We start from the raw sequence: 54874 nt of genomic DNA, 5'->3' as shown, positions 1-54874 counted from the left end.
GGCGCCGGTGACGGTGGAGGAGCTCAAGGCCGAATTAGCCGGCGCTGGCGTTGATCGGGCGGTGCTGGTGCAGGCCCAGGGGGGCTACGGCACCGATAACTCCTATGTGCTGGACGCTCGGGCGGCCCATCCAGATACCTTCAGCGCAGTGGTCATCGTGGACGACCCAGCCGAACTCCACACGCTGGCTGCCGCCGGAGCAGGCGGGGTCCGGTTTTTTGCCATCGGCGGGGGAGGGCCGCTGCACCAAGAGGCCACCTGGGACACCGCGCGGCGGCTCGGCCTGCGGGTCAGCGCAGCCACGGTGCCCGAGTACCTGCCCGCTCTGGCCGACGCGGTGGCGGCACATCCTGATGTGATCTTGGCCCTGGATCACTGCGGGTTCGCCCCCGAGACGATCGGCGACTACGCCCACCTGGCCAATCTCTATCTGAAAGTCACCCCCCATGTGCTGGATGCGGGCGACCCGGCGACCACGTTGGAGCGGCTGGCCGACCAATTCGGCCTTGACCGGCTCATGTGGGGATCGGACTACTCCCAGACCCACGATCGGCCCTACACCGAGTTGGCCGACCAGGCCCGGGCGGCCTGCGATGCGATGTCTCCCAGCGAGCAAGCCCAGTTCCTGGGTGGCACTGCGCTGGCTCTGTGGCCCGAGTTGAGCTAAACCAACCCAAGCATCTGGTCGATCACTGCGGCCATCGCCTCTCGGTCGCGCTCAACCTCGCGGGTCTGGCCCCCGGCGTCGAGGAAGCGCTGCATCAACGGCACGTGCTGGCCGGTGGCCGAGCAGGCCATCATCGCCTGGGTCTCGGTCAACAACCCTGGTTCCACCGCCCCCAAGGCAGCATCAACGGCCTGCTTGGCCTTGGCGATGGACAACCTCGGCGAGGCGGCAATCCGGCGGGCCACCTGGGCGGTGTGGGCCCGGAGCTGGTCGGAGGGGAGCACCCGATTGACATAGCCGATGGCCTCAGCCTCCTCGGCAGCCACGTCGTTGCCCGACAAGACGATCTCCAGCGCCCGGCTGCGGCCCACCAAGCGGGCCAAACGCTGGGTGCCGCTGGCTCCAGGGATGATGCCCATGGCTACCTCGGGCTGGCCGAGCACGGTGCGAGGTCCGGCGAAGCGCATGTCGAGCGACAGCAAGAACTCCGAACCGCCGCCCCGGGCCACGCCGTCGATCATTCCAATGGTGGCCACCCCGATGGTGCGGCACCGGTCGAACGTGGCGGCGGCAACGTTGGGCTCGGCCGGCACCTCGGCCGACGCCTCCATGGCCAGGATCTGCTCGACATCACCGTGCATCAGAAAGAAATCGGGATCGGCGCTCTCGAACACCAGCACCCCCACCTGCTCATCGGCCTCGACCGCGTTCAGCAGCCCCATCAACCCGCCGATCAGAGCACCGTCCACCAACTGCTTGGGCGGATGGTCGACCACCACCCAGCCAACCCCGTTGTCGACCGTCATCGAGAAGGGTCCGAAACCCTGTTCACTCCTCTGCCTATTCATCAGAGCCCTCCCATTGGTTCCAGTAGGCAACTTCAGACAATGGCCGACGGCGCACCGGGCCGAAGGGCACCGCGGGCCAGCCCATCGGGATGCCGCACACGATGTGGACGTCCTCGGGGATGTCGAGCACGGCCCGCACCTCATCGGCCCGAAAAGTGTGCAGCGTGGTTAAAACGGTGCCCAGGCCCAGGCTGCGGGCCGCAACCAGGAGATTTTGCACCGCGGGATACACCGAGTGGCTCACCCCCCGCTGAGTGGAGCACACCATGATGAACACCGGCACGTCGCCGACCTCGCCGGCGAACTTGGCGGCCTTCTCAACGATTTCAGCCTCCTGACCCCGCAGCCATTCAGTTCCCCCCGCCGGGTTGTTGTACGACTGCTGCTGGGCATCCAGATACAACTCACCCAGCTGGCGGCGTTTTTCAGGATCGGTCACCACCACGAAGCGGGCGAACTGGCCGTTGATGGCGCTGGGGGCTCGGATGGCGGCGTCCAACACCTTGGTGATCAGCTCATCGGGCACCGTGTCGGGCAGATAGCGCCGCACCGCCCGCTGGGTGTGCATGGCCTCGAACACTCCGACCTCGGCGGTTGCCTGGTTCATGGGCGCTGAGAGTAGCGGAGAGTAGTAGTAGGCAGCCCGCCTCAGCGGTAGCCTGCTCCCATGGCGGAAAAGCACCGCATCACCATCACCTATTGAGTTCCTTGAAACTATTCCGAGCACGCCGTGAGCGCTGCCAAGGACCTGCTTCAGAACTACCAGCACATCATCGAGGATCTGACCCTGGTGACCGGTGCGTCAGGCATCTTCGACGTGGAAGTCGACGGTGAGATGCTCTTTTCCAAAGAGGACTGCTGTCGACACGCCGATGTCGGCGAGGTGCTGAAGCTCTTTGCCGAGCAGTATGCCGAAGGAGTGCTGGTCTACGGCTCGTAGCTGTCCAGCCCGCCCGAGCAGGCCACTACGCTGCGGGCGTGGACGGCGGCACCGCAGATGACACAGTCGACATCAATCATCAGTCCCTGGAGTTCGTAGCCGACCGCCATAGCCGCTACCACGAGTTGCGGGAGCGCTGCCCGGTGGTGTTCAACGAGCACTATGGCGGTTTCTGGATGGTCACCGACTATGAGTCGGTGGCCCAAGTAGGCCGAGACAACGAGACGTTCGCCCACAAGTACGAGCCCGATGCCCCCGACGGCATCTCCTATATGGGCATATGCGGCGTTCCCCGTCCGTCGTACATACCTCGCCAAGGCGTTTCCGAGATCGATGGACCCGAGCACGCCGACCTGCGGCGAGTGCTGAACCCGCTCATGACCATAAATGCCGTCGAGAGCACCCGGCCGAGGATGGAGGCAGTGTCGGCGTGGTTCATCGATGAGATAGTTGAGTCGGGCGAGGCAGATTTGGTGCTCGACTACGCCACCCCGGTTCCCGCGGTGCTAACGCTCGAGATGATGGGCATGGTGTCATCCAACTGGCAGCACTACGCCGACTTCTTTCACGCCACCTCGTCCTATGAGCCCACCGATGAGCGGTATCTCAGCGCAATCGCCCATCAGCCGGATATGTGGGGCGAGCTGCGCGACTTCGCCCAATTTCGCCGAGAGAATCCGGCCGACGACGTTACTACCGCCCTGGTTTCCTCCCCGCTGGATGGCCGAATGCTTAACGACGACGAGATCACCGCCATCATGTGGAATCTGGTGGCTGGCGGCCTCGACACCACCACGTCGCTGGTGTCGTGGGGACTGCACCATTTGGGAACCCACCCCGACGACCGCGCCCGGCTCATCGAGAATCCCACCCTGATCCCGGTTGCAGTCGAGGAGTTCCTCCGCTTCTACAGTCCCAGCGAGACCCTGACCCGCACCGCCACCCGCGACGTTGAGCTGGGCGGCCGCCAAGTCAAGCGGGGCGACATTGTGCTCATCAGCTGGGTTACAGCCAACCATGATCCCGCTGTTTTCGATGACCCCGGCGAGATTCGCATCGAACGCCAGGCAAACAAGCACTTGGCCTTTGGTTTGGGTGGCCACCGTTGCATTGGCTCGTCGATCGCCCGCATCGAATCGGAGCTCATGCTCAGAGACGTGCTAGCCCGCATCGGTGATTACGAAATCGACCTCGACGGATTCAAGCCCTACCCGGGCAATCTACTGCTGACAGGCGTGGTATCGATGCCGGCCACCTTCACGCCCGGGGTGCGTTCTGGCGCGACCAACCCTTTCGCCTAAACGCTCGAACAACCCCAGGTTGACAGATCCGGCTAGCTCAACCGCTCCACGATCATGGCCATGCCCTGGCCGCCGCCCACACACATGCTCTCGATCCCGATGGTCTTGTCGGCATCCTCCAGCCCGTTGAGCAAGGTGCCCATGATGCGGGCGCCGGTCATACCGAAGGGATGGCCCAATGCGATGGCGCCGCCGTTCACGTTGAGTTTTTCGAAGTCGATGCCCAACTCGTCGGCCGAAGGAATCACCTGAGCGGCGAACGCCTCGTTGATCTCCACCAAGTCAATGTCGTCGATGGTCATGCCGGCTCGGTCCAGCACCTGGGTGATGGCCGGAATGGGTCCGAGGCCCATGATCTCGGGGTTCACTGCGGCGACCGCGGACGCCACGATCCGGGCCAGCGGCTTGAGGCCCAACTCAGCAGCCTTGGTGTCGCTCATCACCACTACCGCGGCGGCCCCGTCGTTGAGGGGACAGGCGTTTCCCGCGGTAACGGTGCCGTCGGGGCGGAACACCGGATTGAGCTGGGAGACCTTCTCGATGACGGTGCCGGCCCGAATACCGTCGTCGGTGCTCACCAGCGTGCCGTCGGCCAGGGGATAGGGGGTGATCTCCCGCTCGAAGAAGCCACGCTCCTGGGCGGCCTCTGCCCGGTTCTGGGACCTGACGCCGAACTCGTCTTGGCGCTCGCGGCTCACATTCCAGGCCTGGGCCACGTTCTCTGCGGTCTGGCCCATGGCGATGTAGATGTCGGGCAGACCCTCAGGGGGTGACCATGTCGGCGTGCCCTCGCCTGTGCGCTCAGCCGAGCGGGCCTCGGCCTCGGCGAACTTGTCGTTCTTGCCGCCCCGGTCGGAAGCTCCCGCCGCGAAGCGGCTCACGCACTCCACTCCGCCCGACACGAACACATCGCCCTCTCCAGCCCGCACCGCATGGGCGGCCATGCGGATGGTCTGGAGCGACGAGGAGCAGTAGCGGTTGACGGTAACGCCGGGCACGTCGAGTCCGGCCAAAAGCCCCGACAGCCGGGCGATGTTGTAGCCCGCCTCGCCCGCAGGCTGAGCGCAACCCCACATCACGTCCTCGACGTCAGAACCGTCGATCTGGGGGACCTTGCCGATCACGTCGTCGATGATGAACGCCGACATGTCATCGGGGCGGACGTCGACCAGCGATCCCTTCACGGCCCGTCCGATGGGCGTGCGGGAGGTGGCGACGATGACTGCTTCGGGCATGGTGGGCTCCTGTTGGTTGGTAGGGATCTATAGATCGGTTGAGTTGGGGCCTCTTGGAGGCTAGGACAGGTCGGGTTAGGACAGATCTACTCGTTCGGTGTCGCTGCCGCTGCGGAGGTGCTTGCCCGGTCGGGCGTCGGTGAACTGGCCGGAGCGAACGATCTCCTCGCCGTTGCAGAAAACGTGGTCGATGCCGTCGGCTTCCCCGTAGAGGCGGGGGGCGCCAGCGGGAAGATCGGCCACCACGGTGAGGGGCTTGGCCCCAACCTGGCCCTCGTCGATCACCACCACGTCGCCGTGCCAGCCCTCTTGGAGCCGGCCCCGCTCCTTGAGGCCATAGAGCCGGGCCTGCACGTCGGTCATCAAATGAACGGCCTCCTCCATCGAGATCAGCTTCTGTTCCCGCATGCACTGGCCTAGCATGGAGGTGGCGTAGTTGGCGGTCATGAACAGGTCGAGGTGGGCGCCGGCATCGGAGGCGCCGATCACCGCCCGGCCGTCCCGCCAGATCTCCATGCGGGCTTTCCAGTCCTCATTGGAGGACACCGGCGGCGGGGTGCCGAAGGAGGTCTTCAGTTCATCGGCCACCACGATGTCGCACAGGGCGTCGAACGGCCTTTTGCCCTCGTCCTCGGCGATCTGGCCTACCGTACGCCCCCGATACTGCTCGTTCTCAGGGGCGAAGGTGTCGAAGATGATCTTGGTGGACCAGTCGGCCAGGCCCTTGAGGGGTCCGGGCTGCTGGGCCAGCTCAGCCAGGCGGTCGCGCTCGGCCTGGTCGGCCAACAGCGCCATCTTCTCGGCGGGCGGGGCCAGCATGGCGCCCTCCCAGTCGGGCAGGGCATCAAGCACGAAGCCGCCGGCCATGCTCAGGCGTACCGAGAAGGCCATGGGCACGGTGAGGGCCACCACCTTGCCGCCATTGGCCTTGGCGTGGTCGCTGGCCTCCAGCTTTGCGTAGCACTCGTCCAAGTTGCCCTCAGCCACGGTCATGACGTTCCAGTTGAGCTGGGTTTGGCCAGCCACCGACATGTCGGTCATGAGATTCATGGCGTCGTCGTCGAACGGGCCGACGCAGGGGATGATCTCCAGCGATGTGCCCTCGTACTCCGAGCACACCCGGGCCAACTCCACCAGCTCGTGGCGGCTGGCGTAGCGGCTGGGCACCATGTTGCCGAAGGGGTCGTTGTGGGTGCGGGCATACGAGGACGAGAACCCCAAAGCGCCGGCCTCCAGCCCGGCGCGGAGCAGGTCCTGCATTTGGGCCAGCTCCTCGGGGGTGGCCTCTCGCTTTACGCAGTCGGGACCCATGACCACCCGGCGCAGCGCGGAGTGCCCCACCTTGAAGGCGGTGTTGATCGACAGCGTGCCATCGAAGGCGTCGAAGTACTCGGCTGTGGAGCGCCAGTTCCACGGCACCCCCACCTGGAGCGACTCCAGGGGCATGCCCTCCACCCGGGCCAGCATCTGCATCAGGTACTCTCCGTCGGCGGGATCGTCGGTAAGGGGGGCGATGGTGAACCCGCAGTTGCCCCCGACCACGCTGGTCACCCCGTGCAGGGGGGAGGGGCTCAGCGTGGTGTCCCAGAACACCTGGGCGTCAAGGTGGGTGTGAACGTCCACGAAACCGGGGCACACCGCCTTGCCGGCGGCATCCACCAGATTAGCCGCGTCGGCTGAGCTCAGGTCTCCGATCGACGAGATCCGCCCGTCTTTCAAGCCCAGATCGGCCCGGTAGCGAGGGCTGCCGGTGCCGTCGATGATGTCTCCGCCCTTGATAATGGTGTCGAACATGATTTGCCCCTTGTATGCGCCCCTTCGGGACGTTTTGTGAACAATCTAGGCCATGCCCCTGTCGGAAGGCGAAGAACAAGACGCTGGGTGAATCACCTTGGCTGCCGCGTCGATAAGCTCTCGGGCCATGGCAGACATCCCCCGCATCATCTCCGTGGACGACCACGTGGTCGAGCCGCCCGACCTTTGGATTGAGCGGCTTCCCCGCAAGTACCACGACCGCTGCCCCCGGGTGGAGCGCGACAGGGCCACGTTTCACTTCGAGGGCGGGGTGTTCAGCTATGAGAAAGGGGGCCCCGACGGCACTTGGGGCGACTGGTGGCTCTATGACGACCTGATCTATCCGTTCCCTAAGCTGTCGGCCGCCATCGGCTTCGAGCCCCTCACCAACACCCCGGTGACGTTCGACGAGATTCTGCCCGGTTGTTGGAAGCAGAAGGAGCGCCTGGCTGACATGGACGCCAACCACGTTGATGCCTCGATCTGCTTTCCCAACGTGCTGCCCCGGTTCTGCGGCCAGACCTTCCATGAGCGGGAGGACAAGGAGCTGGCCCTGTTGTGCGTCAAGGCCTACAACGACTGGATGATTGACGAATGGTGCGCCGGCGATGGCGAGGGGCGGCTGATCCCGCTCACCATCATCCCGCTGTGGGACTCCCAGCTTGCCGCTGAGGAGATCCATCGGTGCGCCGACAAGGGCAGCTTCGCGGTGGCCTTCTCTGAGAACCCCTACCACTTGGGACTGCCGTCGATCCATCATCCCAGCAAGTTCTGGGAGCCGTTCTTCGCAGCCTGCGAGGAGACCGGCACGGTGGTGAACATGCATATCGGCTCATCATCGAAGATGCCGAGCACGTCACCCGACTCGCCGTTCGCGGTCAGCTCCACCATCACCTTCAGCAACGCCATGGGCTCGATGTGCGACTACATACTTTCGGGGGTATTCGAGCGGTTCCCCGGTCTGCGGGTGGCCTATAGCGAGGGCCAGGTGGGTTGGATGCCCTATGTGATCGAGCGCATGGACAAGTTGTGGGAAGAGCGGATCAACGATGATGACGGTGAGTTCGGAATAAACCTGCCCAACCCTCCGTCGTCCTACATTGCTGGCCACGTGTGGGGCTGCATGTTCGACGACGAGGTCGGGCTGCGGAACCGCGACCTGATCGGCATGGACCAGATCACCTTCGAGGTGGACTACCCCCATGCCGACTCCACCTTCCCCCACACCCTCGAAGTGGCCACCAGGATCGTGACCCAGGCCGAGCTCAATGAAGAGGAGACCTACAAGCTGCTCCGGGGCAACGCCATCGAGCTTTATGGCCTGGAGAAGTTCGGCATAGCCGCTTAGGCCCGCTTTACAGACGAGCACCGATAAAGGGGATTGCCATGGCGCTGGCCGAGTTGGAGCCGCTGAACACCGACGAGGAGTATCGCCTGCTGATCGGGGGTGAATGGGTTGCTCCCGGGGCGGGCACCTACGAGATCGTCGATCCCAATACCGCCCGGGTCGTCGGCCACGCCCCCGAGGCGTCGATGGCACAGGTGGCCGACGCGGCCGCGGCAGCCAAAGCCGCTCTGCCCGGCTGGCGGGACACGCCCATGGCTGAGCGGTGCGCCCTGCTAGGCCGGGCCGCCAATCTGATCGATGAGCGGATCGGCGGCTTGACCGGGTTGGTGCAGGGGGAGACCGGGGCCACCATCAACATCACCGAGGCCGTGCAGCTGCCAGCGTGCGGCGAGCGATTCCGTCAGTACGAGATCCCCGTGGACCTGGACGAGTCAATGACGCCGTACCCGGTGGAGGCCAACCCGCTGGGGCCTGCTGGTCTGGCCGGGGCCCATGTGATCCGCCAGCCCGTGGGGGTGGTGGCCTGCATCACCTCCTACAACTTCCCTCTGGTCAACGTGTCGGGCAAGGCGGCGCCCGCGCTGGCCATGGGAAACACGGTGGTGATCAAGCCGGCACCCCAGGATCCACTGGCCATGATCAAGGTGATGGAGATAATCGAGGAGGCCGGATTCCCGCCGGGGGTGGTCAACATCATCACCGGCTCGGGGGCCGCGGCCGGGGCCGGCCTGGTTACCTCGCCCGATGTGAACATGGTGAGCTTCACCGGCTCCTCCGCGGTGGGGGTGAAGATCATGGAGGCGGGATCAGCCACCATGAAGCGCCTGCTCATGGAGCTGGGCGGCAAAGGAGCCTGCATTCTCACCGACGACTGCGACGTGGACGCGGCGATTGGGGCCATTGCCTCGGTGTGGGGGCTCCACAGCGGCCAGATTTGCACCGCGCCCACCCGGGTGATCGTCCATCGCTCCCGCTACGACGAGCTGGTGGACAAGCTGACCGCGGTAGCCGGAATGCTCAAAGTGGGCGATGCCCTCGACCGGGAGACGATCGTCGGGCCAGTCATCACCGAGACCCACCGCAACCGCGTTGAGCACTTCATTGCCAGCGGGGTGGCCGATGGGGCCACCTTGCAGTGCGGCGGTGGGCGTCCAGACCTGCCCGGGTATTTCGTGGAACCCACTTTGCTGGTGGATTGCGAGCCCGACATGCGCGTGGTCCAGCACGAGATCTTCGGGCCAGTGGTGGCCGTGCTGGCCCACGACGGCGACGACCACGCCGTGGAGCTGGCCAACGACAGCGACTACGGCCTGTTCAGCTACGTGTTCGCGGGCAGCACTGCCCGGGCCTTCGAGGTCGGCCGACGCATCGAATCGGGCAACGTCGGCCTCAATTCACTGGCCCCTCACGTCCACGCCCCCTTCGGGGGCTTCAAGATGAGCGGTGTGGGCCGCGACCGGGGCGTCTTCGGCCTCCACGCCTACAGCGAGATCCAAGCCCTCAGCTGGCTGGCCAAGTAGATCTCGTTCCTGTTTGATGGAGACCCCAGCAATAGGCCGGGTTGGATTCATCGGGCTGGGGAACGTCGGCGGGAAGCTGGCGGCCAATTTATTGCGGCAGGGGTTCGACCTGACTGTGCAAGATCTCGACCGGGCCGCGGCTGAGCCACTGCTGGCCCAAGGGGCACGGTGGGCTGACAACGGCCGGGAACTGGCCCAAATCAGCGACGTGATCGTGACCTGCCTTCCGTCACCCGCAGCTTCGGCCGAGGTGATGGAGGCTCCCGACGGGGTGATAACCGGACTCCGACCAGAGACGATTTGGCTGGAGATGAGTACTACCGACGACGCTGAAGTCCGCCGCCTCGGTGAGTTAGTGGAGGCTGCCGGTGGCATTCCGCTAGATGCGCCGGTATCCGGGGGCTGTCACCGGGCCGCCACCGGCAACATCGCCATTTTGGCGGGTGGCGAGAGAGCGGCTTTCGAGCGGGCGATGCCGCTGTTGGCGGCCATGGGCTGCGAGATTGTGCACACCGGGCCTTTGGGGAGCGCGTCGGTGCTCAAGGTTGTGACCAACTATCTGGCTGGAGTGCATCTGTTGGCTATTGGCGAGGCCCTCATGGTGGCCAAGAAAGCAGGACTTGACCTCGCCACGGTCTACGAAGGTATCCGGGTGTCGTCGGGCAACTCCTTCGTACATGAGACCGAGAGCCGGGTGATCTTGAACGGCAGCTACAACGTCAACTTCACCATGGACCTGGAGGTCAAAGACCTCTCTCTGTTCGATCATTTAGGCGCCAAGTTGGGCGTGCCACTGGAGCTGTCGCCGCTGGCGGTGTCAATCATGCGCGACGGCCTGGAACGATACGGCCCCCGAGCGTGGTCGTCGATGATCGTGAAACGACTAGAAGACGCCTGTGGAGAAGACCTGCGAGCCCCCGGCTTCCCCGCCGAGCTCATCGATCAGGAACCGCCCACTACCGGCCACGAAGTAGCACGACCAGCCGTTTAACCACTAAATCGGCCGGTGGCCGCCGGGATAAGGGGCGGTGGCGTCAAGGGTCATCACCGTGAGACCCAGTTCGTCGAGGAGGGGGAGGCTGGACAGGATTTGGCCGCAGCAGTCGATGGGGCAGTCGCAGAGGGCCACGGCCGCTTCCACCATGGCCTCCATCGACTCGATCTGGTCGGGGCGCAGGATGTTGCCCACCAGCTCGTCGGCGCCCTCGGACAGCACCGCGGCTTGGGGTTCGATGGTGTTGATGCGGATGTTGCGGGGGTGCAGCTCCACGGCAAGAGCGCTGGTCATTCGGTTGAGGGCTGCTTTGGTAGTGCCGTAGAACCCGAAGATGCCTTTCACGCCATCGGCGGGGAATGGCGGGCCGACGGCCAGGTTGGCGGTGGCGCTGGAGAGGTTGACGATCCAACCCTCTCCAGCGTCTTCCATGTCGGGCAGCACCGCGTCGATGAGGTCGTGGGGGCCGAGCAGGTTGATCTCCAGCATGAGGCGCCGTCTCTTCAGCGGGTAGCCCACCATCGGCTGGTAGATGGCGGCGGCAGCGTTGTTGACCAGGATGTCGATGGGGCCGAGCGCCTCCCGGGCTTGGGACACGATGGTCGCCCGGCTGTCGGCGTCGGCCAAGTCGGCCTGGATGGCGATGTGGATGCCGGGGTGGGCGTTGAGCTCGGCCAGCGTCTCGTTGAGCGAGCCGGGCAGGGTGGGGTGGGAATCCAGGGTTCGAGCGGTGATGGCCACGTTTGCCCCCTCGGCAGCCAGCCGCTGGGCAATGCCCTTGCCGATGCCCCGGCTGGCTCCGGTGACGATGGCGTTCTTACCTTCGAATCGCTTCATGGCGAGCATCCTAAGTTCACCGGCGTTCACACTTTGCAGTGGGGCGCTTCCAACTGCTCTGTCTCAAACCGCCGGTACTAGGGTCTCCACCCATGTTGAGCGAAGGTACGAAGGCCCCGGACTTCACTGCCCCCGACCAGGACGGCAACGATCTGGCTTTGGCCGATCTGCGGGGTAACTGGGTGGCGTTCTGGTGGTACCCGAAGGCGTCCACCCGAGGTTGAACCATCCAGGGACAGGGATTCCGTGATCGAATCTCCGAGTTTGAAGCCCTCGACGCAGTTGTGGTGGGGGCGTCGTTCGACTCTGTTGAAGACCAAAAGGGCTTTGTGGATGGCGAGGACTTCCCGTTCAAGCTGATCTCCGACCCTGATCGGACCGTCGGGCGGGCCTATGACGCCGAGCGGACCGAAGGCGAGCCCTACTTCGAGCACGGCCTGCCCCGTCGGATCAGCTACCTGATCTCTCCCGACGGCACCGTGGCCAAGGCCTACGACCTAGAGGGCCAAGATCTGGCTCAGCACGCCGCCGAGATCATCGCCGACATCAAAGCGCTCAATTAATGGCCCAGGGCTAACTCAGAACTCGATGACCCAGCGGCCTCGGGTGCCGCCGGCCTCCAATCGGGCGTGGGCCTCCGAAGCGTTCTCCATGGGGACGGTGCCAGCCACCCGCAGGGATACCTGATCGCCTTCGGCCTGTTGGCGCAAGCGGTCAAGCTTTGCCTGCTCCTTGAAGTAGTCGAACACCCAGGTGACGTGGAATTGGATGCCCCGTTCGCCGTTGCCCGGCCACCCTCGCACCGAGGCGAAGCCTCCCCCATCGCGCACCGCGGCTACCAGCAGCTCCATCTGCACTGACCCGTCGGCTAGCCCGTCCACGCCGTCGGGGGCGTGTTCTCGGATACGGTCGGCCACGTCGTCGCCCCGGCGCACGATCACGTCGGCCCCGAACGAGGCCACCAGCTCCTCGTCGGCCTCGGAAGAATCGGCGATCACCCGCAGACCGTCGGCTTTGGCCAGCTGCACCATGTAGCCGCCGTAGCACCCCGCCGCGCCAGTAACTGCCAGGGTCTGGCCGGGCTGGAGGGCGAGCTGATCGAGGCTCAGCCGGGCGGTGAGACCGTTCATGGGCAGGGTGCTGGCCTCGGCGAACGACACTCCCTCTGGCATCCGAGCCACCGATTCGGCCGGCAGCACCACATATTCCGAATAGGCCCCGTGGGAACCCCGAGGCAGCACGATGGCCATGACATGATCGCCCACTTGCAGGTCGGTGTCGGTGCCCTCTCCGATCTGGTCCAGCACCCCGGCTACGTCCATTCCGGGCACGTAGGGCGGCGGGCCGGTCTTGGCCTGGTCAGCGGCCCGAAGACCCGAACGCGCAATGGTATCGGTAGGGCTGACCGCGGTGGCCCGCACCCTAATCCTCACCTTGCCGGGACCAGCCTCTGGAGTGGGGAGCTCCACCACTTCCAGCGCTTCTGGTCCGCCGTACTCGATAACGCCTACTGCTCGCATGGGCCGAGAGGCTATCGACTCTTCGCCGGGCACCGTGACTCAATCCCAGCACCGGACTTCATCGTCGTCGCGCCGCCCGCAGACGCGGTTGGGGCATGTCTCTGTGACACGTCACTAGGAGGCAGAGCGGGCTGCCACCACGTCGGAGAAGTCGACGAAGGAGCGCAGAGTATGGCCGCCGTCCACGGTGATGAACTGGCCGGTGGTGAAGCTCGACTCTGGGCCGGCCAGAAAGCGGATGGCCTCGGCGATGTCGTCGGGGCGGCCGATGCGCTGGAGGGGCTGCTGGTCGAGATACTGGGCCACCACCGAGTCGTTGTTCACCAGGCCTTGGGTGGTGTCGGTGGCGGTCAGCCCCGGCCTAACTGCGTTGACCCGTACCCCGAGAGCGCCCAGTTCGTCGGCGGCTACTCTCACCAGGGCGTCCACCCCAGCCTTGCCCGCGCAGTAGGCGGCCAGGAAGCGGCAAGATTGGATGGCCGCGGTGGACGACACCGCCACGATGGACCCGCCCCCCGCGTCGGCCATGTGCTGTCCGGCGTGTTTGATCATGATGAAGGGGGCCACCACGTTGAAGCTGACGATTTCGGCGACCTGCTCTGGCTCGTAGTCGAGCACTGCGGCCATTGCGCCTCCGCCGGGGACCGACACCGCCATATCCAGCCGCCCGGTGGGCTCAGCGGCCAGATCGACTGCGGACAGCACCTGGTCGCCATTGGTGGCGTCGCAGGTGGTCCAGCGGATGGATCCGCCGGTCTCGGCCGCTAGCGGGGACAGTTCGTCGGCCGTCTTTTGGAGGTGGCTCGAACTGCGGCTGGCGATCACCACATGGGCGCCGTCGCCCACCAGCAACCGAGCCGTGGACCGGCCGATGCCGCCCGCACCCCCCGTAACCAGGGCGGACATTTCGGCAAGGGGCAAGCTCTCAGACTGGATGCTCATTAGTCGGCGACTCCTTCGCGAACGACGGTGCACAGCAACTCGGCGTGGCGGTGGGCCAAATCGTCGGGCATGCCGGCGATGCTGGCCCAGCAGTATGCCTCCACCATGGGGATGCCCTTTGACAGGGCGCGCAGATGCTCGATGGCTTCATCGGGGGTGAGCACCTCCATCGGGGAGATGACCCCCATGGTGCTGCGGCGCTCCCGCAGCTTCTCCACCGTGAGCGGGCTGGGGGTCTTGCCGGTGCCCGACGCCCCCGCGGCCCGGTAGGTATTTAGCTGCCACGCCAAGTGGGGCAGGATGCGCTCGTAGGCCTCGTCGGGATCGTCGGCCACCACCATGCTCACCACCCCGGCCATTTTGGCCATGCCCGGATCGTGGCCTGCCTCGGCCAAGCCCTGGGTATAGGGCTCGAGCGACGCCGGGTTGATGGACAGCAGGCCGCAGCCCAGCCGCCCGGCCCTACGGGCGCCCTGGGGGCCGTTGTAGCCCAGCCAGATGGGGAAGGGATTCTGCACCGCCGGTGGGGTGACGACGCCTCCATCTAGGAGCTCCCGCACCTCTCGCACCCGCTGGTCGGTGATGGTGTAGCGCTTGGACAGGTCGGCCCCGTAGGCGGCGAACTCGTCGGAAACGTAGCCCGCGCCCAGCCCGAGGTCTATCCGACCGTTGCTGATCTGGTCGGCCACCGCGGCCTCTTCGGCAATTTGGGGGGCGAGGCGCAGCGGGGCCAGCAGCACGGCGGTGCCGATCCGCACCCGCTGGGTTCGTGCCGCCACCGCGGCGGCGAAGGTGAGGGGCTGGGGCAGATAGCCGTCCTCGAAGAAGTGGTGCTCGCTGAGCCACACCGAGTCGGCCCCCCACTCTTCGGCTTGGACGGCCAGCTCCAACGACTGCCGGTAGAAGTCGGGCCAGGGCTTTTGCCATTCCGGCGGATTCCGCAGGTCCAGGTAGATGCCAATGCGCATCCTGTGACCCTACTGATCCTGGTTGGCTCTACTCGTCTTGAGTGGCAGGAGGCATCCAGTCGGGCCAGTGATCGGCGAGGGTGAGAGACCATTCTGGCGGGCGCTTCTCCAGAAAGGCCATCACTCCCTCGGTGGCGTCGGGCTGGCCCATGACATGGAGGTGGATGCGCCGCTCCCTATCATTGATAACTCCCTGGTCGCCGGGCGAAGTGGTCCACAGCAGCCGTTTGCTGAGGGCGACCGAAACCGGGGCCACGTTTACGGCGATGTCCTTGGCGGTCTCCATGGCGGCGGGCAGCACCTTGCTGGCATCGAGGGCGGCCGTTGCCAGCCCCATCTCGGCCGCCTCGGTGCCGGTGTACATCTTGCCGGTGAGCAGGATCTCCAGCGCCTTGGCGTGGCCAACCGTGCGAGGCAGGGTCCAATGGGAACGGAAATCAGGCAGCACTCCTCGGCGGTTCTGCACGATGCCCCATCGGGCGTCGGCCGCGATGTAGCGGATATCGCATTGGAGGGCCATGGTCATGCCCAAGCCCACGGCATGACCGTTGATGGCGGCGATGACCGGCTTGCGCACGTCCCAGGGATGGAACTCGAGGGCGTCGGAGCGGAATCCGTCGGGGTTGGGGGTGCCGAACACCCCCGGTCCGCCGGAGAAGTCGGCGCCCGCACAGAAGGCCCGACCCGCCCCGGTGATGACCACTGCCCGCACCTCCTCGTCGGCATCACTGCGGCGCAGGGCGTCGGACAGCTCGGTGCCCATCAGAGAGCTGAATGCGTTGAGCTTCTCCGGGCGGTTCAGGGTGATCACCGCCACCTGGTCGTCGACCAACAGGGAGATGTCTTGGTAGTCGTCAGTCACTAGTGCTGGTATCTCCTCAAGGCTCGGGGGATGGTAACCACGCCGGCACCGGCAATCAGCACTGCGGCGATGGTGGGGATCCACATCCAGGCCGGGGGGATGTCCAGTTCGAAGAAATTCCGGGCCCACGGCCATACCATCACCAGCAAGTAAGACCCGGCCATGGCCGCGGCCAGACCGATCTTCCACGGGCGCAGCGGACGGCTGATTACCACCAAGATCACCAGCCCCACTCCCAGCAAGGTGAACGTGGCCACCGTGCGGGCCTCTGGCAGGGTCACTTCGTCGTGGCGACGGGCGATCTCGTAGACGAAAAACGACGCCACCGCGGCCAGTACCCCAGCAGGGATCGAGAACCGCAGCACTCGGGTCAGAAAACCGGGGCGGATCAGCTCGGTGCTGGGGGCCAGGGCCAAAAACAGCCCGGGCACGCCGATGGAAAAGGTGCCCACGAGCGTGAGATGACGGGGAAGGAACGGGTACTCCACTGTGAAGATGCCCACCAGCACGGTGAGCAGCACGGCATAGGAGGCCTTGGTCACGAACAGGTTGGCTACCCGCTCAACGTTGTTGATCACCTTGCGCCCCTGGGCCAGCACCTCCGGCAGAGTGGCGAATGAGTTGTCGAGCAGCACCAACTGGGCCACCGCCCGGGTAGAAGCCGACCCGCTGCCCATGGCGATGCCCATGTCGGCGCTTTTGAGAGCAAGCACGTCGTTCACGCCGTCGCCGGTCATAGCCACGGTGTGGCCTCTCGACTGGAGCGCCCCCACCATGGCCTGCTTCTGCTGGGGGGTGACCCGTCCGAACACCGCATTTTCAGCAAGTGCCCTGGCCATTTCGTCGGTGTCGTCGGGCAGGTCACGGGCATCCATGTGGTTGTGGGCGTTGGGGATGCCGGCCCGCTGGGCCACCGCGGCCACCGTGGCGGTGTGGTCGCCGGAGATCACTTTGAGGTTCACCCCCTGCTCCCGAAAGTAGGCCAAGATCTCGGGTGCGTCAGGGCGAATAGTGTCTTCCAGCAGAATGAGGGCCAGCGGAGTCCGGCTCTCAGGCAGGGTCTCGTCGGCCAGTGGTTCGGGGCTGCGGGCCAAGAGGAGAGTGCGCCGGCCCGCCTCGGCGTGTACCGCCACCCGGCTCATCACATGGGGAAGATCTCCGGCGATAATATCCGGCGCCCCGAGATAGAAGGCCCCGTGGCTGCGAAACTCCATGGCCGACCACTTGCGGGCGCTGGAGAACGGGGTGGCGCCTACCGGGGCCCAGCCGCCCGCAGTATCGCCGTCGGGGGCCGTAAAGGCGTCGCGCACTGCCAGCATGGTGGCGTTGGGGGCTTCGTCGCCGTGGGCCATGGCCCCGAGAGAGGTGGCCACCAGCGCGGGATCAACTCCGGGCAAGCTCTCCACCTCGCCGAAGCTGATGTGGCCGGTGGTGATGGTGCCGGTCTTGTCCAGGCACAGCACGTCGGTGCGGGCCAGCAGCTCCACGGTGGCCAGCTCTTTGGCCAGTGCCCGGCGGCGGGCCAGGGCTACGACCCCGGCGACAAATGAAAGGCTGGTGAGCAACACCAGACCGTCAGGGACCATGGCCACCGCGGCGGCCACCGTGCCCTGGAGGGCGTTCTGCCAACGATCCTCGGTGTCGAGCAGCACCAAAATCAGCAGCGCCGATGCCGGAGGGATGATGATGATGAGCCAGCGCAGCACGGTGTCGATGCCCCGGCGCAGCTCGCTGTTGACCAGAGTGAAGCGCCTGGCCTCTTCCGACAGGGAGCTGGCATAGGACTCGGCACCGATACGGGTGGCCTGGTACCTCCCGCTGCCCGCGGCTACGAAACTGCCCGATAGCAACTCGTCGCCAGCCTCTTTCTCCATGGGATCAGCTTCTCCGGTGAGCAGTGACTCGTCGGCCTCCAGCCCGGAAGAAGTCAGGACCATACCGTCCACCACCACCTGATCGCCGGGGGCCAGCTCCAGCACTTCGTCGGCCACCACCTCGCTGACGCCAACCTCGGAGACCTCACCGTCGCGCACCACCCGGGCCTTGGGAGCGCTGAGCACTGCCAGCCTGTCCAGCTCGCGTTTGGCCCGAATCTCCTGGGCCACCCCGATGACCGCGTTGGACACCACCACTCCCACAAACAGCCCATCGCGGGGGAACCCGGCGATCAAGATTGCGGCAAAAAGCGCCAGCATGATGCCGTTCACCGGGGAGAACACATTGGCCCGCAGAATCTGGGGCAGCGTGCGCACCGGGGCATCCGGCACTTGGTTGGTGCGCCCCGCGGCCACTCGCTCAGCCACCTGTTCGCTGGCCAGTCCTCTCGCCGGATTCACCTCGGCTGTCGGGTGCGGAGCGGTCTCAGGGGCCATCAGGCTTTGAAGCTATCGGCTCTGAATGGGTGCGGTCAGACTTGTACTGGCTCACTGCCAAATACGCAGGGAGCCCTCAAGGGTTGCGGCGGCTATCGACAGCGTGCCGTCGGGGCGGGTCAGCACGGCGATGTTGGTGGCCAGCGTTCCACCCAGGGGACGACTCCACATGTCCACGGCTCCATCGGCGCCGTGGCGGACGCCGGCGATATTCTGCCGGTCGAGGGTGGGCACGATCACCTCTATGTGGCCGTCTCGGTCGACGTCGGCGGCCAGTACCTGCTCGAGGTTGCGGGACCCGAATTCGTGAGACCGGTAGCCCGTGCGGGTGGCCACCACCGGCAATTCGCTCCCGACCAGAGACAGAAACCGGACCGAGCCGTTGTCGTCGGGATAGAGGATTTCGACGATCTCGACCTCTTCGTTGGGGCCAAGCGGGCCCACGGCCACCAGTTGCCGCCAGCCCAATAGGCGGTCCACCGGATCGCTGGTTGCCACCACCCCGCCGCCGGTGCTCGATGCCACCACTATCCAGGCCTCCCGGTCGTTGCTGACAGTAAGGGCCACGTCGTCGATCCCGTCGCCGTCCACATCGGCCAGCAGGGGAGCGATGGACTCGATGACGTCATCCTCAGATCGATAGACCGTCTCGACCTCGTTCACCCCCACCGTCACCACCACGGCGGTGGTCGCCTCGAGATTGTCGCCCAGGGAGGAGTGGGGATATCGGTCGGTCGGCTCGGCTAGTACGAGCACCTGTTCGGGGCTGATCTGGACGACTCGGGAGTCGGGCAGAACCTCAAGGTCGGGCCGCCACAGGGTGCCGTCGGGCTCAAGGACGGTGAGCCGTTGAAGATTGTCCACATAGACGGCGCGGCTTCCGGTCAGATACACGGGAATGCTGTTGGGTGACGCATTGGCCGGCGTGGTGGCCAGGCGCACCGAACTGCCTTGAACAGCCAGCACCGGCGGCTGGCCGGGGATCAGCCGTTCGCCGGGGACGTTGATCTCAACCGGCTGACCTCCGACGGGAACCTGGTAACCGACCACCGTCCCGTCGGCTAGGGCCACCACCCAGACGTCGCCGTCGGGTGTGCTGGCGCCGGTTACCCACGTGGGGTTGCTGCCGAGATTTATGTCCTTGGTGGTTACCTGCTGAATGAATCCTGTGCCCAACCCCAGGCCTGTGGCCAACCGGTTGCCATCAGGCTGGAACACGGGGTCGGCGTGAGTCACCGGGCCGAGGTCGGCGGGCAGCGAGGTAGTCGGGACAGGCGTCGATGAAGGCTGGGGAGCGGCTGTAGCGATCTCGACTGGGGAGTCGCCCGAACCGAACCCGCAAGCCCCGATGAGCGCGGCGGTGAGGACAACGAGGGCGGCGACGAGCACGGCCGGCGCCCGGCGCAACACCGCGGGCTCGCGGGTGGCGCCGCGGCTCATGTCCGCTCGAACCGCCAGCCGCCCTCATGCAGGGTGAGGCGATGCCGGGGACCGGGCACGCTGGCGTCATTGGTGTCGTAGCCGGCGTCGCCGTGCCACATCGACACTGGGACCTTGCCGTCGAGGCCGATGTGGGTGGCGTAGTGCGGAATGTCGCCGGCTCGGCCGCGTGCCGCGGTCAAGGCATGTTCGACGGTGGGATGCTCGGCCAACTCCATCAGGGTGACGAAAGTGGGCGGGACCATATCGATCTCGCCGACGGCGTGGCGGGCCAAGGTGTCAGCCGGTCGCCACCAAGCGTGTTCTTTGATCTCGCCGCCGTCCACGGTGACTGTGCCGGCGGGCGCGGGGGCGAGGAAGAACCAGGTGGCGAAGCGCTTGTCAATGGTGGTGGGAGGCACCCAGTGGGAGTAGGGCACCAGGTTGTCAATGCCAATGTCCAGGTTGGCCTCCTCGGCGGCTTCTCGCACTGCGGCGGCCCGGCTGGCCGCGAAAACGTCATCTGGTTGCCCGACGGGGTAGTCGTCGTCGTCCACCCGGCCGCCGGGGAACACCCACATGCCGCCGACGAAGCTGAGCTGGGAATTGCGCCGCATCATCAGGGTCTCCAGCCCTCCGGGGGCGTCTCGCAACAAGACCACGGTTGCAGCCGCAACCAATTCGGGGGCGTTGTCGTCTTGGCCGGCCCAGTCGGTGAATCGCTCGCGCCCGGCGCTGCGGGGGTAGTCGCTCATGGGGATTCAATTCCCATCATCCGCGCCCGCACCTCGGGGTCGGTCACGAACACCGGGGCGTTGTCGTCGCCCAACATGGCCAGCTTTACCGACATGCCGCCGTCCACTGCCAGCACCTGTCCGGTGATGTAGCTGGCCTGGGGGCTGAGCAAGAACACCGCGGCAGCGGCGATCTCGGCGGGATGGCCTCGGCGGCCGAGGGGAATGGCCCGTTTGGCCGCTTTAGGGGACTCATGGTCCCCGGCTCGGGGAGTGGTGATGGTACCGGGGGCAATGGCATTGACCCTGATGCCGTGGCCGCCCCACTCCACAGCCATGGTGCGGGTGAGGGAGTTGAGCCCGGCTTTGGCCGCCCCGTAGGCGGCTAGGAAGGGCTGGGAGGCCAGGCTGCTAACGGAGGAGACGTTGACCATGGCACCGCCGGTGCCCGCGTCGATCATGGCCCGGGCCACAGCCCGGTTGAGGAATGCCACATAGCGGAGGTTGTTGGCCATGACCCGGTCCCAGCCCTGGTGGTTGATGTCGACCAGAGGGCCGAAGTCCTCGATGCTGGTACCGCCGGCCACGTTGATGAGCCCGTCGATCCTGCCATGGGCATTGAGTGCGGCCTGGACAATGGCTGCTGGGGCGTCGGGCTTGGTGAGGTCGGCTTGGACTTTGACCACCGGGCGGGAGAGCAGGTCGAGCTTGTCCAACTCCTCGGGAGACTGCTCCACAACCACCACTTCGGCACCGGCAGCCAGCGCGGCCTCGCAAGAACAAGTGCCCATGCCACCTCCTCCGGCCCCGGCCACGATCACAATGGCACCGGTGAGATCGACAACAGGATCAGCCATCCCCCTCACCCTACGGCCTGTCGCTCGGTGTGCTGAGTCGCGCAGAAATCATCGGCTTGGCGGCAACCCTGGCATGATGAGTTGCCAGAGGCCCAGAACGAGGGGTTGTGACCATGAAAGAGCTCAAGGGCAAGGTCGCGGTGGTTACCGGTGCGGCCAGCGGGATCGGGTTGGCACTGACCAAGAAGTTTGTTTCCGAGGGCATGCCGGTGGTGATGGCCGACGTGGAGGAGGAGGCATTGGCTGCATCGGCCACCCAACTCGGGGCCGAGGGCGCCGATGTGCTGGGCGTGCTGTGCGATGTGAGCGACGCTTCCTCGGTGCAGGACCTGGCCGAGCAAACCCTGTCGTCATACGGCGGGGTGCATGTGGTGTGCAACAACGCTGGCGTGGGGCCGGCCGGAATGATGCTGGAGACCACTCCCGAAGAGTGGGAATGGATCGTGGGGGTGAACGTGATGGGCGTGGCCCACGGGGTGATCACGTTTGCGCCGCTCATGGTGGAAGCCGGGGAGGGACACATCGTCAACACCGCGTCGGAGGCCGGACTAGTCACCAACGGCTTACTGGGCATGTATTGCGCCACCAAGCACGCCGTTGTGGGTCTTACCGAGTCGCTGTGGCGAGAGGTGCATCCCCAAGGTGTCGGGGTGTCGTGCCTGTGCCCCAATCTAGTGAACACCCGGATATTCCACTCCGAGCGCAACCGTCCCTATGGAGCGGAGCTGACTGCCACGCAGAACGCCATCATAACCCCGCTGCGGGAGACCCTCAGCGCTCGGGGCATTGCTCCATCGGATGTGGCCGCCAAAGTGGTGGATGCCATCACCGAAGACCGGTTCTGGGTGTTCACCCACGACATCACCCCAGAGGCGGCCGCGGTGCGGTTCACCGACATTGAGGCCCGCCGCAATCCCACCGATCCCTATGCGGGAATGGAGTTCTAGCTCGGTCTCCTCCAGTCGCTTCGGGGTCCCTTGGCCGCGGTGGACTAAATTCTTGTCATGGCTGTAGTGGACCAAGCTCCCCGTCTTCCCCTGTTCGACACCCTGGACTTCGACGATTTCCATGCCGATGAGCTGCCCCGGCGCCTGGCCGAGGGCCATGGAGCGCTGGCCGCGGATATCGGAGCCGGGGCCCTGGCTAAGAGCTTCGCCTGGCGGCTGACCGACGGGCGGTCGATTACCTATGCGATCGGCGATAAGGGAGTGGAACTCCGCCCCGGCGACGACGCCGAGCTGGTGGTGGAGGTCAGCGAAAAGGACTGGTCGAACTACGTGGCCGAGCTGTGGACTTGGGTCGGCTTGCTGTATGCCGAGGCCGCCGAGATGGTCCGAGGTGATTTCGGGCTGTTCGAGGACTTCGAGCCGGTTCTGTTGGCCATGTACCACGGTCGTCCCCTGTATGAGGGGTGGGAGCCCACGGTGGACCTCTCACGGAGCTTCACCCTTGACGACGACCACGAGGAGATGAGCCGGTTCCTCGACGAGGCCGGATTCCTCCACATCCAAGGCGTGTTCAGCGCCGAGGAGATCGAGGCCCTGCGGGCTGAGGTGGAGCGCCAGCGGAGCGCAGCCACCCCCGAAGATCACCGCTCCTGGTGGGCCACCAACGCCGATGGCGAGGAAGTGTGCTGTCGGGTGACCCACATGGACGACCGCAGCGAGCTGATGCTCGGCTTGGTCGGCGACCGCCGTTTGGACGGTATCGGCGCGCTGGGCGGAGACGACTTCGCCGCCTATCCCGAGCGGGGCGACGGCGTATCGGTAGTCATCAAGCTGCCCAGCATCGTGGAGGGCTTGGCCGACCTGCCCTGGCACCGGGACTGCGGCACCGGCGGGCACTCCGTCACCTGTCCCACCGTGAGCATCGGCATACAGCTTGACGAATGCTCAGAGGCCAACGGCCAACTCCACTACCTCGCTGGCTCCAACAAATCGTCCAACCGCGCTCGCCGGGTGAGCGACGACTGGCCCACAGTGGCCATCAGCGCCTCGCCCGGTGACGTGACCGTCCACTACGGCCACACGATGCACGGCGCCCCGCCCCCCGCCGCGGCCCCCGAATCCGGCGGTCGCCGCACCATCTACGTGGGCTATCACAAGCCCCTTTGGGCCGAGTTCATCCCCCCCGGCCAGGGCTACAACGACATCTTGTTCAAAGACGGTGGGCGCATCATGAGCCCCGAGGAATTCCAAGAGCAGAGCGGCTAAGCAGCCGCCTGGCTGTCCGGCCGTTCAGCGAACCAGCAGCCGGTCGACGATCTCTTCCAACAGGGGTTCGAGTTTCTTGGCTACGGCGTCGGTGTCTTCGCTGAGGTAGTCGTGGGGGATCACTACTCGGGGGACATCGGGCAGGCCCAGGGAGCGGGCCACTGTGTTGGCGGCCACCGTGAAGGGCTCAGTGACCACGGTGACGGTGGGGATGCCCAGCCTTTCCAGGTTCACGGCGTCGAGCACACTGCCCGACGTGCATGAGCCTCATTTAGCCAGGCCGTTGACCACCCCGGCGCAAGCCCGGAACGAGGCCAGCATGTCGTCGCCAGCCGGGCGGCTGAGCACTGGTTTGTGCTGGCGGACCACCGCAGTCACATCCAGGCGGTGGCGAAACTCTCTCTCCAGCACTTCGGTGTAGCGGGTGAAGTCGGGCCCCGATGAGGGGTTGTACTCGTTGACCAGGAATCCGATGATCAGCGGCCCCTGGGTGTGGCCCCTCCGGGGGGCCAGTTCGCCGTCGTTGACCACCACCTCGCCTCGGGGATCAACCAGCTCGCCGATCAACTTCACCCTCTAATCCTGCCAGTTCCCTCAGTCCAGCGCCCGGCTCACCGCGTAGCCGCCCAGATTCCCCCAGCCGGCGCACACCGCCATCCAGGGGATCGACTCGGCCCCGGTGACCATCACGTGGATGTCCTCGGGCCGCTCGGTGACCGGCACCAGCGTGTTGGTATCGTCGGCGTCTACCCAGTCGGGCCACCAAGCATAGGGGGGAACTCCGGGGGAGAGCAGGTCACCGATGCGCCGCCGGGCCTGCTGCCACAGCTCTTGTTGCACGGCGGTCCGGTCGTAGCCCTGCTCAGCTAGGTGGCGGGCCTCGTTGGGGGTCAGCACCACCAAGGTTTCGCCCATGGTGTGGGTGTTGTTGCACCCCTTTATGGCCATGGCATCGGCTAGCTGGGCCAGGCGATTGACGGGAGTGTCGTCGGCCCCCCACATGGCCACGCTGGTGGGGGACTCGCAGGCGAACACCGTGATGCCGCTGTCGGAATCGATGCTTCGGTCCTGGTGCAGAGCTGGCCACGGGCTGGCCGGCGATTCGGCCACGCAGAAGGCGTAGCGGCCGGGATGGCCGAACACCTCTTTGACCGGTTCGCCGGGAGTGGCCCCACCGGCGTTCCACAACAGCAATTTGATGGCTCGGCCGATAGCCGCGTTGGCGTGGGCCCCGCCGCCGCTGAATACCGACTCGGTATGGGCCATTTCGAGCCGCTCGACCGCCGGACCCGACACTATGACCAGTGGCCAGCACGGATGGGTGGTGGTAACCACCCCCCGCAGGTTGAAGCGATCCTCCAGCATGGCCTCGACGGCGATCAGCACCACCTCGAAGTGCTCGGGCTTGCAGCCGGCCATGACCGCATTGGCCGCTACCACTTCCACGGTGGCCGCTCCACCCCGCGGCGGAATGGCTCCCAACAGCTGTTCGGGGTCCCGGCCCGAGGCAGCAACAAGGGCGTCTACCGCCGCTCGAGTGGGGGGATACACCGGCAGTCCGTCGGTCAACCCTTCGGAGTGGGCCAGCTCCACCCACTCCTCGATGGTCTCGGCCGCGGTTATCGCGCTCATCGGCTCAATCCCATCCGAAGAGCCGCTTGGGGTTGGCCTCGAAAATCGCCTGCTTGGCGTGAGCATCCAAATCGGTACGCCCGGTCACGCCGGTCACGCTGGTGGGGAATCCGCTGTCCCAGTGGGGGTAGTCCGACGCCCACACGATGATGTCGCTGCCGATCTGCTCGATCACCTGCGGCAGCCCGTGTTCGCCCTCGGTGGACACGAACAGCCGCCCCTCGGCCAGGTACTCGCCGGGCGGCTTGGTGATGGCGTCAAACTCGTGGCTCCGGTACTCGTAGTGCTCGTCCAAGCGCTCCAGGGTGTGGGGCACCCAGCCCACCCCGCCTTCCAACAGGGCCACTCGCAGCCCCTTGAACCGCTCGAACACCCCGCCGCAGATCAGCGTTGTGGCCGCGAACATCAGATTGAACGGGAACTCGATCACGTGGAGCTGGGCGTAGGCGTCGGTGAACCGGCTGTTGGCGAACCGGCAGCCCCCGGCATGGAACCCCAAAGGCACATCCAGCTGCTCGGCCAGGTCGTAGAGGGGATCGTTGTCGGGGTGGTCGGGGTTGCGGTCGCCCACCGCGCAGGGCACGGTCAGCGACACGAATCCCAACTCGGTCACGCACCGCTCGGCCTCGGCCACGACCTCATCCATCCACTTCAGGGGCAGTGCCGGAGTGCCCCGGAGCCGGTTGGGGTCGGCGGAGCACCAGTCGGCCAGCCAATTGTTGTAGGCCCGGCAGCAGGCGATAGTGAGGTCTCGGTCTGATCCGGCGTATAGGCCGAGCGACATGGCCCCGTACAGCACGGCGATGTCGATACCCTCGGTATCCATGTCGGCCAACCGCAGCCCGGGGTCCACCCCGCCCTCGCGGAGGGTTGTCGACTCCCTGATGCCCTCGGGAGCCCAGGCCCCTGTGCCCGTGCCCGGAGGGATCACCTTGCCCTCGATCACGTATCGGGTGGTGTCCCGCTCGTCGGTGATCAGCCGGGGCCGCTGTTCGTGGAACCTGGCCGGCAGGTACTGCTTCCACAGCTCGTCGGGCTCGAAAACGTGGCCGTCCACGTCGATTACCAGATGCTCCGGCATCCTATGAAGCTAACCCCTCCGGGGTGCAGTGGCCCGCGCCGGGCGGGCAGTGCGTAATCTTCTGCCCATGGTCAGCCTTGGAGTCCTTCCCCACATGCACGAGTCGGTCGTCACCGATCCCCGCTGGGTTACCCAGTTTGCCCAAGCGATGGATGAAGAGGGAGTGGAGTCGATTTGGACCGTGGAGCACGTGGTGGTGGCCAACAACTACGAGCCCCGCTACTCCTACTCGGAGTCGGGCCGCATGCCCGGCGCCCCCGGTGTGGTGATGCCCGACCCGCTGGAGATGCTGGCGTTCATGGCCTCGGTTACCGAGCGGGTGAGGTTGGGCACCGGGGTGGTGGTGCTTCCCTTGCACCCGCCGGCGGTGATGGCCAAGCGGGTAGCTACCCTCGACGCCCTAAGCGGCGGCCGGGTGATCCTCGGGGTGGGCAGCGGCTGGCAGGTCGAGGAGTACGCCGCCTGCGGGGTGCCCTACGAGGGCCGTGGCGATCGGCTAGACGAGTGCATCGGCGCCCTTCGGGAGCTGTGGGCTCCCGGCTACCGCACCTACGAATCCAACGCGGTGAGCTTCACCGAGTGCGAGAGCCTGCCCAATCCGGCTCAGCCCGGTGGGCCGCCCATCGTAATCGGGGGCAGCACCGGGCGGGCGGCTCGGCGTGCCGGGCGCATCGGCGACGGCTTCTACCCCTATGTGATCTCTCCCGACGACTATGCCGACCGAGTGGCCACCATCCGGGCCACCGCCATCGAGCACGGCCGGGATCCTGAGGCCATCGAGATGACGGTGTGGCCGGGCAGCTACAAGCGGGGCGGTTCGTTCGACTTGGGCCTCATAGAGAAGTACGCCGAGTCGGGCCTCAACCGGCTGATCGTGTCGGCCGCCGAGTCGGGCAGCACCGACATCGACGACATCCGGAGATTTGTCGCCCGCTACCAGGGCGAAGTCCTGGACAAGATAAGAGGATAGCCATGGCATTGATTACTCAGATCGGCGATGTGAAGGTGACCCTGGTGCGGGAGATCCTGCAACCGGTTCCCCCCGAGGGAATGTATGTGGAGCCTGACATGGCGGTATTCGAGGCCAACGCCGACTGGCTGGCTCCTCAATTCTTGGACGAGTCCGGCGACCTCGCCCTGTCCATCCACGCCCTGGTGTTGGAGTCGGAGGGCCAGACCGTCATGGTGGACACCTGTATCGGCAACCGCCCCATCGAGATGCTTCCTGAGATGAGCCCTCTGGGCGACGGGTTCCTCGACGAGTTGGCCGCCGCCGGGTACGAGCCCGAAGACATCGACATCGTGTTGTGTACCCACCTGCATTTCGACCACGTGGGCTGGAACACGATCATGGTGGACGGCCAGTGGGTGCCCACCTTCCCCAATGCCCGCTACCTGTTCGGTCGCACCGAGTACGAGTATTGGGACTCCGGTGCCGAGGGTGCCGCCATCACCTTCGGCGACGCCGTGCGCCCGGTGCTCGAAGCGGGCCTAGCCGACCTGGTGGACAGCGACCATGCGGTGACCGATGAGATCAGCCTCGAGCCCTCGCCCGGCCACACCCCCGGCCATGTCAGCGTGCGCATCTCATCCGCAGGGCAAGAGGCGGTGATCACCGGCGATCTCGTCCACCACCCCGTGCAGTTCGCCGCCCCCGAGTGGGTGATGACCGCCGATGACGACCCACCGAGAGCCTCCGCCACCCGAGTGGAGTTCCGCGACCGCTACGCCGACTCCGGCGTCCTAATCTTCGGCACCCACTTCGCCGGCCCCAGCTGCGGCCACCTGTCAAACGCCGACGGCCGCTGGGTATTCACCGCGAAGACGTAAGCAGGGAGCCTCATCCTCCTGAAACAGAGGCGCGGGCCATGATGCGGCGGGAGGGGTAGTAGTCGTTGGCGCCGTAGTGCTGGACCGCCTGGTTGTCCCAGATGACCACGGTGTTTGGCGCCCAGCGAACGCGGCAGTGGTATTCGGGGATTTCGGCTTGGCGGCAGAGCTGGTTGAGCAGTTCGTCGCTGTCGTCGACTGGTGAGCCGTCGGCGTCGATCAGCTCGGTGGTGAACCCTGCGTTCACGAACAAGGTGAGGCGGCCGGTGCGGGGATGGGTACGGGCCACTGGGTGGACGACTGGAGGGACTTCGGCCCGTAACTTGTCCAACTCGTCGCCGTACTTGTCGGCATAGGAGCTCGTCGTCCACATCAGCCAGCGACAGGCCGCTCAGCTCAGTGCCAATGGTGGGGCCACCGGGGACACTTCGAACCGCTCAAATTGGGCTGGCTCCCAGCCATCGGGTAGCCGGTGCATGACCCGAGGACCATCGGGATGACGGCGCACAATCCCCATTGTGGCCGACAGCCTTTTGCCTCAGTCAGTGGAGTCGCGTTCGGCAAAGATGTCGGTGGCGATCTCGAAGGCCTTCATGGCCGCCGGGAAGCCGGCGTAGATGGCGGCTTGGATCATGACCTCGCATATCTCGGTTCGGTTGAGGCCGAAGGAGTCCAAGCCCATGATGATGTGCTCGCGGATGGCGAACTCGTTGCCCAATGCAGTCATCATGGCGATGGTGGCCAGGCTGCGCTCCCGTCGGCTCAGCACCGGACGACCCCACACCGCCGAGGGCCCGACCCTCAACATCTCCATCACGTCTTCGCGGACTTCCTCAGGAATCGGCAGGCGGCTGAGCACATCAGGTTGACGAGGTTCAGTCATGGCCCGACCGTACCCCAACGGTGGCTACTGGCCGCACGCGGTGCGCGAAATTCACTGTGCCGAAGCTTCTGCGACCGGCAACTCCCCGGCTCCGTGGTTGGAAGTCCAGCATTGATGCCAATACTTGTAGCCTATGGGGATCGGTCCTGAGGACAAGGCATGACCATCAACACGGACTTCCTGCTGAGGTGCATCGGCACTTTGGAAGCTGCCCACGACTGCGGTGAGCATTTTGCCGAGGCCACCCTCAAACTTCTTACAGATTTCATTGCCGATGCCAGGGAGCTAGCCGAGGTCATAGCGGAGCCAGTCGGTGGCTGACCAGCTCCATTTGCTGCCCCGCCACCGAGAGCAGATCCAGGCGCTGCTGCAAGAGCACGTACCCGAAGCCGAAGTTTGGGCCTATGGCAGCCGCGTCAACGGCCAAAGCCACGATGCCAGTGACCTTGACCTAGTGCTTCGCGACCCGAATCTCCAAAAGATTGACGCATGTCAGCTTGCAGACTTGAGCGAAGCGTTCACAGAGTCCAACATCCCCTTCCTTATCGAAGCCCGCGACTGGGCGAGACTGCCTGAGAGCTTCCACCGGGAGGCTATTCAGTGGTTCAAGAGGCGGCAAAGGAGGTTCCCTTTCTTGGCGGTGATTAGGCGTTTTGCCGATCGAGGGCGCCAGCCACTGCGGCGCCCGCGGTTACGCCGCAGGCGGCGGCCCATAGCCAGCTGAGGGCGGCGAGGGTTCCGGCGGTGGCCACGGTGATGGCGGTGCCGCCGAGGGTCCAGTTCACGGCCACTGCGGCGATGGTCGATACCGCTGAGAACCAAAGGGCTGAGACCAGGCCGCCGATCAGGTCGTGGCGAAGGGGGCGCCGCGGGCAGGCCATTTTTTGCACAAGGGTGAACACGGCCACCGCGGCCAAGAAGCCGGCGATCGGCGCAAGGCGGTGGTCGACCCACACCGCAATCGCAGTGGGACCGGCGATCAAAGGGACGGCCCCGATCAGGAGCCAAAATCCGGCAAATCTCTCCAGCCACCACGACCGGCGGGACTCGCCCCGCACCCGTCGGACAGCCCGGCAAGTGGCGGCCGCTGCCCTCATGGTGCCCCACACCGCGACCACCGCGGCGATTGACGTGGCGGCCACCGGCGCCGACACAACGTCGGCGAACTCCTCGCCGATGGTGCTGTCAACGTCGCCGAGCGCGGTCTCGCCGGCGTCGGCCAGCCACTCGTTGAACCGGTCGGCGATCCGATCCGAAACCGCCCGAACCGTCGAGGCGATGGCGGCCGCGGCCACGGCCGCGGGGAACAGCGACACCGCCGACCAGAAGGCGATCTCCGCCGCGCCAGTGCCGCCCTCGCCCTCCTGCCAGCACTTGATTGATTGCTTGATGAGGGAGCCGATGTCCACCATATCCCAGAGGGTAGCTACGGTTGCCGAATGGCATTCACAAGGCGGCGAATCGTAACAGGTCACGACGCATCGGGAGCACCGGTCATCATCTCCGACGGACAGGCCGAGTCGAGCTTCTTGGGACGGAGCACGGCCAGCATGTGGTATGTCGGTCAGCATCCCGTCACCGTGGACGACGGCGGGGAGGAGCCAGAGGGCATAACCGATTTCGTCCCTCCGCCCGGGGGGATCTCGTGGCGGTTCTTTTCGCTGAAGCCCTCGGGAGGAAAGGCGATCGGCCCGCTCGACGATCCTCGGTTCGACCAAGACCGGGTCGGCTTTCACGCCACCCCCACCATCGATTTCATCGAGATCATTTCAGGCCAGATCCGCTTGGAGCTGAACGACCATTGGGTGGAGCTCGAAGCGGGCGGCTGCGTCATCCAGAGGGGCACGTGGCATCGGTGGATCGTCATAGGCGACGAGCCCTGTGTGTTCAGCGCCACCATGCTGGCCGCCACCGAGGGTACCGATCCCGGGTTTGCCGGGGCATCTGTCGGCACCGTGGGTCCTCGGCGGATCGTTACCGACAGCGACGGGGTGTGCGCCGATGGGCCCCCCGGAACCGCCACCCAATCCGAGGGCGGGCTGGTAACCGCCGAGCTGTGGCACACCTTCGCCCCGGTGGCCAGCGAGCTCCAGGGCGGTGATGCCCCGGTTTCGGAGATGCAGCTCAACCCGCCCGGCGGAGGGGTCACCTGGAAGCACGTGACCATCCCGGCGGCCATGGCCGACCGGGCGGCCATGATGCACCAGACTCCCACCATCGACTTCGTGCGGATCGCCCAGGGCACCGTCGATTTGGAGCTGCCCGGCCAGCCCCCGGTACACCTTGCCGCCGGTGACTGCGTGATCCAGCGGGGCACCGAGCACGCGTGGCGAAACACCGGTGACGGCCCCTTTACCCTCTCGGCGGTGATGGTCGGGGTGGGCAGTGGCTGATCAATCAAGGGCTGAACTAGATCCCCGGCTCCAGTCCCTGGTCGACAAGGACGAGATCACCGACACCATCCACCGGGTGGCTCGGGGTACCGACCGGCTCGACAAAGAGCTGATCATCTCCGGCTATCACCCCGACGGGTTCGACGACCACAACAACTTCCGTGGCAGCCCGGTGGAGTTCGCTGACTGGGTGCAGGAGGTGCTGGCGGCCTTCGACTACACCCAGCACCTGTTAGGCCAGTCCCGCATCCAACTGGAGGGGGACGTGGCCTTCGGGGAGACCTACTGCAACGCCCACCATGTGGTGCATCCCACCGAGGAGGGGCCGGGCTCCGACATGCGCATGGGCCTGCGCTACGTGGACCGGTTTGAGCGGCGCGACGGAGGACCTTGGCTGATCGCCACCCGCATCTGCGCTTTCGAATGGCGCTATACCCTCACCCTCAATTACTCGTTCCCCTACGACGACGACTTCACCATCGGCTACCGCGACCGCTCCGACATCACCTACACCCGGAAGGGCCTGATGGGAGAGCCTCGGGGCTAAGCAGAGCTCTAGCCCCCCATCAGGGGGCCCTCCGACATCGACTCAATGGTGGACACCGCGGAGATGTTGTGGTCCGTGTCGAGCGACTCGAACAGCACGCCGGTGGGGGAGTGGAGGTTGAACAGCACGATGGCCCCGTCGGGTCCCCCTCGCTCCATGTGAACCTCCCCACCCGGGCTCTGGCCGTAGGCGCCGGCGGGCTTGATCTTGTGGACGGTCTCGCCGTGGGGCTCGATGTCGAACACGTGGTGCTCGCCCTGGAGCACAAGCGTCCGGGTAGCGGCCACATGGCGGTGGAAGTGGCAGTGGGAGTTGGGGGCGAAGCGAACCAGCAGGTCGAGCGTCCCGTTTTCGGGCTGCGAGCCGAGCACGGCCACGTCGTATTCGATGGGATAGTCGAACTCCGGGCCCCCTTCCATGTGGGTCCAATGCACGTTGCTCAAGTCGAATCGGGCCTCGAAGGTCATGGGTTCTATCGTAGTGAGCTATGAGCGACACTCTCTCTTCCGACCCCAGGATGGACTTCGACCCCGATGCCCTCCGGGAGAAGTACCGCCAGGAGCGGGACAAGCGCCTCCGGGCCGAAGGCAACAACCAGTACATCGCCATGGACGGCGAGTATTCCCGCTATCTGGACGACCCGGCCCAAACCGGGATCACCCGGGAGCCCCTCACCGACGAGGTGGACGTGGCCATAATCGGTACCGGGTTCAGCGGGCTATTGGCCGGGGCCCGGCTGCGCCAGTTCGGGGTGGAGAGCATCCGGATGATCGAGACAGGGGCGGAGTTCGGCGGCACCTGGTACTGGAACCAGTACCCCGGCGTGCAGTGCGACATCGAGTCGTACATCTACCTGCCCATGCTGGAGGAGATGGGCTACATGCCCAAGGAGAAGTACTCCTATGGGCCCGAGATCCTGGAGCACTGCAAGGCCCTGGGCCGCCACTTCGACCTGTACCGCGACGTGTGCTTCGGCACCCGAGTCCATGAGATGCACTGGGACGACGCCGACAACCGCTGGGTTTTGCACACCAACCACAACGACCGGATGCGGGCCCGGTTTGTGATCATGGCCATCGGTCCGCTCAGCCGACCCAAGTTGCCCGGCATCGCCGGTATCGACACATTCGAGGGCCACTCCTTCCACACCAGCCGGTGGGATTACGACTACACCGGCGGCGACACCAACGGGGGCCTCAGCAATCTGTCCGACAAGGTGGTCGGGGTGATCGGCACCGGCGCCACCGCGGTGCAGTGCATCCCCCATGTGGGCGAGGCCGCCCAGCACCTGTACGTGTTCCAGCGGACCCCGTCGTCCATCGACGTGCGGGGCAACCAGCCCACCGACCCCGAGTGGGCCATGTCGCTGGAGCCCGGCTGGCAACAGCACCGCATAGAGAACTTCGGCAACATCGTGGCCGGCAGCATGCAGGAGGAAGACCTGGTCAGCGACGGCTGGACCGACATCTTGCGCAACCTCACCGCCCTGGGCGAAGGCACCCGCATGGGTACCCCCGAGGAGATCGCCGAGGCCATGGAGATGGCCGACTTCCAGAAGATGGAGCAGATACGCCGCCGGGTCGACCAGCTGATCGAAGACTCGTCCATCGCCGAGGCGCTCAAGCCGTACTACCGGCAGTTCTGCAAGCGTCCCTGCTTCCACGACGACTATCTGCCCACCTTCAACCGCGACAACGTCACACTGGTGGACACCGACGGCCAGGGCGTGGAGCGCATCACCCCCCGGGGCGTGGTGGCCGGCGGCCAGGAGTACGAGCTGGACTGCCTCATCTTCGCCACCGGGTTCGAGGTGGGCACCGACTACTCCCATCGGGCCAACTGCGACATCTACGGCCGGGACGGGGTGACTCTGAGCGAGCGCTGGGCTGACGGCATGTCCACCTACCACGGGGTGATCACAAGGGGCTATCCCAACCTGTTGCACATGGGCGGCATCCAGTCGGGCGTTTCCCCCAACTTCACCGAGCTCTACAACGAGCAGAGCCAGCACGTGGCCTACATCGTCGAGCAGGGCCTGTCGGCGGGGGCCGAGGTGGTCGAGCCCACCGAGCAGGCCGAGGCCGACTGGGTGCGGCTGATCATGGAATCGGCCTATCGCCGAGCCGGCTTCCTGGAGTCGTGTACCCCCGGATACTACAACAACGAGGGCAAGCCCGACGACGGGCCCGGCTGGTTCGGCGGCACCTACGGCGGCGGCGCCCAGGAATTCTTCAAACTCCTGGATGCGTGGCGCGACGAGGGCTCCCTTGAGGGCCTCGAGCTGAGCTAATTCAGTGACCGTCAAATTCGCCTACCGCAGCGGCGAGACCTGGGCCGAGCCATGGGCCGACTACCGCGCCCTGCGCGACCAAGATCCGGTCCACGAGGTGGGCGACGGCCAGTTCTGGGTACTGTCCCGGTTCGACGATGTGTTCGCTGCGGCCCGCGACACCGCCACCTATTCGTCAGCCAACGGCCTGACCACTGCCCCTGACGACATGGCCAGCTTCGACGAGAAAGCCCGGCCCATCGTGATGATGGACCCGCCCGAGCACACCGCCATGCGCCGACTGGTCAGCCGGCCCATGACCCCCCGCCAGGTGGCCCCGGTGGAGGACCTGGTTCGGGAGTTCATCACCGACAAACTCGATGCGGTGGCCGACGCCGGGGAAGTCGACATCGTCCAAGCCCTGTTCAAGCCGCTGCCCAGCTATCTGGTCGCCCACTACCTGGGCGTCCCCCCCGAAGACCGGGTGCTGTTCGACCGGTGGACCGAGCGCATCGTGCAGGCCACCGCCGAATCCACTGCCGAATACGGTCAGGACGCCAGCGCGTTCCTCGAGCTGTTCGAGTACGCCACCGGGCTCATCGAACGCCGCAAAACCGACCCTGGCGACGACCTGGTGACCGGCCTGGTTCAACAGGGCGAAGACGTGGCATCGGCCATGTGGATCGTGGGATTCATCTTCACCATGATCACCGGCGGCAACGACACCGTCACCGGAATGCTAAGCGCGTCGACCGTGCTGCTCGACCGCCATCAGGATCAGCGCCAGGTGCTTATCGACGACCCGTCGATGATCCCCAATGCGGTGGAGGAGCTGCTGCGGCTCACCTCCCCTGTGCAGAACCTAGCCCGCACATTGACCCGTGATGTGACGCTGCACGGTGTCACCATCCCTGAGGGCAAAAAGGTACTGCTGCTGTTCGGTTCGGCCAACCGAGACGAGCGGGAGTTCGGGCCCACAGCCGATGAGCTCGACGTCAAGCGCAAGATCGACAAGATCGTCGCCCTCGGCTACGGCGCCCACCACTGCCTCGGTGCGTCGGTGGCCCGGATCCAGTGTCGGGTTGCGCTAGAAGAGCTGCTGGGGCGCTTCCCCGGCTACTCGGTGGACGAGGAGACCGCCCGCTTCGCCGGCGGATGGTCGACCCGCCGCTATGAGCACCTGCCGTTTACAACCAGCTGAGCGCGGCTAGATCGCGTCCAAGCGCTCCAGAAGCGCGTCGGGGGCGCCCACGTACCGGGCTATCTCTGATGCCGGAACAATCTCGCTCCACTGCCCGTCGCTCTGGCGCAGGATGGCAGGAAGACCAGAGGAGGCGGCGAGCTGCTCGGCGGTGGCCTCGTTGCGATGCAGGAGCTCGAGCTCCACGTCTGACATCGCACATGCCTGCTTCCATCTCTTGGATCCCGTCGGGTTCCACCCATGGGTGATGTCGCATAAGGCGCACTTGCCCCGGCCCAGGAGCTTGGCGGCCACATACCGCAGCTCCCCGCTGAGCCCGCCGTCAGCGTCGTAAATCCCCACGAAGGACATGCTTCAAGATACCGGTCCCGAAGTTCGACTACTCGGGCTGGCAGGCCCATTGCGACCATGGATCCAGTCCGGTGGTGTCTTCGTAGTACCGGACAAACTTGGCCGCCTGCATGTTGGTGGCGGGATCGGCGAGGTCGACGGGCTGCCCGTTGTGCGACAGTATCGACCACTCCGGCCGGCTCCAGCCTGTCAGCCAGCCTTCGTTGATCTGCATGAGCCCGATTGAGTACTGGCCCCACTCCTCCATGAAGTGGGTATTTGGATTGCCGTGAGATTCACAGCCCATCACCGACAGGACATCGTCCACCTCGTCGGGTGGGAAGTACTCAGCCACCAGCGGCCGCCATTGCTCGACACCGAAGTGGTCGAAGCCATCGACACCGTTCCCAGGAGAGGACAAGGCCATGGCGGACAGGGCGACAAAACCCAGCAGGAGTAAGGAGCGCATATTGGGGGTTTAGGGGTGTCCAGACTGAAAGGGGAGACTGAAATAACGGTCAATCTCGTCTAATCCGTTGCCCGAACGCCCGCCCGTGCCGCAGTGCCGCCGGGCCCCTTCACGGAACGGCCAAACACGATAGCGGCGATCACCAATGCGATGCCAAACAGTTCTCTGGTGCTGGGCACCTGGAGGAGCACGGCCAACCCCACTAGCACCGCGGTGGCAGGGAGCATCGCCTGCAAGAGGGCGAAGCGGTGCTGGGTGATGCGCCTCATGACCAACTGGTCGATCCAGTAGGGGATCACGTTGGACAACAGCCCGGTGGCCAGAGCCAACAGCAGCACCACCGGAGAGTCCAGCGCCGAGCCCACCTCGGTGGCGCCAAAACCGCTAATGGCCGCCGCTCCAGCCAACATCCCCAGGCCCAGTCCGTCCACCGCGGCCGGGCCCCGCGCCACCCGATGGCCGAGCACGATGTATCCAGCCCAGAACATCCCGGCCAACAAGGCGAACGCCACCCCCCGCATAGTGCCGTCAGCCTCCACTCCGGCCAGCACCACGACCCCGCCCGCGGCCAGCAGCAGCGCGGCGCCGGAGCGAAGGGTGCGGGTGCCCACCGCGGCTACCAGGATCGGGCCGGTGAACTCGATGGCCACCGCGTTGCCCAACGGCAGTTCGTCGATGGCCAGATAGATCGACAGGTTCATTGCGGCCAGCGCCGTTCCGAAGGCCGCAGCCCAGGCCAGGTCGTTGGCCTGCCAGCGGCGTTGCCAAGAGCGCCGCAGCACAATGATCATCACCGCCGCGCCCAGCACCCGCACCAGGGCCACGCCCGCCGGGGCCATCTCATCGAACAGATGGACGGCCACCGCCGCGCCCAGATACTGCGACACTGCCCCCACCATGAACAGCGGTTCGGGAGCAACCGACTCCAATCGGGGCAAGCGGGTCACAACAGAGTTCTAGTTGTCCTGCTTCTCCGTGTCCGTTCAAAGTGCCCTTTGCTCCCGTCTTGTCCGCAGAATTCCTAGAGTGCAGGGGTGGACAGGGGCGCGTTGTGGCAGCGGTTGGCAGAGGCTCGCTCCGCGGTGTTGAGCACCGTCACCGCCGACGGCCGGCCCCACGCGGTGCCGTGCTGCTTCTTCCTCAAGGGCGAAGTGGCGTACTCGGCGATCGACGCCAAGCCCAAGTCCACCTTGGCGCTGCGCCGCCTTGACAACCTGGCCGCCAACCCAGCGGCCTGCTTGTTGGTCGACTGCTACGACGACGACTGGTCGAAGTTGTGGTGGATCCGAGTGGACTGCACCGCCCGAGTGCTAGCCGACGGTGACGAACGCGACCACGCCCTCGATCTGCTGGCCGCCAAATACCCCCAATACGAAGACACCCGCCCGCCCGGGCCGGTCATCGCCCTCGACATCACCGCCTGGCGCGCCTGGCCGTAAGCGATTTCAGTTCGGCCTATAAGGGTGGCTCGGCCGCTGCGTTGCGCCCGGCCACCCGACCGAAGGCCAAGGCGTCGCCGATGTGGAAGCCACCGTCTTTGCATCGACTGTAGGTGGAGCTGACGGTGCCGGCGGCATAGAGGCGGCCGATGGGCTTGCCGAAGGGGTCGAGAACCTGGGCCTTCTCGTTGCGGCGGGGGCCGCCGTTGGTCCAGCCCAAAAGCGGCGCTGATGTGAAGCCGTAGTAGGGGGGCGTGGCCAGCGGGGCGAGAGTGGGCGCGAGACGGCCCAGCGGGTCGTGCCCAGCGGCGCAGGCGTCGTTCCATGAGGCCACCGACGCCTCCAGCCCGTCGGCGTCGATACCCATAATTTCAGCGAGGTCGGCGAGGGTGTCGGCCTTTTGGATCCAGCCCTTCTCGATCTCTGCCGAGTTGTCGGCGCTCCACTCGTAGCCCTCCATGAGCAGGTTCCATCCAACGGGCAGAATCTCCCGGGGTGGGGAGATGGGGCCGGCCTGCCGGGTGGTCTCGTCGAAGATCACGTGCAGGGGTCGGCGCTGGAACAGCTCGTAGTCGCCGTCGATCAGGCCGTGGCCGTGGCCTTGGGGCGGCATCTCGTTGTGGGACCGTCGGCCATCGTTGCCTACGCAGATGAATCCCATGGAGAAGATGAACATCACGTACATCCCCGCCTCGAACCCCTCGGCGGCAAAGCCGAGGGCGGCCATCATGTTGTCCATGTGCCACAGGTCGGCCCCTGCCTTTTGGGCCATCTTGATGCCGTCGCCGGTGCCCGCCGGCGAGCCCCACACCGGGGAGCCGGGCAGTTGCAGGTAGTCGCGCACCATCTCCGGGTTGTTCTCGAAGCCGCCGGTGGCCAGCACCACCCCCCGGCGGGCGCCCACCCGCAGCGGCTGGCCTTCCGAGGTGGCCGCCACGCCGACCACTGAGCCGTCATCATTTGTGATCAATTCTTGGGCCGGGGAGTCCAGCAGCACCTCCACGCCCCGGTCTCGCACCACGGCCGACAGGGCCTTCCACAGAAGCTGCTGGCCCATCTCCCCGTTGACGCCCAGATAGCCGCCGTAGAACTCGGCGCCGGGCATCTCGGGATATTCGGGCTTGTAGTCGGCGTGGACGCCCGGCGTCACTCCCAGGCCCTCCAGCCACTCGGTGTTCTTGTAGGTCTCGGTAGCCCACACCTGCACGATCTCCTCGGGCAGGGTGTAGGGGCCGCACAAAGACCGCAGATATGTGGCCATCCCGTCGGGATCGAGGCTGTTGAACCAGATACCCCCCGAGATGCGGGTGTTGCCCCCCTCGCGGCCCTCGGGCATCTTCTCCAACAAGATGACCGACGCCCCCTCGTCAGCCGAGGCGATGGCCGCGGCACACCCGGCCGCGCCCATGCCCAGCACCACCACATCAGCCTGCCGGTCCCAGTTTTCGCTCATGGCGGCAATCTAGGCGGGCGACTCCACTCGGTACAGTTTCTCGGCGTTGCCCCACAGGAGCTGGTGGCGGTCTTCGGGGGAGAAGTGGCTGAGGCTGGCGGAGATCTTCTCCTCGACGTTGTCGTACAAGCACGTGGGGTGGGGGAAGTCGGTCTCGAACAGCACGTTTTCGAGCGGGATCCGGTCGCCCAGCACGTCTTGGGGCGCCGATTCCTCAAACCAGAACGTGGTGAACACCTGGCCGGTGAAGTACTCGCTGGGCAGCTTTTTGAACTCGGGCCGCTCCTGGCGGCCGCCGCCCTCGACGAACTGGTGGTCGAGCGCCTCGAGCATGAACGGCAGCCAGCCGATGCCCGACTCCACCGACACCACCTTCAGCTTGGGGAAGCGGGGCAGCACTCCCGACAGCAACAGGTCGCATACCTGGATGCCGTTCTTGGTGAACAAGTCGATGGATTGCAGTGCGTAGGCCTCCACGAAGCCCCGACGCTCCACCCGGGTGCGGTCCCAGTTGAACTCGCCGCTGCCGATGTGGAACGACACCACCATGTCGTAGTCGCATATCGCCGACCAGAACGGGTCCCAGTGCGGCTCGCCCAGATAGGGCAGGCCGAACACCTGGGGTTCGCCGGTGAAGTTCACCGACCGGTAGCCCTTTGCCGCGCACCGCTGCACCTCGGCCACCGCATTGTCCACGTCCCAGAACGGAGTGGCCATCGACGGGATGAGGCGCCGGTCATCCGCGCTGCACCACTCGGACAAGAAGTCGTTGTAGGCCCTCACGCACTCGTACTTGAGCTCGGCGTCTTCTATGGACAAGAACTTCTGGGCGCCGAATCCGCCTACGTTGGGATACAGCACCTCGGCCCACACCCCGCGCTGGTCCATCAGCTCCAAGCGGGCTTGGGCGTTGTAGGCCGCTGGATGCACGTCGTCGTAACCGGCGGGGGAGTCGGGCATGGGCTCCTTCCAGCCGGCGGGGGCCGTCGGACCCACGGCGCCGATGCGCTCGTCGCCCAGCAGCCACACCTCCCGGCCTTCGGCCACCTCCACCCGGGGAACGTGGTCTCGGTGACGGGCCGACACCCGGCTGGTCCAGGTGTCGGCCGGCTCGGTGATATGAGTGTCGACATCGATAATCGAATAGGCCATATCCCAGTTTCGCGCCATTGCCATTGATAATGCGTTGTCGTTGGGCCCTGTATCGGTCAAGGATTGAGGGATGAGCAATGCCGGGAGCACAGGAGGCGACGAGCCCGGCGAGCGCAGCGACTTCATCCGCAGCCTGATCCGCCAGGACATCGCCGACGGCACCTTCGGCGGGCGGGTGCAAACCCGGTTCCCGCCCGAGCCCAACGGCTATCTCCACATCGGCCACGCCAAGTCGATCTGTCTGAACTTCGATCTGGCTGATGAGTTCGGAGGCACCTGCAACCTGCGGTTCGACGACACCAACCCCGAGACCGAGCGGTCCGACTTCGTGGCCGCCATCGAGGAGGACATCGCCTGGCTGGGCTATAGGTCGGACCGGGGCACCCTGTACGCCTCCGACTACTTCGAGCAGCTCTACCGGTGGGCCGAGGACCTGATCCGGGCCGGACTGGCCTATGTGGACGACCAGGACGCCGAGGCCATCTCCGAGAACCGGGGCGGCTTCACCGAGGCCGGCACCGACAGCCTGTGGCGCAACCGCACCCCCGAGGAGAACCTGGACCTGTTCCGGAGGATGCGGGCGGGGGATTTCGCCGACGGCGAGCGGGTGCTTCGAGCCCGCATCGACATGGCCCACGAGAACATGCTCATGCGCGACCCGGTGCTGTACCGCATCCGCCACGCCAGCCACCACCGCACCGGAGACCAATGGTGCGTCTACCCCACCTACGACTGGGCCCACGGCCAGAGCGACGCGGTGGAAGGGGTGACCAACTCGATCTGCACCCTGGAGTTCGACGCCCACCGCCCGCTGTATGACTGGTTCTTGGACCACCTCGACCTGCCCGGCGACCGCCCCCGACAGACCGAGTTCGCCCGCTTGAACCTCACCCACGCGGTGCTTTCCAAGAGGCGCCTGTTGCAGTTGGTAGACGATGGCCATGTCGACGGCTGGGACGACCCCCGCATGCCCACCCTTCGGGGTCTTCGCCGAAGGGGATTCCCCCCCAAGGCCATCCGGGAGTTCTGCCGCCACATCGGTGTGGCCCGGGTGGACGGCACCGTGGAGGTGGAGCTGCTGGAGTCGTTCGTCCGCCGAGAGCTCAATGCCACCGCATTGCGCCGGATGGCCGTGCTCAACCCGCTGCGCCTGGTGATCGAGAACTACCCCGAAGGCCAGGTGGAGATCCGGGAGGCGGGCAACAACCCTGAAGACCCGTCAGCCGGGGCCCGGCAGGTGCCGTTTTCGAGGGAGCTCTACATCGAACAGGACGACTTCATGCTCGATCCGCCCCCCAAGTACTTCCGGCTGTCTCCTGGTCGCGAGGTGCGGCTGCGGTCGGGCTACTTCGTGACCTGCACCGGGGTCGACACCGACGCCGACGGGAACGTCACCGAGGTCCGCTGCACCTACGACCCCGAGACCGGCTCAGGCCAAGCCCACGACGGCCGCAAAGTGAAGGCCACCATCCACTGGGTGTCAGCCGCCCACGCTTTTGACGGGAAAGCCGTGCTCTACGAGCGCCTCTTCACCGACCCCCACCCCGGCGCCGACAGCACCGACCCCATGGACTCCCTCAATCCCAACTCCGCCCAACTCGTCGAAGGTGCGAAATTCGAGCCGGCCATGGCCGACATCGCCCCCGGCCAAGTAGTCCAGTTCGAGCGCCTCGGCTACTTCGCCCGCGACCCCGAGACCCCCGACCTGTTCCACCGCACCGTCGGCCTAAGAGACGAATGGGCCCGCATCCAAAAACGCCAGGGCAAGAAATAGGCGGCTGAAGCTTCGACGAGGAGCGGTCAGTCCCCGATGGGCCAGCGTTCGGCGGTGGTGTTGACGGCGGGCCAGGCGTCGGCGTTTAGGGCGGCGTCGCTGCCGCCGTCCATGAACACCACCGAGCCGCAAAAGAGGCTGGCGTCGGGGGACAGAAGGAAGGCCAGCAGGTTGGCCACCTCAGCAGCCCGCCCAGGTCGCCCAATGGGGATGGGGTAGACGTCGCCCAGGTTCATGATCATGTCCAGGTTCTCGGCCACCAGCGGGGTGTCGATGAGGCCGGGGGCCACGCCGTTCAAGCGGATGCCCGATCCGATCCAGTCGGTGCCGATGGCGGTGCGGCGCACCCAGCGGGCCAGCGCCAGCTTGCTGGTGGCGTAGGCCGTGCTCGGATCGGCGCCGGCCAGCTCCCGGGCCTGGCCCTCATCGTCGCCTAGACAGGCCTCCACCAATCCATCGGGCAATTCAGCCAGCGTGGTGCTGGAGTTGGAGCTGATGGCGATGGCCGAAGAGTCGGTACCCTGGGCCAACAGCGGGCGCAGCCCCTCCACTGTGGCCACCGCCCCGAAGTAGTTGATCGACACCACCTGCCGGGGATCGGGCCCAGTGATTCCCGCGCCGGCCACCAGTCCGTCGATGCGTCCTCCGCTGGCTGTGGCCACCGCACCGATCATCGCGTTGCGCCCCTCGGGGGTGGACAGATCGGCGATGACCTCGGCGTCGCGTATGTCCACCCCAATCACTTCATGGCCGTCGCGCACCAGACGCTCCCTGGTGGCCAAGCCGATTCCGCCCGCTGATCCGGTGATGACAATCGTTCCCATGAGCACTAATCCTTAGCAGGCCCCTGCGGTGGCTTCTCTATTTTCATCCTTGCTTGCCGCCCCTTGGATGTAGCTGGCTGTGATGCATCTCAATTGGTGGGGCCGGCGAGCGGGTCTTGTTCGGTTAGGAGGTCGGTGGCGCTGATGGCGGTGATGTGGCCGGTGAGGGGGAAGCTGTGGGGGCCGGCGTGTACTACGTAGAGGTGGTCGAGGTTCAGGTCGGCCAGGGCGCTGTGCATCGACTTCGTGGCGGCTGGCCGGGCGGTGCGCTTGATCTCGAACCCCAGGACTCGTCCGCCGATCTCCAACCGCAGGTCGAGTTCGGCGCCGCCGTGGGTCGACCAGTGGGCGGGGTGGGGCGGGGCGAATCTGGTCAGGAGCTGTTCGAGGATCATGCCCTCCCAACTGGCGCCGAGCACCGGCGAGCGCTCGAGGTCGACCATAGTGGCGATGCCCAGCAGCGAGTGCAAAAGGCCCGAGTCGCGGATGTAGACCCGGGGCGATTTCACCTGTCGCTTTGAGATGTTGGCGAACCAGGGAGGCAACTGGCGGACCACCAGGGCGTCTGTGAGCGCGTCGATGTAGCGCCTCACGGTGGACTCCGACACGTCGATCGACCGGGCGATTCGGGCGCCGTTCCAGGTCTGCCCGTGGAAATGGGCCAGCATCGTCCAGAATCTCCGCATCGTCATGGCCGGGAAACGGAAGCCGAGGTTGGCGAGATCGCGCTCGAGGAACGTCGAGACGTAGTCGTCGCGCCAGCGGCTAGATGCCACCTCGGTCGGGGCGACGAAAGACTCGGGCAGCCCACCCCGCAGCCACAGGTCGTCGAGGCGGTGCCCGCCGACATCGGAGAGCCGCAGGCCTGCCAGCTCCACGAAGGTGACCCGGCCAGCCAATGACTCCGAGCCCAGTCCGGTGAGGTCGGGCGACGCGCTGCCGAGCACGACGAAGCGCCCCGGCCGGCGGTCCTCATCTACGAGGACCCGCAGCGTCGGGAACAACTCGGGCATCCGCTGGGCCTCGTCGATTACGATCGTCTCGCCGGCGTCGCGCAGTGCCAGAGTCGGCTCGGCGAGCCGGGCGAGGTCGCGATGGTCCTCAAGGTCAAAGAAGGCTTGCGGCGACGATTCAATGGACTGGCGGGCCAAGGTGGACTTCCCCGCTTGGCGAGGACCGGTAAGCAACGTCACCGGCGCTCGCGAGATTGCCTCCCGCAAGTTCCGGGCATCCAGCGGACGGTCAATCAGCGCCATCTGACCATATTATCCTTGAAAATCCGTCATGCAATGCGAGAATTGTCATGCAATCTAAAGCTCTGCGGTGGCTTCTCCATTTTCATTCTCTCCGTGAATAAATTGCATTCACTGCATGAATAGATCTGATTTCTCGCCTGGATGGAATTTGTCATGCAAAGTGAAATTTGGGCGGTCCTAGATCGTTGTCGGAAAGCAGCCTTCCTAAGTTGCCATATTTCTATGGTATAATTACCATAATATTATGGCAACGAAGACGACCATCAATTTTGACCCGGAGATGGAGGCTGCACTTGCCGAGCTGGTGGCGTTGGACGGTACCAAGACGCTGGCCATCAAGCGGTCTCTGCTCGCCGAGGTGAAGCGGCGTCGCCGCAGCCAGGCGATGCTCGACATGATCGCGTCGTGGGAGGCAGAGGAGGGGCCCATCAGCCCTGGGCATCTCGAGTGGGCCGATGCTGTTCTCGACCGCCAGGGGGTTGATCGTTGATCGTAGACGCTGGTCCGCTGATCCTCGACAGCGAGAACTTGAACTCCCGGCTGTGGGCCTTGATCAAGCGGGCCACCGAGCGCGGCGATGATCTGCACACCACCCATCCGGTGCTTGCCCAGGTATGGCGAGAGCCGGCAAGGCAGGCGAATTTGTCCCGCGCGCTGCGCTACTTCAATATCCACGCACTCGACGAGTCAGTGGACATAGGGCTCAGGCTCGCCAAATCCGACACCTCTGATGTGGTTGACGCCCACCTAACCGTGGTCGCGGAAGGCCTAGGCACGTTCATCCTCACCACCGACCACGAGGACATGTCGAAGCTCAGCGCCCGCTTCGAGCGCTACTGATAGCCGGATGGCCTAAGCAGGGTCCAGCGGAGCCCATTGGGGTTCGCGTTTTTCGGCGAAGGCGGCGGGGCCTTCCATCTGGTCGGGGTGGCCCCATATGCCGGTCATGTGGAAGGCACCGGTCTTGCTGGCGTCGGTGAGGCCGTGCTCCATGGCGTCCCACAGGGCCTTTTTGGTGGCGGCCATGGCCGAGGGGGAGTTGCGGGCGATGGCCTCGGCGATCTCGCCGGCCCGCTCCCGCAGGCGCTCGGGAGGGTCCACGATCTCGCTGATCATTCCCAGCTCGTAGGCTCGCTGAGGCCCCATGCGCTCGTGCGCCCCCATCAATGCCATGCGCATGACCGTCTCGGCGGGCATCTTCTTCAACAGCGCTATGGCCTCTAGAGCCACCACTTGGCCCACCGACACGTGGGGGTCGAAGAACTGGGCATCGGACGCGGCGATCACTATGTCTGCGTCGGCCACCCAGTGGAAGCCGCCCCCGCAGCAGATGCCGTTGATGGCGGTGATCACCGGCTTGCGCACCTTTTGGTGCCACGAAGTGAAGTGCAGGTCGAAGTTCTCCACCGACTCCCGGTAGCGCTCCATGCCCTGCCCGTCGGTGGCCAGCTCCACCACGTCCACACCGGTCTGGAAGGCCCGGCCCTCTCCGGTGTGGACGATCACCCGCACCTCCGGGTCGTTGTCCAGCTCCAGCCAGGCGTCGGCGAATTCCTCTCGCATCTGGGAGTTCATAGCGTTGAGCTGATCGGGCCGGTTGTTGATCAGCCATCCCACCCGGCCCTCGCGCTCCACAACCAGCGTCTCATAGCCCATCTCGCCAGTCTGGCGCGACAGCCGGGCAAATGCCGCGTCGTTCGGAGTGCGAACAGCAGTGATCTGGGATTTGTCCCGTACATTGAGCGGCATGAAACCGCTGATATCCCGCTTGTGGGGCTGGTTGAATGCGCTGCCGGTCCGGGCCAAGCTGCTCGTCGCCGTGGTGTCGGCCGCCCTGTTGGGACTGTTGATCTGGCTGGTGTTCTTCTGGTTCGCCTTCCAGACCTATTTCATCGACGACAAGGTGGAGGAAGCCGGCCCGGTGTTCGACAGCGGGGCGGTGGCCGACAACCAAGTCGTCGAGCCGGCCGCGCCCGACCCACCGGCGGTTGACCCCCCTTCCCCGGCGGTGGAAGCGACAGCTGCGGCGCCCGACGCCACTGCCCCGGCACCTGGGACGAGCACTGCCGCGCCGACGACAGCCACAGGCCCCATGCCGGGCGATGAGCTATCCGAAGAGCTCGTCGCCGAGATGGACGAGGCCATGGAAGAGCTCGGCATGCCCGAGGAGCAGCCGGTGGCAGAGACCATGCCGGATATGCCCCAAGTGGGGGTGGAGGCATCGGGTGAGTTCATCAGCCGAAGCCATCCCACCAGCGGAACGGTAGATGTGCTGGGCGACGGCACCGGCCAGCGGTTCCTGCGATTTGAGGACTTCAGGACCGATAACGGACCCGACCTGAACGTCTATCTGAGCGCAGCTCCCCCCGACGCCCCCGTCGGCCAGTTCACCGACGTCTTTGTCGATCTCGGCGATTTGAAGGGCAACGTCGGCTCGCAGAACTACGAGATCCCCCGCGACCTCGATCTCGACGTCTACTCCACCGTGGTGATCTGGTGCGTGAGGTTCTCGGTGGTGTTCGGTGCCGCCGAGCTAGCTGCGGGCTGATTAGCCTGGGCCGGGCATGAAGCCCTATCCGACCCCGCCCGATGGGCTGCACGTTGTCTCGGCGCCGCCGATATTGACCCTCACCTTCGACCGTCCCCAGCGGCGCAACTCGCTCACCGACGAAATCGTCTTGGCTCTGATCGACACTCTGGAGGCAGCCAGCGCCGACGAGGAAGTCCGGGCCGTTGTGCTCAACGCCGTGGGCGACAACTTTTGCAGCGGCTTCGACCTGGCCGGCAGAGCTGGCAGCGGTTCTCGGCCTCGACCGGGGAGCATCTCCCGGCGTATGCCGTATCTGGTGAACCGGCTCATCCCGGTGATGCTGGAAGTGCAGGTTCCCGTCGTGTGCGCGGTGAGGGGATGGGCCGTGGGATTGGGCCTCAGCCTGGTGCTGGCCTCCGACTTCGCGGTAGCCGCCGACGATGCCCGATTGCGGGCCCCGTTCACATCCATGGGCATCACCCCCGACAGCGGATCGTCTTGGCTGCTGCCCCGCCTGGCCGGTGTGGCCCGGGCCAAGCGGATGCTCATGCTGGGCGAGGAAGTCTCCGGCGCCGAGGCTGCCGCATGGGGTCTGATCCACCGGGCGGTACCTGTCGGCCAAGTCGATGCCGAGGCCGTCGCGCTGGCGGCCAGATTGGCTGCCTCGGCCACCGTGGCGGTCGGTTTGGCCAAAACCCTCATCCACCGCAGCTCTGGGCGCAGCCTGGAAGCCCACCTGGGCGACGAGGCCTTCGCCATGGAGTTGTCGTCCCGTTCTGCCGATTTCCGGGAGTGGGCCGAATCCCGCAAAGAGGGCCGGCCTCCCGACTTCACCGGCCGGTAGCCCTTTCTCAAACCGGCTAGAGCGGCACGGGCCGGTAGTCTGCACCCATGTTGGTATTGGATCCTACGGCGGCTCCGCCGGCTATCGATCCGGATCGGGGGCCCGACGCCGGTCCGCTGACCGGCAAGCGAGTGGGCATCCGTTACGACCTCACTTGGCGCTCCTTTTTGTGGACCGTCGATGAATGGACCCGCAAGCTGGAGGCCGCGGGGGCCGAGGTCGTGCCGTGGTGCTCGGAGTCCCGCCAGGACGTGAAGCTCGAGGACGCCGTGCTGGTGGAGTTGGAGAACTTTGCCACCGACGTGGACATCGCCATCGTCGGGTTGGGCAATTGAGGCAGCTGCACGTCCTGGACCGTCCACGACGCAGTTGCGGTGGCGGCCCAGGACAAGACGGCGGTCGCCGTCGTAACCGAGGAGTTCGTGCCCCTGGCCGAGATCATGGCCCGCAACCTGGAGCGGCCGGGCCTGCGCCAATGCGTGTTGCCCTACCCGCTGGACACCCGCCCCGAGCCAGAAGTGCGCCAGATTGCCCACGATTTCTGGCCATCGCTGCTGGATTCCCTGGGAGTGCCTACGTAGATGGCTCCTGACGGCGACGCCATTTCCGACGGGCAGGTCGAAGCCCCTGACGACCCCGCGGAGTTCATGGCCTGGGCCACCGATCAAGGCTGGGGCGACGGCCTCCCGCTGATCCCGCCCACTCCCGAGCGGGTGGCCCGTTTCACTGCCGCTGCCGGCCGACCGGCCGACTCGGTGCTGATGGAGGTGCCGCCGGCCAACGCCTGGTGCACGGTGGAGAAGCTGGCCGTCAACGCTTGCATGGCCGGAGCCGCCCCCGAGGCCATGCGTTTGATGATGGCCGCGCTGGAGGCTATGGCCGAGCGACCCTTCGACCTGTTCGCCCTCAACACCACCACCAGCTCGGTTGTGCCCTGCCTGTTCGTCAATGGCCAAGCCCGACACCGGCTCGATGTGCCTTATGAGGCCGGGTGTTTCGGCGGGGCTGCGGGGGCTGGACCGGCCATCGGCCGGGCCATCCGGCTGGTCATGCGCAACGTCGGCGGCCAGGTGGCCGGGGAGACCTCCAAGTGCGTGCTGGGCCAGCCGGCCCGGGTGGTGGGCTTGGTAATGGGGGAGTGGGAGGAGCGCTCCCCGTGGCCGCCGCTGGCCGAGCGGCGGGGGGTGAGCGGCGACGCGGTCACCGTCTACGGCACCATCGGCACCATGGACATCGCCGACATCGCGGCTGACGACGGCCGGTCGCTGGCCTGGGTCATAGGCCAGTCGCTGGCCTACGTGGGCACCAACGCCTACATCTCCCACTGGGGCGCCGAGGTCATGGTGGTGGTGCCCCCACCCTGGGCCGACATGCTGGCCGCCGCCTACCCCACCATCGAAGACGTGCAAGAGGCCCTGTGGCGAAACGCCTGCCACAAAGTCGACCAGTTCCCCGAGACCCACAAGAAGTGGCTGGCCGAGCGCGACCGGATCGGCCCCGACGGCACCGCCTACATAGTGGAACACCCCACCGACGTAATCGTGATGTGCGCCGGCGGCCTCGGCAATCTCCACGCCGGCGGCCTCCACAACTTCGGCCCCACCCGAGCCATCACCCGCTCCTTCTGATGCCCGAGCCCGAGTCGATGGCCGTCACCGTGGTGGTGGTAGCCGGCGGCGACCCGCCAACCCCTCAAGAGATCGGCCGCCTCCCCGCCAACCCAGTAGTGGTGGCCGCCGACGCCGGATTGGACCACGCCCTAGCCGCCGGGCTGGTGCCAGCAGTAGCGGTGGGCGACATGGACTCCGTATCACCCGAAGCATTGGCCGCCGCCGAGCAATCCGGCACTCGCATTGAGCGCCACCCCGTCGACAAAGACCGAACCGACCTAGAGCTGGCTCTGGATCTGGCTGCCCGCCTCGCCGACAGGATCATCGTCATCGGCGCCGGCGGCGGCCGCCTAGATCATTTGATCGGCAACCTCGCCGTGCTGTCTTCCCCCCAATGGTCCGGAGTCAACATCGAAGCCTGGCTAGGCCACGCCCAAGCCGTCGTGGCCCACAGCAGTCGCACGCTGGACGTCGACCCCGGCACCACCGTCTCCCTGTTCGCCTTGGGCGGCCCCGCCCGAGTGACCACCACCGGCCTGGCCTGGCCCCTCAAGAACGAGGTATTAGATCCCCTAACCAGCCGAGGAGTAAGCAACCGCGCCACAATCCCCGCGCCTCAGGTATCGGTACACGAGGGCGTAGTGCTGGCAGTCATCCCCTCCGGTAGCGGGGGCGTCTATTGCGGCCTCGAAGAGATGTGTTAGCGTGTCCAACCAGGCACTTAGCTATCCTTGCGCTAGCGATTTCGACCATGTAAGGGGATCAATCATGAGCAATCAACCTGATACGACCGTTGACCGGTTGAACGTCGAGCACGACAACGACAGCGAACTAACGCCTGAAGAGCTGAACCAGGTCAGCGGCGGCTCCGGTTCTGGCAAGCGCAGTGCGTATAACGCCAACCAGCAGCCCTGGCAGGCCACAATCGACTAACACGACCCCGCAGTCGCGGGCCGACAACACTGAGGTCTAGCCGCTCTGAGGCGGCTGGGGCTCTGTTTTCTCGGCCCTGATGTCAGCCCGGTTCGCTACCGCTAGAGGCGCGAGAGGGACTACAGATGTCCGAACCTCGGCGGCTGTTCCGCGACCAAGCTTATGTTCGGCGCGGGCGTACTGAGCCGATTGACGGCCTGCTGCGGATCAGCGCTCCGCACGAGTGGCTCTTTTTTGCCCTGCTCGGATGCGCGCTGATCGGATTGCTGGCCTGGGCCGTCTTCGGGAACATTGAACGCGGCCTATCAGCCCCCTGCGCATTGGTCTCGGCAAGCGGCGATATCGACGCTGCGGCGCGATTGCCATCGGATGACGCTCGTCGCGTGACGGTCGGGATGTCGGCCCGCGTCAGCGTTCCGGGTGCGTCCGGAGCGCTTGACGGCAGGGTCGTCCAGGTCGCACGCTTTGACGCCGGCTCGGACAGCGGCCCATTGCTGGTAGTCGTGCGGCTGTCGGAGGCGCCGGCAACCCCGCTTAGCGAGGGTGATGCCTGCAACCTCCGCATCATCACCAGCCGAGATTCGCCCATCAGCCTGATCGTCCCCGCTGCTGTCGTACCGGCCGCCCTGGATTAGAGCGCCGTGTCCTTCGTTGTCCGGCCTGCCCAGCGGCGACCATTCAGTAGACGTCGTCTGCGCACGCCGATCATCCCCCAGCTCGAAGCGGCCGAGTGCGGGGCCGCCTCGCTCGGCATTATCCTGGCCCACTTCGGAAAATGGGTCCCGCTCGAGGAGCTGCGCGAGGTATGCGGAGTCAGCCGCGACGGCTCCAACGCTGCCGGTATCGTCCGCGCCGGCGAGCGATACGGGCTCCGCCTCCGCGGCTGGCGCAAGGAAGTCGAGCAGCTCGAGGAGCTCGAGATGCCCGCAATCTTGTTTTGGGAGTTCAATCACTTCCTGGTGCTCGAAGGCATCTCAAACGACCGGTGCTACCTCAACGATCCGGCCAACGGCCGGCGCACCGTGAGCCGCGAGACCCTCGACGAGGCCTTCACCGGCATCGTCCTCACAGCCGAGCGGACGGCGTCGTTCCAAGCAGGCGGCGAGCCTCCCAGTCTCTGGCGGATGCTCTGGCCCTGGTTGCGCGAGGCGCGCCGAGCGCTCATCGCTGTGATGTTGGCCGGTCTGCTGCTCGCCATCCCCGCTCTGGCCCTGCCGATCCTGCTCGGCTTCTTCGTCGACAACGTCCTGCTCGGCGCCGAGAACCCGTGGGGGGGCGGCTGGATTGTCGCCGCGATGCTGCTGGCCGGAGTCTCGATCTACCTGCTCACCTGGATGCAACAGCTGATGCTTCGCAAGATCGCGATCCGGCTTGCGGTCACTCACGCTCAGCGACTGCTCTGGCGGCTCTTCAGATTGCCGACGCAGTATTTCGCGCACAGATTTGCCGGCGACCTGGCCTCGCGGCTCAGCCTCGTCGACCAGATTGCGGCGGGCGCCGCCCAGCGGCTCGTGGGTGCGGCAGTGGAGCTGATCGTGAGCGCGTTGCTCTTCGTGCTGCTCGTGGTCTACGACCCGCTCATCGGCGTTATCGTCCTAGCCATCGCGCTGGGCAACGTGCTCGTGACCCGAGTCTTGAGCCGGCGGCGGGTCGACCAGAATCGACAGCTTCGTCGCGAGCAGGCGCTGTTGTTCGGGATCGAGACCGCTGGTCTGCGTCAGATCGACTCGTTGCGCGCCACCGCCTCCGAGAACGACTTCTTCGCCCGCTGGAGCGGCTATCAGGCGCGGGAGCTCTCAGCCCGACAACGTTTCGTCGAGCTGGGCTACGTGAACGCCGCCATGCCTCGGCTCTTTTTGATCCTGAGCGGCATGACCGTGCTCGGACTAGGCGGCTGGCGCGTGATCGAGGGCGACCTCACCATCGGCGAGCTGTTCGCCATATACATATTGGCCGCCAACTTCCTCGCCCCGATCGGCCGGTTTGTGCAGCTCGCGGACGCATTCCAGCTTCTCGAAGCCGACCTCCAACGCGTCGCGGACGTCCTCGGCGCTGAGGAGGACCCCTCGCTCACCGCCGCCGAGGCGAGCCAACGCGATGCTCAGTCGGGCGCGGTGGCCAGTCTCAACGGTCGCCTGCGGCTGGCTGGCCGACTCGAGCTGCGCGGCGTCAGCTTTGGCTACCGACGCGATGCCGACCCGCTGATCGACGGCCTCAGCCTGACGATCGAGCCGGGCCAGCGGATCGCCATCGTCGGCCCGACCGGATCGGGAAAATCTACGCTGCTGCGCGTGGTCAGCGGCGACTACTCGCCCTGGTCGGGCGAGATCCTGTTCGACGGCGTACCCGCCCGCAATATCCCGCGCTCGGTCATCACAGCGTCACTGGCCACTGTGGATCAGCAGATCGTGCTCTTCGATGGAAGCGTGCGTGACAACCTCACAATGTGGAACGGCTCTGTCGCTCAGGCCGATGTCGTCGCCGCCGCCCGCGACGCGATGATCCACGAAGAGATCGTCGGACGCAGGGGCGGTTACGACGCCCACATCGAAGAGGGCGGACGCAACTTCAGCGGCGGGCAGCGCCAGCGACTGGAGATCGCCCGGGCGTTGGTCAACCGACCGTCGCTGCTGTTCCTCGATGAGGCGACCAGCACGCTCGACGCCGCGACCGAGCAGTTCATCGACGACGCCCTGCGCCGGCGCGGCTGCTCCTGCTTGATCGTCGCCCATCGACTGAGCACGATCCGTGACTGCGACCAGATAATCGTCTTGGATCGCGGTCGCGAGGTGCAGCGCGGTGTCCACGAGGAGCTGATCGCCGACCCCAACGGCATCTACGCCCAACTGGTGCAGTCCCAATGACGGCCATCCAACCCGCCGACGCCCTTGGGCAGACGCGACTCGGCCGGCTTGCGCTGAGCCAGGGCGAATCGACCGAGAGTGCCGCAAACCAGCCGATCCCTCTCGACGACCCGTCGGTCGCCTACCTGGTGCTGGAGGGAGCGATCGACGTCTTCCTCTTCGAGCAGGAAGACGGCGCCGTCAGATCCTCCGCGATGCACACCCTCCGCGCCGAAGCCGGGCAGATCATCTTCGGGATCGGCTCGCACGATACGCCGCTGGCAGTGGTTGGGAAGGGACTGCCCGGTGCGCGCCTGTCCAAGCTGGGGAGTTCGGAGTTGGCCGCTCCCGAACTGGCCGACGAGCTCGCCGATCAGGCCGACCGTTGGATCAGCGCGATCGGCGGCGCCGTGGCGTCGCGAATCGAACCGAGGCCCCGTCCCACGTTCGTAGTCGACCCTGGCGACCACGTTTCGCCTAGCGCCGACGCGGACTCGGGTGCCGGGCACCACAATGCTGAGGCTCCTGGCGACCACGTTTTGCTGAGCGCCGACGCGAACAGTGTTCTTGCCACCCGCTCCGGCGCGGTCGTGTGGATTGGCGCCTCGCGAGGGGCCGCCGCATTCTTGGGCACAGAAGAGCCCTCACCCGACGGCACAGGTCTCGCGCCGCTCAGTTTCGACACCTGGATCACCCTGTCAGAAGACGCTGCGATCGAAGTCGTCAGCTCGCGACGGCTAGCCGAGGACGGTCGACTCCTGCGAGCGCTCGACGAGTTCCACCGGCTCGCGATGGGCGCCGAGCACCTCAACCGATCGCTATTGCTGGCCGACGTCGTCAACGAGCAGGCCGCGCGCGAAGCGCTCCGCCGTCGCGACGCCGAGCAGGCCCAAGCCGGTCTCAACCGCATCCTGGTCCGGGAGCGCGTCGGCGCCGACCACGACGGCTCCGCCCTCATGGCAGCACTGGCGCTGGTCGGCAAGCACGACGGCATTGACTTCCAGCGACCTGCGCCGCAACCAGGCCAAGTCGTCGAGGAGCCCACGCCTGAAGCGGTCTTTCACGCTTCGGACGTCCGCGCCCGGTGCGTGCGCTTACAGCCCGAGGATCGCTGGTGGCTGGGCGACAGCGGCGCGATGCTCGGGTTCCTCGGTGACGACCGGAGGCCGGTGGCCTTGCTGCCGCATTGGAGCGGCCGCTACCGGATGATCGATCCAACCGACGGGCGAGTTGCTCGCGTCGACTCGGCAAAGGCACTTCAACTCTCGCCGCGCGCCTGGCTCTGCTATCCGGCGCTGGCCGCCGGTCGCGGGGTCGGCGCCTTCGACCTCGCACGCGTCGCCGGACACGGACTCGCCTCCAGCTTCGGGCGCTTCGCCGTGGCCGGACTGTTGGCCGCACTCTTGACGCAGGCGCCCGCAATCGCAATCGGTGTTCTGGCCGATTGGGTGCTCGCTTCGGCATCGGGCGGCATGCTGCTCCAGATCATGATTGCGTTGGCCCTGTTCGGCGTGGTGGGCATGCTGCTGGAGATTCTGCAAGGAACGTCGATGATGCGGCTTGAAGGGCGCGGCGCGGCCCGAGTCAGCGCCGCCGCCTGGGACCGACTGCTGAGGCTGCCGCCGAGCTTCTTCCGACGCTTTACCGCCGGCGACCTCGCGATTCGCATGGGCGCCTTCCAGCTCATGCGCGACCAGATCTCGGGAGTGGCCGCCAATGCTCTGCTCTCGTTCGTATTCCTCCTGCCAACGCTCGCCATTCTCTTCGCCTACGACGTTCCGCTGGCACTGGTCAGCGTCGGCCTAGCCGTGGTGATGGTGTTGATCACGGCGTTGATCGGCCTCTGGCAGATGGGGCCGCAGCGCCGCGGCTTCGCCGCCGAGCGCCGCCTGGCGGGCGAGCTGCTCCAGTTCATCAACGGGATCGGCAAGCTGCGCGCCTCCGGCGCAGAACCGTCGGCCTTCGCCGCCTGGGCTCGGCACTACCGACAGCAACTGCTGGCCAGGATCCAGGTGTCACGGCTGAACGAGCACCTGATCTCGCTCAGCGCCGCCACCCCTGCCCTGATTGGCGCAGCGCTGTTCGCCGTCGTCCTTGCCCGCGGCCCTGAGGAATTGCAGGTCAGCGACTTCCTCGTCGTCTACGCCGTGGCAATGACATTCTTCGCCGCGGCCGCCAACCTCGGCCGCTCGTTTGAGGCGATCGCCGCT

57 protein-coding genes and 3 pseudogenes (2 of these 60 only partly in view) are annotated in these 54874 nt (G+C 65.9%); 31 read left to right on the top strand and 29 right to left on the bottom strand.

The features are described 5' to 3' along the window. Nucleotides 1-667: the 3' portion of an amidohydrolase family protein gene (locus tag ACOOGG_RS01970; protein WP_420431745.1), read on the top strand. The gene continues 98 nt to the left of window position 1, outside the view; the window shows 667 of its 765 coding nt (coding positions 99-765); the start codon falls outside the window, past its left edge; it ends in the stop codon at nt 665-667. On the opposite strand, the gene ACOOGG_RS01965 is transcribed toward ACOOGG_RS01970, so the two are convergent. Together ACOOGG_RS01965 and ACOOGG_RS01960 are read right to left on the bottom strand one after the other, a co-directional pair. Beyond that, nucleotides 664-1515, bottom strand: a complete 852-nt coding sequence (locus ACOOGG_RS01965) for an enoyl-CoA hydratase/isomerase family protein (protein ID WP_420431743.1) — start codon at nt 1513-1515, stop codon at nt 664-666. The two genes, ACOOGG_RS01970 and ACOOGG_RS01965, sit on opposite strands and share 4 nt — an antisense overlap. Then, the gene (locus ACOOGG_RS01960; protein WP_420431741.1) at nt 1508-2122 is read right to left on the bottom strand and encodes a nitroreductase family protein; all 615 of its coding nucleotides are present in this window, start codon (nt 2120-2122) and stop codon (nt 1508-1510) included. The genes ACOOGG_RS01965 and ACOOGG_RS01960 overlap by 8 nt, the downstream gene beginning before the upstream one ends. Nucleotides 2123-2239: 117 nt before the next feature. Between ACOOGG_RS01960 and ACOOGG_RS01955 the strand changes: the two are divergent. Further along, nucleotides 2240-2455, top strand: a pseudogene (locus ACOOGG_RS01955) (Rdx family protein); the annotation flags it as partial. A 38-nt stretch (nt 2456-2493) separates the two neighbouring features. Then, nucleotides 2494-3756 carry a cytochrome P450 gene (locus tag ACOOGG_RS01950; protein ID WP_420431739.1) on the top strand — a complete coding sequence of 421 codons (1263 nt, stop codon included), beginning with the start codon at nt 2494-2496 and terminating at the stop codon, nt 3754-3756. A gap of 32 nt (nt 3757-3788) precedes the next feature. On the opposite strand, the gene ACOOGG_RS01945 is transcribed toward ACOOGG_RS01950, so the two are convergent. Together ACOOGG_RS01945 and ACOOGG_RS01940 are read right to left on the bottom strand one after the other, a co-directional pair. Then, nucleotides 3789-4991, bottom strand: a complete 1203-nt coding sequence (locus ACOOGG_RS01945; protein ID WP_420431737.1) for an acetyl-CoA C-acetyltransferase — start codon at nt 4989-4991, stop codon at nt 3789-3791. Nucleotides 4992-5066: 75 nt separating this feature from the next. After that, on the bottom strand, nt 5067-6785 hold the full coding sequence (locus ACOOGG_RS01940; protein WP_420431735.1) for an N-acyl-D-amino-acid deacylase family protein: 1719 nt from the start codon (nt 6783-6785) through the stop codon (nt 5067-5069). A 127-nt stretch (nt 6786-6912) separates the two neighbouring features. Between ACOOGG_RS01940 and ACOOGG_RS01935 the strand changes: the two genes are divergently transcribed. The 3 genes from ACOOGG_RS01935 to ACOOGG_RS01925 are packed head-to-tail and all read left to right on the top strand — an operon-like array spanning nt 6913 to nt 10644. Then, the gene (locus ACOOGG_RS01935) at nt 6913-8133 is read left to right on the top strand and encodes an amidohydrolase family protein (protein ID WP_420431733.1); all 1221 of its coding nucleotides are present in this window, start codon (nt 6913-6915) and stop codon (nt 8131-8133) included. Nucleotides 8134-8171: 38 nt separating this feature from the next. Next, the gene (locus ACOOGG_RS01930; protein WP_420431731.1) at nt 8172-9653 is read left to right on the top strand and encodes an aldehyde dehydrogenase family protein; all 1482 of its coding nucleotides are present in this window, start codon (nt 8172-8174) and stop codon (nt 9651-9653) included. A gap of 16 nt (nt 9654-9669) precedes the next feature. After that, on the top strand, nt 9670-10644 hold the full coding sequence (locus ACOOGG_RS01925; protein WP_420431729.1) for an NAD(P)-dependent oxidoreductase: 975 nt from the start codon (nt 9670-9672) through the stop codon (nt 10642-10644). Nucleotides 10645-10647: 3 nt separating this feature from the next. On the opposite strand, the gene ACOOGG_RS01920 is transcribed toward ACOOGG_RS01925, so the two are convergent. After that, a complete protein-coding gene (locus tag ACOOGG_RS01920; protein WP_420431727.1) occupies nt 10648-11484 on the bottom strand; it encodes an SDR family NAD(P)-dependent oxidoreductase in 837 nt (278 codons plus the stop codon). A 92-nt stretch (nt 11485-11576) separates the two neighbouring features. On the opposite strand from ACOOGG_RS01920, the gene ACOOGG_RS01915 reads away from it, so the two are divergent. Continuing rightward, nucleotides 11577-12047, top strand: a complete 471-nt coding sequence (locus ACOOGG_RS01915; protein ID WP_420431725.1) for a peroxiredoxin — start codon at nt 11577-11579, stop codon at nt 12045-12047. Nucleotides 12048-12062: 15 nt separating this feature from the next. Here ACOOGG_RS01915 and ACOOGG_RS01910 read toward each other — a convergent pair whose 3' ends face one another. From ACOOGG_RS01910 to ACOOGG_RS01875, 8 genes are all read right to left on the bottom strand, one after another. After that, entirely contained in the window at nt 12063-13004 is a 942-nt protein-coding gene (locus ACOOGG_RS01910; RefSeq protein ID WP_420431723.1) for a quinone oxidoreductase family protein, read from the bottom strand. Nucleotides 13005-13118: 114 nt separating this feature from the next. Next, nucleotides 13119-13946 carry an SDR family NAD(P)-dependent oxidoreductase gene (locus ACOOGG_RS01905; RefSeq protein ID WP_420431721.1) on the bottom strand — a complete coding sequence of 276 codons (828 nt, stop codon included), beginning with the start codon at nt 13944-13946 and terminating at the stop codon, nt 13119-13121. After that, nucleotides 13946-14914 (bottom strand): LLM class flavin-dependent oxidoreductase, encoded by a 969-nt coding sequence (locus ACOOGG_RS01900; RefSeq protein WP_420431719.1) that lies wholly within the window; start codon nt 14912-14914, stop codon nt 13946-13948. Before ACOOGG_RS01900 ends, ACOOGG_RS01905 begins: the two co-directional genes overlap by 1 nt. A gap of 28 nt (nt 14915-14942) precedes the next feature. Beyond that, nucleotides 14943-15776 (bottom strand): enoyl-CoA hydratase-related protein, encoded by an 834-nt coding sequence (locus ACOOGG_RS01895; protein WP_420431717.1) that lies wholly within the window; start codon nt 15774-15776, stop codon nt 14943-14945. Further along, the gene (locus tag ACOOGG_RS01890) at nt 15776-18148 is read right to left on the bottom strand and encodes an HAD-IC family P-type ATPase (protein WP_420431715.1); all 2373 of its coding nucleotides are present in this window, start codon (nt 18146-18148) and stop codon (nt 15776-15778) included. The genes ACOOGG_RS01895 and ACOOGG_RS01890 overlap by 1 nt, the downstream gene beginning before the upstream one ends. A 51-nt stretch (nt 18149-18199) precedes the next feature. Beyond that, on the bottom strand, nt 18200-19588 hold the full coding sequence (locus ACOOGG_RS01885) for a hypothetical protein (RefSeq protein WP_420431713.1): 1389 nt from the start codon (nt 19586-19588) through the stop codon (nt 18200-18202). Then, nucleotides 19585-20322 (bottom strand): NUDIX hydrolase, encoded by a 738-nt coding sequence (locus ACOOGG_RS01880; protein ID WP_420431711.1) that lies wholly within the window; start codon nt 20320-20322, stop codon nt 19585-19587. Before ACOOGG_RS01880 ends, ACOOGG_RS01885 begins: the two co-directional genes overlap by 4 nt. Next, nucleotides 20319-21158 carry an SDR family NAD(P)-dependent oxidoreductase gene (locus tag ACOOGG_RS01875; protein ID WP_420431709.1) on the bottom strand — a complete coding sequence of 280 codons (840 nt, stop codon included), beginning with the start codon at nt 21156-21158 and terminating at the stop codon, nt 20319-20321. Before ACOOGG_RS01875 ends, ACOOGG_RS01880 begins: the two co-directional genes overlap by 4 nt. Nucleotides 21159-21271: 113 nt before the next feature. Between ACOOGG_RS01875 and ACOOGG_RS01870 the strand changes: the two genes are divergently transcribed. Together ACOOGG_RS01870 and ACOOGG_RS01865 are read left to right on the top strand one after the other, a co-directional pair. Continuing rightward, entirely contained in the window at nt 21272-22105 is an 834-nt protein-coding gene (locus tag ACOOGG_RS01870) for an SDR family NAD(P)-dependent oxidoreductase (RefSeq protein WP_420431707.1), read from the top strand. Nucleotides 22106-22162: 57 nt separating this feature from the next. Next, nucleotides 22163-23371 (top strand): phytanoyl-CoA dioxygenase family protein, encoded by a 1209-nt coding sequence (locus ACOOGG_RS01865; RefSeq protein WP_420431705.1) that lies wholly within the window; start codon nt 22163-22165, stop codon nt 23369-23371. Between the two features lie 24 nt (nt 23372-23395). Here ACOOGG_RS01865 and ACOOGG_RS01860 read toward each other — a convergent pair. From ACOOGG_RS01860 to ACOOGG_RS01845, 4 genes and pseudogenes are all read right to left on the bottom strand, one after another. Continuing rightward, nucleotides 23396-23626, bottom strand: a pseudogene (locus ACOOGG_RS01860) (UGSC family (seleno)protein); the annotation flags it as partial. 12 nt (nt 23627-23638) lie between these two features. Continuing rightward, nucleotides 23639-23944: a hypothetical protein gene (locus ACOOGG_RS01855; RefSeq protein ID WP_420431703.1), complete on the bottom strand. Its 306-nt coding sequence runs from the start codon at nt 23942-23944 to the stop codon at nt 23639-23641. A gap of 21 nt (nt 23945-23965) precedes the next feature. Beyond that, nucleotides 23966-25003, bottom strand: a complete 1038-nt coding sequence (locus ACOOGG_RS01850) for a hypothetical protein (RefSeq protein ID WP_420431701.1) — start codon at nt 25001-25003, stop codon at nt 23966-23968. 4 nt (nt 25004-25007) lie between these two features. Next, a complete protein-coding gene (locus tag ACOOGG_RS01845; protein ID WP_420431699.1) occupies nt 25008-26084 on the bottom strand; it encodes an amidohydrolase family protein in 1077 nt (358 codons plus the stop codon). A 67-nt stretch (nt 26085-26151) separates the two neighbouring features. Here ACOOGG_RS01845 and ACOOGG_RS01840 point away from each other — a divergent pair, with 67 nt between their 5' ends. Beyond that, nucleotides 26152-27054 carry an LLM class F420-dependent oxidoreductase gene (locus tag ACOOGG_RS01840; RefSeq protein WP_420431697.1) on the top strand — a complete coding sequence of 301 codons (903 nt, stop codon included), beginning with the start codon at nt 26152-26154 and terminating at the stop codon, nt 27052-27054. 2 nt (nt 27055-27056) lie between these two features. Then, nucleotides 27057-27914, top strand: coding sequence for an MBL fold metallo-hydrolase (locus ACOOGG_RS01835; RefSeq protein WP_420431695.1), 858 nt, complete (start codon nt 27057-27059; stop codon nt 27912-27914). A 10-nt stretch (nt 27915-27924) separates the two neighbouring features. Here the strand turns inward: ACOOGG_RS01835 and ACOOGG_RS01830 are convergent, their stop codons facing one another. Both ACOOGG_RS01830 and ACOOGG_RS01825 read right to left on the bottom strand, forming a co-directional pair. After that, a complete protein-coding gene (locus tag ACOOGG_RS01830) occupies nt 27925-28287 on the bottom strand; it encodes a TauD/TfdA dioxygenase family protein (protein WP_420431693.1) in 363 nt (120 codons plus the stop codon). Between the two features lie 165 nt (nt 28288-28452). Next, nucleotides 28453-28797, bottom strand: coding sequence for a carboxymuconolactone decarboxylase family protein (locus tag ACOOGG_RS01825; RefSeq protein ID WP_420431691.1), 345 nt, complete (start codon nt 28795-28797; stop codon nt 28453-28455). Between the two features lie 159 nt (nt 28798-28956). Here ACOOGG_RS01825 and ACOOGG_RS01820 point away from each other — a divergent pair, with 159 nt between their 5' ends. Next, nucleotides 28957-29118 carry a hypothetical protein gene (locus ACOOGG_RS01820; RefSeq protein WP_420431689.1) on the top strand — a complete coding sequence of 54 codons (162 nt, stop codon included), beginning with the start codon at nt 28957-28959 and terminating at the stop codon, nt 29116-29118. After that, the gene (locus tag ACOOGG_RS01815) at nt 29111-29521 is read left to right on the top strand and encodes a nucleotidyltransferase domain-containing protein (RefSeq protein WP_420431687.1); all 411 of its coding nucleotides are present in this window, start codon (nt 29111-29113) and stop codon (nt 29519-29521) included. Before ACOOGG_RS01820 ends, ACOOGG_RS01815 begins: the two co-directional genes overlap by 8 nt. On the opposite strand, the gene ACOOGG_RS01810 is transcribed toward ACOOGG_RS01815, so the two are convergent. Then, nucleotides 29442-30209 carry a YhjD/YihY/BrkB family envelope integrity protein gene (locus tag ACOOGG_RS01810; RefSeq protein WP_420431685.1) on the bottom strand — a complete coding sequence of 256 codons (768 nt, stop codon included), beginning with the start codon at nt 30207-30209 and terminating at the stop codon, nt 29442-29444. The genes ACOOGG_RS01815 and ACOOGG_RS01810 overlap by 80 nt on opposite strands. A 27-nt stretch (nt 30210-30236) precedes the next feature. Here ACOOGG_RS01810 and ACOOGG_RS01805 point away from each other — a divergent pair, with 27 nt between their 5' ends. Both ACOOGG_RS01805 and ACOOGG_RS01800 read left to right on the top strand, forming a co-directional pair. Next, on the top strand, nt 30237-31190 hold the full coding sequence (locus ACOOGG_RS01805; protein WP_420431683.1) for a cupin domain-containing protein: 954 nt from the start codon (nt 30237-30239) through the stop codon (nt 31188-31190). Next, nucleotides 31183-31737, top strand: coding sequence for a nuclear transport factor 2 family protein (locus tag ACOOGG_RS01800; protein WP_420431681.1), 555 nt, complete (start codon nt 31183-31185; stop codon nt 31735-31737). Before ACOOGG_RS01805 ends, ACOOGG_RS01800 begins: the two co-directional genes overlap by 8 nt. Nucleotides 31738-31745: 8 nt before the next feature. Here ACOOGG_RS01800 and ACOOGG_RS01795 read toward each other — a convergent pair whose 3' ends face one another. Beyond that, nucleotides 31746-32204, bottom strand: a complete 459-nt coding sequence (locus ACOOGG_RS01795; protein ID WP_420431679.1) for a cupin domain-containing protein — start codon at nt 32202-32204, stop codon at nt 31746-31748. 20 nt (nt 32205-32224) lie between these two features. Between ACOOGG_RS01795 and ACOOGG_RS01790 the strand changes: the two genes are divergently transcribed. Continuing rightward, nucleotides 32225-34027, top strand: coding sequence for a flavin-containing monooxygenase (locus ACOOGG_RS01790; RefSeq protein WP_420431677.1), 1803 nt, complete (start codon nt 32225-32227; stop codon nt 34025-34027). Nucleotides 34028-34031: 4 nt separating this feature from the next. Then, nucleotides 34032-35207: a cytochrome P450 gene (locus ACOOGG_RS01785; RefSeq protein WP_420431675.1), complete on the top strand. Its 1176-nt coding sequence runs from the start codon at nt 34032-34034 to the stop codon at nt 35205-35207. Between the two features lie 6 nt (nt 35208-35213). Here ACOOGG_RS01785 and ACOOGG_RS01780 read toward each other — a convergent pair whose 3' ends face one another. The 3 genes from ACOOGG_RS01780 to ACOOGG_RS01770 are packed head-to-tail and all read right to left on the bottom strand — an operon-like array spanning nt 35214 to nt 36953. Then, the gene (locus tag ACOOGG_RS01780; protein WP_420431673.1) at nt 35214-35549 is read right to left on the bottom strand and encodes a hypothetical protein; all 336 of its coding nucleotides are present in this window, start codon (nt 35547-35549) and stop codon (nt 35214-35216) included. 37 nt (nt 35550-35586) lie between these two features. Further along, nucleotides 35587-36006 carry a hypothetical protein gene (locus ACOOGG_RS01775; RefSeq protein ID WP_420431671.1) on the bottom strand — a complete coding sequence of 140 codons (420 nt, stop codon included), beginning with the start codon at nt 36004-36006 and terminating at the stop codon, nt 35587-35589. A 59-nt stretch (nt 36007-36065) separates the two neighbouring features. Continuing rightward, nucleotides 36066-36953 carry an EamA family transporter gene (locus ACOOGG_RS01770; RefSeq protein WP_420431669.1) on the bottom strand — a complete coding sequence of 296 codons (888 nt, stop codon included), beginning with the start codon at nt 36951-36953 and terminating at the stop codon, nt 36066-36068. 87 nt (nt 36954-37040) lie between these two features. Here ACOOGG_RS01770 and ACOOGG_RS01765 point away from each other — a divergent pair, with 87 nt between their 5' ends. Then, nucleotides 37041-37445, top strand: coding sequence for a TIGR03668 family PPOX class F420-dependent oxidoreductase (locus ACOOGG_RS01765; RefSeq protein ID WP_420431667.1), 405 nt, complete (start codon nt 37041-37043; stop codon nt 37443-37445). Nucleotides 37446-37461: 16 nt separating this feature from the next. Here ACOOGG_RS01765 and ACOOGG_RS01760 read toward each other — a convergent pair whose 3' ends face one another. Both ACOOGG_RS01760 and ACOOGG_RS01755 read right to left on the bottom strand, forming a co-directional pair. Continuing rightward, the gene (locus tag ACOOGG_RS01760; RefSeq protein WP_420431665.1) at nt 37462-38898 is read right to left on the bottom strand and encodes an FAD-dependent oxidoreductase; all 1437 of its coding nucleotides are present in this window, start codon (nt 38896-38898) and stop codon (nt 37462-37464) included. 9 nt (nt 38899-38907) lie between these two features. Beyond that, on the bottom strand, nt 38908-40068 hold the full coding sequence (locus ACOOGG_RS01755) for an amidohydrolase family protein (RefSeq protein WP_420431663.1): 1161 nt from the start codon (nt 40066-40068) through the stop codon (nt 38908-38910). Nucleotides 40069-40120: 52 nt separating this feature from the next. Here ACOOGG_RS01755 and ACOOGG_RS01750 point away from each other — a divergent pair, with 52 nt between their 5' ends. Continuing rightward, entirely contained in the window at nt 40121-41824 is a 1704-nt protein-coding gene (locus ACOOGG_RS01750) for a glutamine--tRNA ligase/YqeY domain fusion protein (RefSeq protein WP_420431661.1), read from the top strand. Nucleotides 41825-41850: 26 nt separating this feature from the next. Here ACOOGG_RS01750 and ACOOGG_RS01745 read toward each other — a convergent pair whose 3' ends face one another. Both ACOOGG_RS01745 and ACOOGG_RS01740 read right to left on the bottom strand, forming a co-directional pair. Further along, nucleotides 41851-42648 (bottom strand): SDR family oxidoreductase, encoded by a 798-nt coding sequence (locus ACOOGG_RS01745; RefSeq protein WP_420431659.1) that lies wholly within the window; start codon nt 42646-42648, stop codon nt 41851-41853. 89 nt (nt 42649-42737) lie between these two features. Further along, entirely contained in the window at nt 42738-43904 is a 1167-nt protein-coding gene (locus ACOOGG_RS01740; RefSeq protein WP_420431657.1) for an ATP-binding protein, read from the bottom strand. A 244-nt stretch (nt 43905-44148) separates the two neighbouring features. On the opposite strand from ACOOGG_RS01740, the gene ACOOGG_RS01735 reads away from it, so the two are divergent. Both ACOOGG_RS01735 and ACOOGG_RS01730 read left to right on the top strand, forming a co-directional pair. Then, nucleotides 44149-44394: a hypothetical protein gene (locus ACOOGG_RS01735; RefSeq protein WP_420431655.1), complete on the top strand. Its 246-nt coding sequence runs from the start codon at nt 44149-44151 to the stop codon at nt 44392-44394. Continuing rightward, nucleotides 44391-44744, top strand: coding sequence for a hypothetical protein (locus tag ACOOGG_RS01730; protein WP_420431653.1), 354 nt, complete (start codon nt 44391-44393; stop codon nt 44742-44744). The genes ACOOGG_RS01735 and ACOOGG_RS01730 overlap by 4 nt, the downstream gene beginning before the upstream one ends. Before the next feature lie 12 nt (nt 44745-44756). On the opposite strand, the gene ACOOGG_RS01725 is transcribed toward ACOOGG_RS01730, so the two are convergent. Then, entirely contained in the window at nt 44757-45560 is an 804-nt protein-coding gene (locus ACOOGG_RS01725) for an enoyl-CoA hydratase/isomerase family protein (RefSeq protein ID WP_420431761.1), read from the bottom strand. 91 nt (nt 45561-45651) lie between these two features. Between ACOOGG_RS01725 and ACOOGG_RS01720 the strand changes: the two genes are divergently transcribed. From ACOOGG_RS01720 to ACOOGG_RS01675, 10 genes and pseudogenes are all read left to right on the top strand, one after another. After that, nucleotides 45652-46452, top strand: coding sequence for a DM13 domain-containing protein (locus tag ACOOGG_RS01720; RefSeq protein WP_420431651.1), 801 nt, complete (start codon nt 45652-45654; stop codon nt 46450-46452). Between the two features lie 16 nt (nt 46453-46468). Next, nucleotides 46469-47278: an enoyl-CoA hydratase/isomerase family protein gene (locus tag ACOOGG_RS01715; protein ID WP_420431649.1), complete on the top strand. Its 810-nt coding sequence runs from the start codon at nt 46469-46471 to the stop codon at nt 47276-47278. Between the two features lie 47 nt (nt 47279-47325). Then, on the top strand, nt 47326-47613 hold the full coding sequence (locus tag ACOOGG_RS01710; RefSeq protein WP_420431647.1) for a hypothetical protein: 288 nt from the start codon (nt 47326-47328) through the stop codon (nt 47611-47613). Nucleotides 47614-47625: 12 nt separating this feature from the next. Then, nucleotides 47626-47859, top strand: a pseudogene (locus ACOOGG_RS01705) (UGSC family (seleno)protein); the annotation flags it as partial. Then, the gene (locus ACOOGG_RS01700; protein ID WP_420431645.1) at nt 47860-48906 is read left to right on the top strand and encodes a hypothetical protein; all 1047 of its coding nucleotides are present in this window, start codon (nt 47860-47862) and stop codon (nt 48904-48906) included. Further along, on the top strand, nt 48906-49592 hold the full coding sequence (locus ACOOGG_RS01695; protein WP_420431643.1) for a thiamine diphosphokinase: 687 nt from the start codon (nt 48906-48908) through the stop codon (nt 49590-49592). The genes ACOOGG_RS01700 and ACOOGG_RS01695 overlap by 1 nt, the downstream gene beginning before the upstream one ends. Nucleotides 49593-49656: 64 nt before the next feature. Beyond that, nucleotides 49657-49821 carry a hypothetical protein gene (locus tag ACOOGG_RS01690; RefSeq protein ID WP_420431641.1) on the top strand — a complete coding sequence of 55 codons (165 nt, stop codon included), beginning with the start codon at nt 49657-49659 and terminating at the stop codon, nt 49819-49821. Between the two features lie 125 nt (nt 49822-49946). Further along, nucleotides 49947-50456 carry a hypothetical protein gene (locus tag ACOOGG_RS01685; protein WP_420431639.1) on the top strand — a complete coding sequence of 170 codons (510 nt, stop codon included), beginning with the start codon at nt 49947-49949 and terminating at the stop codon, nt 50454-50456. A gap of 6 nt (nt 50457-50462) precedes the next feature. Continuing rightward, entirely contained in the window at nt 50463-52685 is a 2223-nt protein-coding gene (locus ACOOGG_RS01680; RefSeq protein ID WP_420431637.1) for an NHLP family bacteriocin export ABC transporter peptidase/permease/ATPase subunit, read from the top strand. Next, nucleotides 52682-54874: the 5' portion of an ATP-binding cassette domain-containing protein gene (locus ACOOGG_RS01675; RefSeq protein WP_420431634.1), read on the top strand. It continues 804 nt past the right edge of the window; the window shows 2193 of its 2997 coding nt (coding positions 1-2193); the start codon lies at nt 52682-52684; the stop codon falls past the right edge of the window. The genes ACOOGG_RS01680 and ACOOGG_RS01675 overlap by 4 nt, the downstream gene beginning before the upstream one ends.

The sequence above is a fragment of the Candidatus Poriferisocius sp. genome, from assembly GCF_965214065.1.
In the GTDB taxonomy this organism is placed as follows: domain Bacteria; phylum Actinomycetota; class Acidimicrobiia; order Acidimicrobiales; family Bin134; genus Poriferisocius.
Note: the sequence above shows the minus strand (reverse complement) of the source record. Positions and strands in the feature narration are given on the sequence as shown.

Bases quoted from the DNA above. Each gene is read 5' to 3' on its own strand.
- ACOOGG_RS01965 (WP_420431743.1), bottom strand. From the start codon at position 1,515: ATGAATAGGCAGAGGAGTGAACAGGGTTTCGGACCCTTCTCGATGACG.
- ACOOGG_RS01960 (WP_420431741.1), bottom strand. From the start codon at position 2,122: ATGAACCAGGCAACCGCCGAGGTCGGAGTGTTCGAGGCCATGCACACC.
- ACOOGG_RS01945 (WP_420431737.1), bottom strand. From the start codon at position 4,991: ATGCCCGAAGCAGTCATCGTCGCCACCTCCCGCACGCCCATCGGACGG.
- ACOOGG_RS01940 (WP_420431735.1), bottom strand. From the start codon at position 6,785: ATGTTCGACACCATTATCAAGGGCGGAGACATCATCGACGGCACCGGC.
- ACOOGG_RS01935 (WP_420431733.1), top strand. From the start codon at position 6,913: ATGGCAGACATCCCCCGCATCATCTCCGTGGACGACCACGTGGTCGAG.
- ACOOGG_RS01930 (WP_420431731.1), top strand. From the start codon at position 8,172: ATGGCGCTGGCCGAGTTGGAGCCGCTGAACACCGACGAGGAGTATCGC.
- ACOOGG_RS01925 (WP_420431729.1), top strand. From the start codon at position 9,670: ATGGAGACCCCAGCAATAGGCCGGGTTGGATTCATCGGGCTGGGGAAC.
- ACOOGG_RS01920 (WP_420431727.1), bottom strand. From the start codon at position 11,484: ATGAAGCGATTCGAAGGTAAGAACGCCATCGTCACCGGAGCCAGCCGG.
- ACOOGG_RS01910 (WP_420431723.1), bottom strand. From the start codon at position 13,004: ATGCGAGCAGTAGGCGTTATCGAGTACGGCGGACCAGAAGCGCTGGAA.
- ACOOGG_RS01905 (WP_420431721.1), bottom strand. From the start codon at position 13,946: ATGAGCATCCAGTCTGAGAGCTTGCCCCTTGCCGAAATGTCCGCCCTG.
- ACOOGG_RS01900 (WP_420431719.1), bottom strand. From the start codon at position 14,914: ATGCGCATTGGCATCTACCTGGACCTGCGGAATCCGCCGGAATGGCAA.
- ACOOGG_RS01890 (WP_420431715.1), bottom strand. From the start codon at position 18,148: ATGGCCCCTGAGACCGCTCCGCACCCGACAGCCGAGGTGAATCCGGCG.
- ACOOGG_RS01885 (WP_420431713.1), bottom strand. From the start codon at position 19,588: ATGAGCCGCGGCGCCACCCGCGAGCCCGCGGTGTTGCGCCGGGCGCCG.
- ACOOGG_RS01880 (WP_420431711.1), bottom strand. From the start codon at position 20,322: ATGAGCGACTACCCCCGCAGCGCCGGGCGCGAGCGATTCACCGACTGG.
- ACOOGG_RS01875 (WP_420431709.1), bottom strand. From the start codon at position 21,158: ATGGCTGATCCTGTTGTCGATCTCACCGGTGCCATTGTGATCGTGGCC.
- ACOOGG_RS01870 (WP_420431707.1), top strand. From the start codon at position 21,272: ATGAAAGAGCTCAAGGGCAAGGTCGCGGTGGTTACCGGTGCGGCCAGC.
- ACOOGG_RS01865 (WP_420431705.1), top strand. From the start codon at position 22,163: ATGGCTGTAGTGGACCAAGCTCCCCGTCTTCCCCTGTTCGACACCCTG.
- ACOOGG_RS01850 (WP_420431701.1), bottom strand. From the start codon at position 25,003: ATGAGCGCGATAACCGCGGCCGAGACCATCGAGGAGTGGGTGGAGCTG.
- ACOOGG_RS01845 (WP_420431699.1), bottom strand. From the start codon at position 26,084: ATGCCGGAGCATCTGGTAATCGACGTGGACGGCCACGTTTTCGAGCCC.
- ACOOGG_RS01840 (WP_420431697.1), top strand. From the start codon at position 26,152: ATGGTCAGCCTTGGAGTCCTTCCCCACATGCACGAGTCGGTCGTCACC.
- ACOOGG_RS01835 (WP_420431695.1), top strand. From the start codon at position 27,057: ATGGCATTGATTACTCAGATCGGCGATGTGAAGGTGACCCTGGTGCGG.
- ACOOGG_RS01830 (WP_420431693.1), bottom strand. From the start codon at position 28,287: ATGTGGACGACGAGCTCCTATGCCGACAAGTACGGCGACGAGTTGGAC.
- ACOOGG_RS01825 (WP_420431691.1), bottom strand. From the start codon at position 28,797: ATGACTGAACCTCGTCAACCTGATGTGCTCAGCCGCCTGCCGATTCCT.
- ACOOGG_RS01820 (WP_420431689.1), top strand. From the start codon at position 28,957: ATGACCATCAACACGGACTTCCTGCTGAGGTGCATCGGCACTTTGGAA.
- ACOOGG_RS01810 (WP_420431685.1), bottom strand. From the start codon at position 30,209: ATGGTGGACATCGGCTCCCTCATCAAGCAATCAATCAAGTGCTGGCAG.
- ACOOGG_RS01805 (WP_420431683.1), top strand. From the start codon at position 30,237: ATGGCATTCACAAGGCGGCGAATCGTAACAGGTCACGACGCATCGGGA.
- ACOOGG_RS01795 (WP_420431679.1), bottom strand. From the start codon at position 32,204: ATGACCTTCGAGGCCCGATTCGACTTGAGCAACGTGCATTGGACCCAC.
- ACOOGG_RS01790 (WP_420431677.1), top strand. From the start codon at position 32,225: ATGAGCGACACTCTCTCTTCCGACCCCAGGATGGACTTCGACCCCGAT.
- ACOOGG_RS01775 (WP_420431671.1), bottom strand. From the start codon at position 36,006: ATGCGCTCCTTACTCCTGCTGGGTTTTGTCGCCCTGTCCGCCATGGCC.
- ACOOGG_RS01760 (WP_420431665.1), bottom strand. From the start codon at position 38,898: ATGAGCGAAAACTGGGACCGGCAGGCTGATGTGGTGGTGCTGGGCATG.
- ACOOGG_RS01755 (WP_420431663.1), bottom strand. From the start codon at position 40,068: ATGGCGCGAAACTGGGATATGGCCTATTCGATTATCGATGTCGACACT.
- ACOOGG_RS01750 (WP_420431661.1), top strand. From the start codon at position 40,121: ATGAGCAATGCCGGGAGCACAGGAGGCGACGAGCCCGGCGAGCGCAGC.
- ACOOGG_RS01745 (WP_420431659.1), bottom strand. From the start codon at position 42,648: ATGGGAACGATTGTCATCACCGGATCAGCGGGCGGAATCGGCTTGGCC.
- ACOOGG_RS01740 (WP_420431657.1), bottom strand. From the start codon at position 43,904: ATGGCGCTGATTGACCGTCCGCTGGATGCCCGGAACTTGCGGGAGGCA.
- ACOOGG_RS01735 (WP_420431655.1), top strand. From the start codon at position 44,149: ATGGCAACGAAGACGACCATCAATTTTGACCCGGAGATGGAGGCTGCA.
- ACOOGG_RS01725 (WP_420431761.1), bottom strand. From the start codon at position 45,560: ATGGGCTATGAGACGCTGGTTGTGGAGCGCGAGGGCCGGGTGGGATGG.
- ACOOGG_RS01720 (WP_420431651.1), top strand. From the start codon at position 45,652: ATGAAACCGCTGATATCCCGCTTGTGGGGCTGGTTGAATGCGCTGCCG.
- ACOOGG_RS01715 (WP_420431649.1), top strand. From the start codon at position 46,469: ATGAAGCCCTATCCGACCCCGCCCGATGGGCTGCACGTTGTCTCGGCG.
- ACOOGG_RS01710 (WP_420431647.1), top strand. From the start codon at position 47,326: ATGTTGGTATTGGATCCTACGGCGGCTCCGCCGGCTATCGATCCGGAT.
- ACOOGG_RS01700 (WP_420431645.1), top strand. From the start codon at position 47,860: ATGGCTCCTGACGGCGACGCCATTTCCGACGGGCAGGTCGAAGCCCCT.
- ACOOGG_RS01695 (WP_420431643.1), top strand. From the start codon at position 48,906: ATGCCCGAGCCCGAGTCGATGGCCGTCACCGTGGTGGTGGTAGCCGGC.
- ACOOGG_RS01690 (WP_420431641.1), top strand. From the start codon at position 49,657: ATGAGCAATCAACCTGATACGACCGTTGACCGGTTGAACGTCGAGCAC.
- ACOOGG_RS01685 (WP_420431639.1), top strand. From the start codon at position 49,947: ATGTCCGAACCTCGGCGGCTGTTCCGCGACCAAGCTTATGTTCGGCGC.